Source organism: Streptomyces sp. NPDC048496 (genome assembly GCF_043200055.1).
GTDB lineage: Bacteria > Actinomycetota > Actinomycetes > Streptomycetales > Streptomycetaceae > Streptomyces.
The window spans coordinates 1-57671 of sequence record NZ_JBICXB010000016.1; the positions used below are offsets into that span (position 1 = coordinate 1).

Here is a 57671-nt window from a genome sequence, read left to right on the forward strand (position 1 = left end):
TCAGGCTGGACGGATAGCATGGGCCGCTGACGGCCTCGGAGTTTTCGCACTGGCACACACCACGTGATCATTCCGGGGCCGTCGCCATGCCCGGAAGGCAGATCGCGACCGTCACGCTTCACGCATGACCGGCCACCCGACAGGCTCTGAGGCGGGCGGCGCGGAAGCTGCTCTAGGCGAGCGGCACCCGGACCGACGGAAACGGCCCGCAGGCGGTGAGCCTGCGGGCCGTTTCCGTCGGGCGGAGCGTGCGTACGGTCAGTCGTCGCCGCTCAGGATGGAGAACAGGCGCAGCATCTCCAGGTAGATCCACACCAGGGTCATGGTGAGGCCGAAGGCCGCCAGCCACGACTCCTCGCGCGGGGCGCCGAACGCGATGCCGTCCTCGACCTGCTTGAAGTCCAGGGCCAGGAAGCATGCGCCGAGGATGATCCCGATGACGCCGAAGAGGATGCCGAGACCGCCGGTGCGGAAGCCCAGGCCGTCACCTCCGCCGAAGACGGAGAACAGCAGGTTGACCACCATCAGGAGCATGAAGCCCACGGCGGCGGCCATCACGAAGCCGTAGAAACGACGGGTGACGCGGATCCAGCGCATCTTGTACGCGACGAGCACGCCGGCGAAGACACACATGGTGCCCAGCACCGCCTGCACCACGACGTCCATGCCCAGGGCGGCGTTGACCGCGCTGGAGATCACCCCGAGGAAGATGCCCTCGAAGGCCGCGTACGCGATGATCAGCGCCGGAACGGGCCGGCGCTTGAAGGACTGGACCAGCGACAGGACGAAGGCCACCAGGGCGGCGCCGATCGCGATGCCGTACGACTTGCCGATGTTGGCGGGGTCGACCGGCAGCAGCGCCCAGGCGAGCGCCGCGGTGAGAACGACGGTGCCCAGCGTCAGCGCCGTACGCGAGACGACATCGTCGATCGTCATCGCGCCGGTGCGCGCGGGCGCCTGCGGGGCGCCGTACTGGGCGTCCGGCTGGGCGTAGGGATTGGTGGCGTACGGGTTGGCGGCGGTGCCCTGCGCGTACGGGTTGGCGCTCGCGGTAGCGGCCCCGGCCTGCGGCGCCGCGTTGAAGCCCGCGTAGCCGTTGTCGCGGCTGAACCCCCGTCGCGAGAAGACCGGGTTGCTGCTCCTCATCTCACTCCTTCATGGCCACCCTGCGTGGCCTTGCCACAAGAGTAATGGGTAGGCAAAAGGATCACCCTCGTGCCAGAGGAGGATCTTTATGAAGGTTGACCACTGAAGTAACGTCGGGTGAATCGGCACCGTCGCTGAACGACGCAGTGGTGCCCGGAGCCGGACTCGAACCGGCACGCCCCCGAGGGGCAGCGAGGTTTAAGCTCGCCGTGTCTGCATTCCACCATCCGGGCTTGGCGCGCGGCTCCACGTCGGCACCTGACCCTATCCGGGGGTGTCCCCCGATCAGCGGAACGGTGGCGCGATGTTGTCTTATTTTATTGACCGCTTGAGGGGCCGTCAGCACAGCGTGGAAGGCATACTCACATACCTGGGCGGGGCGGTGGGCACCCGGACCCGCAATCGGGAATGACGGAAACTCGCCTCCCCGGGACGGCCCTGCGCGCCATGGGCCCGCCACCCGCCGGGCAACGGCCTCACCGGCGCTTCTCGCTCCCGGAGCGATCTCCGGCACCCGCGGGGCCGCGGACACACACGTGTCACCTGGATCACAGCGCCGACCCCGGGTCTGCGACGCACATCCTGAATCGTCCGCCCCGTCGGGCGGAATCAGCCGATCGAGCGACGCGGTCATGCGTCGGCACAGTCGTGCGAGGGGTGAGTGGGGCGCCGCGTCCGGTCAGCCCGACCCTCACTCTGTGTGATCTTCGGATCCGGGTGTGCGCGCCGCGGAGGAATCGGTTCGACGTACGACCGGCTCAGGGGCGGTGTCATACCCGAGGAGGACGAATCGCCCCTCCGGTGCGACTCAAGTGGCCCTCCGGAACGGGCACGGGGGCTGACGACCGGCAGCTGATCAGCGCCGACGATGGAGTAGTCCGCTTCCGGACCCCCGAACCGAAGCCCTGAACAGGAGTGTCCCCGTGACCATCACCTCCACCGCTCACCGCGCCACCGCGGTGGCTGCCCGCGCCACGGATCTGTCCAAGGTCTACGGACAGGGCGAGACCCAGGTGAAGGCCCTGGACCGGGTCACCGTGGACTTCCCGCAGGGCGAGTTCACCGCGATCATGGGCCCGTCCGGCTCCGGCAAGTCCACCCTCATGCACTGCGTGGCCGGTCTCGACAGCTTCAGCAGCGGTTCGGTACGGATCGGCGAGACGGAGCTCGGTTCCCTCAAGGACAAGCAGCTCACCCAGCTCCGCCGGGACAAGATCGGTTTCATCTTCCAGGCGTTCAACCTGCTGCCCACGCTGACCGCGGCGGAGAACATCACGCTGCCGATGGACATCGCGGGCCGCAAGCCCGACGCCGAGTGGCTGCGCAAGGTCATCGAGATGGTGGGGCTCTCCGACCGGCTGAAGCACCGGCCCACCGAGCTCTCCGGCGGCCAGCAGCAGCGTGTCGCGGTGGCCCGCGCCCTCGCCTCGCAGCCGGAGATCATCTTCGGTGACGAGCCCACCGGCAACCTGGACTCCCGCTCCGGCGCCGAGGTGCTGGGCTTCCTGCGCAACTCCGTGCGCGAGCTGGGGCAGACCGTGGTGATGGTGACCCACGACCCGGTGGCCGCCTCCTACGCGGACCGGGTGATCTTCCTGGCGGACGGGGCGATCGTCGACCAGATGATGCGCCCCACCGCGGACGGGGTTCTCGACCGGATGAAGGCGTTCGACGCCAAGGGCCGTACCAGCTGAGTACGGACCGCCCCCGCGCCCCCTTCCGGAACCCCTCCCCCTCCCAGGACTGACAGACATGTTCCGTACTGCCCTGCGCAATGTGCTCGCGCACAAGGCCAGGCTGCTGATGACCGTCCTCGCCGTGATGCTCGGCGTGGCCTTCGTCTCCGGCACCCTGGTCTTCACCGACACCCTCGGCAACGCCCTCCGCAACCAGTCGGCGAAGAGCTACGACAACGTCGCCGTCGCCGTCACCACCCACGCCGACCAGCGCGACCCGAAGGCGTCCGGCGTCAACGCCGCCACGCTGAAGAAGATCCAGGGCCTGGACGGTGTGGACACCGCCACCGGCCGGGTCTCCGGCTTCGCCGGGGTCGCCGACCCCGACGGCAAACTGATCGGCAACGGCTGGTCGAACACCGGCGGGAACTACTCCCCGGGAAAGAACGGCAAGGACGCCGCGTACACGTTCACCGACGGCACGGGCCCGGACGCGGCCGACCGGATCGCGCTCGACAAGGAGACCGCGAAGAAGGGCAAGTACCACGTCGGTGACAAAGTACGGGTCGCCACGAACGGGCCGGTGAAGGAGTACACCCTCTCCGGTGTCTTCACCACCGAGGACGGCGCGGTCAACGCGGGCGGCAGCCTGGTCCTCTTCGACACCCCGGTCGCCCAGCGGCTCTACCTCAGGCCCGGCTGGTTCCAGGACGTCACCGTCTCTGCCGCAGCCGGCGTCTCCGACCGGAAGCTGCTGGACGCGGTGGAGCCGCTGCTGCCGAAGGACGCCACTGCCCAGACGGGCAAGGGCCTCGCCGACAAGCAGGCCAAGCAGATCGAGACCGGCCTGAGCAGCCTCAACACGATGCTGCTCGGCTTCGCGGGCATCGCCCTCTTCGTCGGCATCTTCCTGATCGCCAATACCTTCACCATGCTGGTCGCCCAGCGCACCAAGGAGCTGGCGCTGCTGCGCGCCGTCGGCGCGTCCCGCCGCCAGGTCAAGCGTTCCGTGCTCGTCGAAGCCGCCGTGGTCGGCGTGATCGCATCCGTCATCGGCTTCCTGCTCGGTATCGGTCTCGCCACCGGGCTGCGCTCCGCGATGACCCTGATCGGCGGGAAGATCCCGGCCGGACCGCTGGTGGTCTCGCCCACCGCCGTCGTCGCCTCGTTCGGCGTCGGTGTCCTGATCACCGTGCTGGCCGCCTGGCTGCCGGCCCGCCGGGCCGCGAAGATCCCGCCGGTGGCGGCGATGAGCAGTGTGCACGCGGTGGCGACCGTCAAGTCCCTCGTGCTGCGCAACTCGATCGGCGCGGTGCTGACCCTGCTCGGTGGCGCGGCGATCGTGGGCGGTGCGGCGATGTCCGGGTCGGCCGGCCAGTCCGTCATCGGCCTCGGCGCCTTCCTCACGCTGATCGGTGTCATCGTGCTGATCCCGCTGCTGTCGCGGCCGGTCATCGCACTGGTCCGCCCACTGCTCGAGCGGCTGTTCGGCGTCTCCGGCAAGCTCGCCTCGCAGAACGCGGTCCGCAACCCGCGGCGTACCGGCGCCACCGCCTCCGCGCTGGCGATCGGTCTCACCCTGGTCACCGGTATCTCGGTGCTCGGCGTCACCCTCGGCCAGGCGATCGACCGGATGACGACGGACGACGTCAAGGCCGACTACATGGTGTCGATGGCCAGCCACGACACACTCGACAAGTCGGCGCTCACCGCCCTGCAGAAGGCCGACGGGGTCTCCGCCGTCTCGCCGCAGCAGGACGCCTCGCTCCGGGTCAAGGGCACATTCCACTCCGCCACCGCGGTCACCCCCGGCGATGTCGAGAGGATCTTCACGCTGAAGACGGTCTCCGGCTCGGTGGACTCGCTCGGCAACGGCGAGATCGCGGTCTCCGAGAAGGCCGCGAAGCACAACGGCTGGAAGACCGGCGACACCCTCCCGGTGACCTACGACGACGGGAAGACGGACGATCTGAAGGTCGGCGCGGTCTTCGAGGACAACGGGTTCCTCTCGCAGATCCTGATCTCGACGACGCTGGCGGCGCCGCACGAGGCCCATCCGCACATCCCCGGGGTCTGGCTGAAGATGGACGGGGGCACCAGCAAGGCCAACGAGCAGGCGCTGGTGGACGCGCTGGGTGACAACCCGGCGATGAGCATCATGGACCGCCAGGACATCCGGAACATGTTCGGCGGCTCCATCAACCTCGCCATGAACATCATGTACGGGCTGCTGGCGATGGCCTTGATCATCGCGGTGCTCGGGGTCGTCAACACCCTGGCGATGTCGGTCTTCGAGCGTCAGCAGGAGATCGGCATGCTGCGAGCGATCGGTCTGGACCGGCGCAGGGTGAAGCGCATGATCCGGCTGGAGGCCGTGGTCATCTCGCTCTTCGGAGCGATGATCGGTGTCGCTCTCGGTATGTTCCTCGGCTGGGCGATCGGCAAGACGCTGGCCACCTCGATCCCGGGCTACGCCCTGGTCATCCCGTGGGACCGGATCGCGCTCTTCCTGGCGCTGGCAGGACTGGTGGGTGTGCTGGCCGCGCTCTGGCCGGCCCGCAGCGCCGCGAAGCTGAACATGCTGACGGCCATCAAGACCGAGTAGCGGTCGGCCGGCACCGGGACACCACGGCCGAGGGCCGGTACGCGCAGTCTGGAGCTGCGCGTACCGGCCCTCGGTCCGTCCCGGTGTCAGCCGGTCGCGGACGCCTTCCATTCGCGGGCCCGCAGTGGCATGCGGGAGGCCCCGCCCTCCGCCGGGCGCACCGCGAGGATCTGGTTGACCCCGATCCTGTTGTGGTCGAAGGACAGGGCGGAGGCGGCCATGTAGAGGCGCCAGACCCTGGCCCGGCCGGGCGAGGTCATCGTGACCGCCCGGTCCCAGTGCTTCTCCAGATTGGCGACCCAGCGGCGCAGGGTCAGTGCGTAGTGCTCACGGATCGACTCGACGTCACGGGCCTCGAAGCCGGCCTCCTCGAGGGTGGCGACGGTCCGGCCCAACGGGGCGAGTTCGCCGTCGGGGAAGACGTACGCGTCGATGAACTCGTCCACGTGGTACGCGGACTCGTCCCGTTCGGGGCGGCGGGCGATCTGGTGGTTGAGCAGCCGGCCGCCCGGCTTGAGAAGGGCGTAGAGGTCGTCGGCGTACTCGCGGTAGCGGACCGAGCCGACGTGCTCGGCCATGCCGATCGACGAGATGGCGTCGTACGGGCCGTCCCTGACGTCCCGGTAGTCCTGGACCCGGATCTCGATCCGGTCGGTCAGACCTTCCTCGGCGATGCGCTTGCGGGCGTATGCGGCCTGTTCGACGGAGAGGGTCACCCCGGTGACCTGGGCGCCGTACTCGCGGGCCGCGTGGATGGCCATGGAGCCCCAGCCGCAGCCGACGTCGAGGAGGCGGTCGCCCTCCTTCAGCGCGAGCTTGCGGCAGACCAGGTCGAGCTTGTCGCGCTGGGCGTCCTCCAGGCTTCCGCCGTCCTCCCAGTAGGCGCAGGAGTAGACCATGGACGGGCCGAGGACCAGTTCGTAGAAGTCATTGCCCACGTCGTAGTGGTGGCTGATGGCCTCCTTGTCGCGGCGCTTGGTGTGGAGGGGGCCGGTGCGGCGGCGGACCTCCTCGGCGGGCGGGGGCGGCGGCGGCCAGGGTCCCGCCAGGTTCAGCAGGCTCCGGGCGGCGGCCCGGAGCTTTGGGTTCCGGATCGGGTGGACGGTGTCCTTCGCGTCCACGCCACGCTCCCAGAGCAGTCCGGCCATCAGATCCAGCGTCTCGTAGAGATCGCCGTCGATGTCGAGTTCGCCGGCCACCCAGGCGCGGGCCAGGCCCAGTTCGCCCGGCTTCCAGAGCAGTCGGCGCAACGCGCGGCGGTTCCGGATGACGAGAACGGGGGCGCCGGGCGGTCCGGATTCGCTGCCGTCCCAGGCCCGGATCCGGACCGGCAAAGGTTCTCCCAGCAACTCCTCGGCGAGAGCGTTCAGCCGCAACGCGGCGTCTGCCATGGCGTACACCTCCGTGATGGTGTTTCCCAACGAGCCCAAACATGCCCAAACATGCCTCGAACCACGCCATGTACCCGTGGTGCCACGACGAGGTACACCCCCGTGAACACTCTCCGGCGCCAACGCCATCCCGCAGTGGCGCAACGGAACGGCAAAATGCCTGCACACCACACATATGTGCCGGGGGGTCGCTCCCGGGCTCCGGACACGACGAAGGGGCCGCCCGCACCACGGATGGCGGGCGGCCCCTTCGGGCGTCGTACGGAGAGGATCCGGCGGACCGGAGCCCGGGTCAGGAGGCCTTGGCCTTCTCGCCCTCGGTCTTGGCGGCGGCCGGAGCCGGGGCCGGCTTGGCGGCCTCGTAGAACTCCTCGCGCGGCGTCTCCATGGCGCCGAGAGAGACGACCTCGCGCTTGAGGAACATCGCAAGGGTCCAGTCGGCGAAGATCCGGATCTTACGGTTCCAGGTCGGCATCGCCATGCCGTGGTAGCCACGGTGCATGTACCAGGCGAGACGGCCCTTGAGCTTGATCTTCATCTTGCCCATGACGATCATCGCGACGCCCTTGTGCAGGCCGAGACCGGCGACCGCACCCTTGTTGGCGTGGCTGTATTCCTTCTGCGGGAAGCCGCGCATCCCGGAGATGACGTTGTCGCCGAGGACCTTGGCCTGACGCAGCGCGTGCTGGGCGTTCGGCGGGCACCAGGCGTTCGGGTTACCGGCCTTGCGGCCGACCATGTCCGGAACCTGGGCGTTGTCGCCCGCGGCCCAGATGTAGTCGGTGCCCTGCACCTGGAGCTTCTCGGACGTGTCCACGTGACCGCGCGGACCGAGCGGCAGGCCGAAGCGGGCCAGCGCCGGGTTCGGCTTCACGCCGGCCGTCCACACGATGGTGTTGGAGTCGACCTCGAGGCCGTTCTTCAGGACGACGTGACCGTCGACGCAGGAGTCCATGGAGGTCGAGAGGAAGACCTCGACACCACGGGACTCCAGGTGCTCCCGGCCCCAGGTGCCCAGCTTCGGGCCGACCTCGGGAAGGATCTTGTCTGCGGCGTCGACGAGGATGAAGCGCATGTCCTCGCGCTTCACGTTCGTGTAGTACTTCGCCGCGTCGCGGGCCATGTCCTCGACCTCGCCGATGGTCTCCGCACCGGCGAAGCCGCCGCCCACGAAGACGAACGTCAACGCCTTGCGGCGGACGTCCTCGTCGGTCGTCGAGTCGGCCTTGTCCAGCTGCTCGAGAACGTGGTTGCGCAGGCCGATGGCCTCCTCGATGCCCTTCATGCCGATGCCCTGTTCGGCCAGGCCGGGGATCGGGAAGGTACGGGAGACGGCGCCCATCGCGATGACGAGGTAGTCGAAGGGCAGCTCGTAGGCCTCGCCGACCAGCGGCGCGACCGTGGCGACCTTGCGGTCCTGGTCGATGGTCGTGACGCGGCCGGTGAGAACCTCGGCCTTCGGCAGCACGCGTCGCAGCGGGACGACGACATGCCGAGGCGAGATGCTGCCTGCGGCGGCTTCGGGGAGGAAGGGCTGGTAGGTCATGTACGACCGGGGGTCGACGACCGTGACGGTCGCCTCTCCGTAGCGCATCTTCTTCAGAATGCGCCGAGCTGCGTACAGGCCTACGTACCCACCGCCTACTACGAGGATCCTGGGACGCTCCGTGGTGCTCATGCCATCGAGTATCCACCCCCCTCGGGGGGCATGCTCGTGAGCCCCTTCACAAGATATCGCCCACCCTCTGCTACACTTCGCCGCCCCCGTGAGCGAGGTCATGGCGCCACAGGGGAACCACGGCGCAGCGGCGAACGTTGTTCACCGCTTGTGAGCTGGCCCTTGAGCCCCGCGAGCGGGGCGAAGCACCCCTTCGATCGACACCGCGGCAACACGTCCGGAACCATCCCGCACGCGCAGCGAGCCGGTCCGCGGACGGTCACGGGGCCCGTACGGAGCAGAAGTGCGCGTCAAGGGAACGAATTCCTTGTGAAGAAGTTCACGAACTTCGTCGCGAAGTGTCTCCCGAAGAGGTCCCGGAGAGGCTCCCGTCGACTCAAAGGTGCAGGCGAGAGTGCGCATGAGCGCCTTTTCGGCGCCTCTTGCCGCACCCCCGCGAACAGCCTTTCGGGCGCCCTTTCGAGCGAACTGCCGACGGCCTCCCGGCTAGGTCCTGCCCTACGCGATGGACCAGGCGATCCCGTCGAGAATGTCGTGCTCGCTGACGACGATCTCGCGGGCCCCGGTCCGCTTCATCACACCCAGCAGGACGAGCGCCCCGGCGGTGATCACGTCGACCCGCCCCGGATGCATCGCGGGGATCGCGGCTCGCTCGGCGTGGGTCGAGGTGACGAGCCGACCGGTGATCTCCTGGACCTGCTCGAAGGAGATCCGGGAGTGGTGGATCGCCTCGGAGTCGTACTCCTCCAGTCCCAGCGCGATCGCGGCCACGGTGGTGACGGTGCCGGCGAGGCCGACGAGCGTGGCGGCTTCGGTGAGCGGGACGGTCTCCTCGGCCAGATCGAGAGCGGCGTCGATGTCCGCGCGGATCGCGGTGATCTGACCCAGTGTGGGAGGGTCGGTGACGACACCGTCGCGTACGAGGTGGCGCTCGGTCATCCGTACGCAGCCGATGTCCACCGACCGCGCGGCCAGGACCCGGTCGTCGCCGACGACGAACTCGGTGGAACCGCCGCCGATGTCCACCACCAGGTAGGGCTTCGGCAGGTGTTCGCTGCCCGCGAGCTCCTTGGTGGCGCCGTCGAAGGAGAACTCGGCCTCCTGGTCGCCGCTGATCACCTCGGGCTCGACGCCGAGGATGTCCAGTACGCCGCGTACGAACTCGTCCCTGTTCTCCGCGTCGCGGGAGGCGGAGGTGGCGACGAAGCGGATCTTCTCCGCGCCGTACTCCTTGATGACGGCCGCGTACTGGCGGCAGGCGGCGAAGGTCCGCTCCAGCGCCTCGGGGGCGAGCCGGCCGGTGCGGTCCACGCCCTGGCCGAGCCGGACGATCTCCATCCGCCGGTCGAGCTCGGTGAGCTCACCGGTGGACGGGTCCGCGTCGGCGACGAGCAGACGGATGGAGTTGGTACCGCAGTCGATGGCGGCCACGCGGGTCATGGGTGCTCCTAGAAATCAAGCCCCTCCGGCGATTGAGGAGCGGGGGTCCGGGGGCGGAGCCCCCGGGGGGAACGGTCAGCCCTCGTCCGGCGCGCCGCACGGCGTCACGCAGGGCCCCTTGCGCCACCACTCCGGCAGCATGGCGATCGCCTCGTCGCCCAGCGGGTTCACGCCCGGCCCCGCCGCCAGCGAGTGCCCCACCAGCACGTGCAGGCACTTCACCCGGTCCGGCATGCCGCCCGCGCTGGGAAAGCCCTCCAGCACCTCGATCGCGTCGCGCCGGGCGATGTAGTCCTCGTGCGCGGCACGGTAGGCAGCCGCCAGCTCCGGGTCCGTGGCCAGACGCTCCGTCATCTCCTTCATGACGCCGTTCGCCTCCAGCGTGCCGATCGCGGAAGCCGCGCGCGGGCACGTCAGGTAGTACGTCGTCGGGAACGGCGTACCGTCCTCCAGCCGCGGGGACGTCTCGACCACGTCCGGGTTGCCGCACGGGCAGCGGTGCGCGATCGCGCGCAGCCCGCGCGGCGGGCGGCCGAGCTGCTGCTGGAACGCGGCGATGTCCGCCTCGGTGGGTGTGGTGGACTCGGTGTGGGGAGGGGGCGTTTCCATGCCTGCCTTGGATCTACTCGGATGCGTGAACTACGGCTCCGCACGGTGCTGCGGAGACGAGGTGAACAGGGAAATGAGAAGTCAGTTGCGGTCGGCGCTGTCCACGCCGTCCCACAGGTTGGAGTGCCACGGCCGGTCGGCTTCCTTCGCCCCTCCGCTGCGTTCCTTCGCCGCGTCGGGGTCGGTCACCGTGTAGCTGGTCTCCCCGGGACGCACGTAGTGCAGGTGCTCCCGGGCCAGCCGCCGGATGTACGCCTCGTCCTGGAGCCGCGCCTTCTCGTCGCGCAGCTCCTCGGTGTGCTTCTCGGCCTCCTGCGCCAGCCGCTCCTGGTCGGCGATGTCGTCGCGCTGCGACACGTACTGCCGCATCGGGTACGCGAGCGCCACCACCAGGGAGCAGACGACCAGGGCGAGGAACGCGGCCCGGCCGGTGAGCCGTGAGCGGCGGGCCTGGCGGCGGTTCTGGGACCGGTAGACGCGGGCGGCGGTCTGCTCACCGAGCAGTCGCAGCCGGGTCGCGGTGGAGAACCGGTCCCGGTCCTTCGCGGCCATGTCTCCGCCTCCCCACTACGCACGTCCGTCCCCGCACACGGTACGGGACCGAGTGCGGGGACGGACGGAGGCCAGGGCCTTTGCCCGGTACCGGGCCTGCCATCAGCCCTTACCGTGCTGATCAGTTCGCGGAGCGCTGAGCTGATCAGTTCGCGGAGCGCTGAGCTGATCAGTTCGCGGAGCGCTGAGCTGATCAGTTCGCAGAGCGCTGTGCTGATCAGTTCGCAGAGCGAAACCGCGGGAACGCGGAGCGGCCCGCGTACACCGCCGCGTCGTCGAGGATCTCCTCGATGCGCAGCAGCTGGTTGTACTTGGCGACGCGGTCCGAGCGGGCCGGGGCGCCGGTCTTGATCTGGCCGCAGTTCACCGCGACGGCGAGGTCGGCGATGGTGACGTCCTCGGTCTCGCCGGAGCGGTGGGACATCATGCACTTGAAGCCGTTGCGCTGGGCCAGCTCGACGGCGTCCAGGGTCTCGGTCAGCGAACCGATCTGGTTGACCTTGACGAGCAGGGCGTTGGCGGAGCCCTCCTCGATGCCGCGGGCCAGGCGCTCCGGGTTGGTGACGAACAGGTCGTCGCCGACGATCTGCACCTTGGCGCCGAGCTTCTGGGTGATGACGTTCCAGCCGGCCCAGTCGTCCTCGTACAGCGGGTCCTCGATGGAGACCAGCGGGTACGCGGAGACGAGCTCCTCGTAGTACTCGGTCATCTCGGCGGCCGAGCGGGACTTGCCCTCGAACTCGTACTTGCCGTCCTTGTAGAACTCCGAGGCGGCGACGTCGAGCGCGAGCGCGATGTCCTTGCCCGGGACGTAACCGGCTTCCTTGATGGCCTCGAGGATGAGGTCCAGGGCGGCGCGGTTCGACTCCAGGTTCGGCGCGAAGCCGCCCTCGTCGCCGAGGCCGGTCGACAGGCCCTTGGTCTTCAGGACCTTCTTCAGCGTGTGGTAGACCTCGGCGCCCCAGCGCAGGGCCTCGGAGAAGGACTCCGCACCGATCGGCGCGATCATGAACTCCTGGATGTCCACGTTGGAGTCGGCGTGCGACCCACCGTTGAGGATGTTCATCATCGGGACGGGCAGCAGGTGCGCGTTCGGGCCACCGAGGTAGCGGAACAGCGGCAGGTCCGAGGCCTCGGACGCGGCGTGCGCGACGGCCAGCGAGACGCCGAGGATGGCGTTGGCGCCGAGCGAGCCCTTGTTCTCGGTGGCGTCCAGGTCGAACATGGCCTGGTCGATCAGCCGCTGCTCGGTGGCGTCGTAGCCGACGAGCTCCGGGCCGATCTGCTCGATCACGGCGAGGACGGCCTTCTCGACGCCCTTGCCCTGGTAGCGGTTGGGGTCACCGTCGCGAAGCTCAATGGCCTCGAACGCACCGGTGGAGGCGCCGGACGGCACAGCAGCACGGCCCGTGCTGCCGTCGTCGAGGCCAACCTCGACCTCGACCGTGGGGTTTCCGCGGGAGTCGAGGATTTCCCGGGCTACGACGACGTCGATGGACGGCACGAGGCATCTCCTTCTGGGATATGACGCTGGTTGTGCAGGGTCGCTTTGGCCTTGCGACAAGAGCCTAACCGGCTGGGCCGCCTCGGTCCGCCGACCGCCCGCCTCCTGGGACGAAAAAGGACCCGAGGGCACTCATAGCGGGGCAAAGGTCCAGATTTCTACTGGACGGTAACGACAACAGTTGAACGGTGAATACGAGAAACCCCGACCCGGCGCGTACGGGGGAATCCGCGCCGGGTCGGGGTGCTTGGGGAGGAGAGAGCCCGTGTCCACGGGGAGCCCGTGTCCACGGAGCGCTCGCCCTACTTCGTCAGGTGGAGCTGCTGACCCGGGTAGATCAGGTCGGCGTCCGCGACGATGTCCTTGTTCAGCTTGAAGAGCTGCTGCCAGCCGCCCTTCACCTTGTGCTGCGCGGCGATCTCGCTGAGCGAGTCGCCGGACTTCACCTTGTACTCGCCGTCGCCCTTGGCGACCTTCTCGCCGGTCGGCGTGGTGACGGTCTTCTTGGGGGCGGTGCCGCGGTCCGCGCGGGAGGCGGCGGGGGCCTCGGTGCGCTCGGCCGGCTTCGGCGCGGCCTGCTTCGGCGCGGCCTGCTTCGACTGCTGCGCCGGGGCGCTCTGCTGCGCGGTGGAGCCGGTGTCGACACCCGGGTCGACACCGTCGTTGGTGAGGCGACCCGCGCCGGCACAGCCCCAGGCACCCGGGCCCTGCATGGCGAGGAGCTTCTCGGCGGTGGCGATCTGCTGAGCCTTGGTGGCGAGGTCGGCACGCGGGGCGTACTGCGTACCACCGGCGGCGGCCCAGCTGGACTGCGAGAACTGCAGGCCGCCGTAGTAGCCGTTGCCGGTGTTGATGGACCAGTTGCCACCGGACTCGCACTGGGCGACGGCGTCCCACGTGGCGACGGAGGCGGCGGAGGCACCGGTCGCACCCATCAGGGGAGCGGCGATGGCGGCACCGGCGACACCGGCGAGCGTGGCGACACGGACGGCCTTGGACGGGCGACGGTGCTTGCCCTTGCTGTTCAGCAGCATGGAACTTCTCCTCACCGACGCCTACGAGGTGAGCTGTCGGGTTCGGGCCAAGTGAGTTGCCCGGTCGCATGTCCTAGCACGCGACTTCACCCCGAGCCGGTCCTGACGGTCTTTCGACCATCGGGCCCGGCGGCTTACCTGGGTCCCCCGCTCCTGCCTACGGCGCTTTACGCGTCTGTTCCCTTCGACCGACGGCAGGATTCGGCGTGACGGTCGACGGGGCCCGCGGTGCGAGCGGTTCCGACCGTAAACGTATGCAACCTCGACATTCAAAGATGGGCATAACGGACAATCAGTCCTTACCTGCATCCGAATGCGCAGCGTTTTCGCAGGTGAGGGGCGATACGGACAGACCCGGCAGGCGCGACACGCCAATTGACGCAAAGAGACCCATGTCTCACTTACGCATAAGCGGACATAGGCCCCTGAACTACCCCGGTTTTTGGGGTACTTATAGCCGTTTATCAGACTGCTCTCACTCCGACTTCACGCTGAGATCGAGGCTCTGGCCAGGCAGGATGAGGTCCGGGTCGCCGCCGACCGCACCCTTGTTCGCCTCGTAGAGAGCGGGCCATCCGCCGGGAACCTTCTGTGCGTCAGCAATCGCCGAGAGGTTGTCGCCCGGCCGGACGGTGTAATCACTGTCGGCCGCCACCGCGCGCGTGTCGCGCCCCTCACTGTTACCGCGGGAAGCATGTCGGCCCGAGTCCCGGCCACCACCCCTGCCCGCGCCCTGACTCACCTCGGAGGCCGGCGCGCCGCGATGCTTGCCGCCCGCCTCATTTCCGGGGGAGTCGGACTTCTGGGGCGAGTCGGACGAATCGGACTTCTTGGACGGTGATGTGGCTGACGGCTCTGCCGACGGCTTGTGCGACGCCTTGCCCGACGCATTGCCCGACGCCTTGCCCGACGCCTTGTGCGACGCCTTGGCGGGCGCCTTGGCGGACGGCGCCTCGGACGCGTCCCCGCCCTTCGCCGGTTCGGCCGACGGCACGATTCCCGGGTCCACCCCCGGCAACACCCCGTCCTCCGTGAGCCCGGAGATGCCCGAACAGCTGGGCCACGCCTTCGGCCCCTGGTCCTCCAGGACCTTCTCGGCGACCGCTATCTGCTGCGCGCGGCTGGCGAGGTCCGCGCGCGCGGCGTACGCCTCACCGCCGTACGCCTTCCAGGCGTCCTGCGAGAACTGAAGACCGCCATAGAAGCCGTTGCCGAGGTCGGCGCTCCACATGCCGCCGCTCTCGCACTCCGCGACCCGGTCCCAGGTCGTGGCGTCGGCCGCGTGCGCACCGGCCGCGCCGAGCAGGGGAATAGCGATGGCCGAACCGGTCACGCCTGCGGCGACGACGATCGCGGGTGCCTGGCGAGGGCGACGGTGTCTGCCGTTCGCGGAGCCCATGGGATTGCCTTCCGTGTGACTGACAAGTGACTGGTGAGTCGAACGGTGAACGTAGCGGCACTCGAACGCTTGTCACAAGTCGATGCAGCGCAGATCACGTGAAAGTCACAGGGTTGACAGGGTGTCACTGTCGTCGGAACGCCGGCCGGGACCGAACTCCACCGGAAGCGTGCGCAGTCCACGCATGATGAGTCCGCCACGCCACCGCACATCGGTAGGTTCCACCGCAAGCCGCAGGTCCGGGAGGCGCCTCAACAGCGTGGCCAGGGCAGCCTGCCCCTCCAGTCGGGCCAGTGGTGCTCCCAGGCAGTAATGGATGCCGTGCCCGTATCCCAGGTGCTGATTGTCACGCCGCGCGAGGTCCAGCGTGTCCGGGTTCGCAAACCGTTCCGGGTCCCGGTCGGCGGCGGCGAGCACCACCAGTACGGGGTCACCCGCCGCGATCCGCTGCCCGCCGAGGGTCAGCGGCTCGGTGGCGAACCGCCAGGTCGCCAGCTCCACCGGACCGTCGTACCGCAGCAGTTCCTCGATACCGGTCTCCAGCAGCTCTGTCTCCCCCGCGTCGAGCGAGCGCTGCAGCCGCTCCCGCTGCTCCGGATTGCGCAGCAGGGCGTACACCCCGTTGCCGATGAGGTTGACCGTCGTCTCGAATCCCGCGAAGAGGAGGATGAAGGCCATGGCGGCGGCCTCGTTCTCGGTGAGGTGCTCGCCGTGGTCACTGGCCCGGATCAGCCCCGAGATCAGGTCCTCCCCCGGGTTCTCCCGCTTCCGGTGGATGAGCTCCGCGAGATAGCCGCGCATCTTCTTCACCGACCGGGCCACCCCGCCGCGGGGACCGCCGCCGTGGCGGATCATCATCCCCGCCCAGTCCCGGAAGTCGTCCTGGTCCTCGCGCGGGACGCCGAGCAGGTCGCAGATCGCATAGATGGGGAGCGGGAACGCGAAGTCGTGGATGAGGTCCGCGGATCCCTCCTCGATGAAGTTGTCGATGAGGCGGTCCGTCAGCTCCTGGACGCGCGGGGCGAACTCGGCGACCCGGCGCGGCGTGAACGCCTTCGAGACCAGCCGGCGCAGCCTGGTGTGGTCGGGCGGGTCGATGTTCAGCAGATGCGTCATCAGCTCCGCCTTGCGCTCGCCCGGGATGCCGGTCTTCCCCTTGGCGTGCGCCGGCTCGTCGTGGTGCGCAGGGTTCTTGGAGAGCCGGGCGTCGGCGAGGGCCTGCCGGGCGTCCTCGTACCGCGTCACGAGCCATGCCTCGACCCCGCTGGGCAGCGCGGTGCGGTGCACGGGGCTGTGCTCGCGCAGCCAGGCGTAGGCCGGGTACGGGTCGGTGGCGAACTCCCAGGTGAAGAGTTCGGGGGCGTCGGCGGGGCTGTCGTTCACCCCCTGACGTTATCCGTTGGCCTCGGCGGCGAGGATCGCGTCCCGGTAGGCGCGGCCCGCGGCGCGCAGGGCGGCCTCGGGGTCCGTGCCGTCCTGTTCCGCGCGTACGGCCAGGGCGAGGAGTTCGTAGCCGATGCTGTCGCCCGTCGGGAGCGGCACATCGAGTCCGGCGGCACGGACCCGGCTCGCCAGCTTCGCGGCCAGCGCCAGTCCGGGCTGCCCGAGCGGGACGCCGTCCGTGACCGAGTCGCGCTGCTTCTCGATGGCCTTGGTACGCAGCCAGTGCGCGTGGACGTCCTCCGGGGTCTCGGCGGTCTCGTCACCGAAGACATGCGGATGGCGGTGGATCAGCTTCTCGACGAGGGTCGCGGCGACATCGTCGACGGAGAACGGCTCGTCCGTGTCCTCCTCCGCGATCCGGGCGTGGAAGACGACCTGGAGAAGGACGTCACCGAGTTCCTCGCGCAGTTCGTCGCGGTCGCCGTCCTCGATCGCCTCGACGAGTTCGTACGCCTCCTCGATGGCGTACTTGGCAAGCCCCTCATGGGTCTTCTGCGAGGTCCACGGGCATTCGGCCCTGATCCGGTCCATGACCTGGACGAGGTCGAGAAGGCGGGCGCCGGGCAGATCGTACGAACCGGGCAGCAGCTCCAGGTTCGGCATCTGCACCCGGCCCGAGCCGGCCAGCCGGGCCAGCCCGTCCGTCAGCGGCTGATTGCCCTCACCGCTGGTCACGACCACGACGGTCCGGCCGCCCGCGCAGGCGTCGACGAGTTCCTGCGCGGTGGGCGCGGTGTGCTCGACGGTGACGCCCGCCTCGCACAGGTACGGCAGCTGCGGGTGGTCGGACTCGGCGCAGAGCACCCGGTCGGCGGCGTGCAGCGTCTGCCAGGCGGGCCAGGACAGCAGTCCGGGCGCGACCCGGTGGCTGGCGGTGAGCAGGACGATACGACCGGGGTCTTCAGCGTTCACCCCACCAACCTACTCGTGCCGTGACCGGCACTGTTTTGCCGGGAGGTGCGCCAGGGGCTGGGCGACCGGCCCGACCGGCCGGACACCTCTCGTTCGGATCATGCCGGGCTCGCGGGGTCCGGCACGATCCGAACGGAAGACCCTAGGCGCCGGCCGGGGCTTCCTGCTGGGCCGGCTTGGTGACCTGGGTGATCCACGGGGCCTTGTACTCGGCGAGCTGGGTCTGCTTGTTGTCCCAGGTACCGAAGCGCGGGTTGACGTCGATGTGCAGCGACTTCGACGCCGCGCTGAGCGCATCGCCGACGGCCTTCTGCCCGGCGGGCTGCTGCAGGTCGGCACCGAACGCCTGGGCGATCTTCGACAGCTGGACCTGCTCGCGCAGGACAGCATCGATCTGGTTCGGGGCGACCCAGCTCTGCTGCAGCATCATCGCCCGCAGCTGTGCCTCTCCCCCGGACTGGGAGACCGCCGACTGCCGCATCTCCTGGACCTCCTTGCGGCTGACCGTGACTCCCGCGTCCGCGGCGGCCTTGTCCAGGATCCGGTCGAAGATCATCCCGTGCAGCTTGGCCCGGCTGAGCTGCCCGGACCTGTTGATGAGCTGGACGGACTGGTCGGACTTGTTCTGCGCGGTGCGTACGTCCGCCACCTGGGCCTGCACGGTGGACACCTCGATGCGGTCTCCGCCGACCACGGCTGCGGCACCTGGGTGGGCCTGGCTGCCGCAGGCGGAGAGAAGCGGCGCCGCGACGAGCATGGCGGCGGAGACGACGAGCGCGGTGCGACGGCGGCGGTGCAAAGGAGCCTCCCGGGGAGATTGTGCGGCGGTGCACAAGACCTTGCGGTGATCGATGTTAGGCAGTGGACGTGATCCCGGCCACCGATTCGACCAACGATTCGGGAGGAGTTGGGGATGTGGGCCCGTTCACTGCCCCTCCACGGCCGTTTCCGGCCGCAGCATGATCGTGCGGGAGACCACGAACGTGATCGGGATGGCCGCCACCGCCGCGACCAGCGGTGCGTAACGGCTGCTGAATCCGGCGAGGTCGACCAGCAGCCAGACACCCCCGGTCGTGACGGTGAAACTGGCGGCGTTGGTCAGCGGGAAGAGCAGGAACTTCCGCCAGGTGGGGCGGGTCCGGTAGGTGAAGTACGAGTTCAGCAGGAACGAGCCGGTCATGCTCGATGCGAACGCGATCGCATGCGCGGCCAGATACGGCAGCCTGGTCAGCAGGGCCAGATAGGAGCCGTAATACGTACCGGTATTCGCGACGCCGACGAGTGCGAAGCGGATCATCTGCGCCCGGACCGTCATCGGCGTACGAACTCCCGGGCCTGCTGATTCGGTACGGCGGTATTGTCGGCCTTCACCAGGAAGTGCGGGCGCCGCTTCACCTCGTAGTAGATGCGGCCGACGTACTCACCGACCACACCCACTATCACCATCTGCACCCCGGCAAGAGCCGTGACCACGACGATGAGCGTGACATAGCCGGGCGTGTCCACGCCTTTCACCAGGGCGAATCCGACGATCCAGGCGGCATAGGCGAGCGCGACGGACATCAGCACCATGCCCAGGTACAACGCTGCGCGCAGTGGCTTGTTGTTGAACGAGAGCAGCCCGTCGAGTCCGTAGTTGAGGAGCTTCCCGAAGGTCCAGGTGGAGCTGCCCTGCTCGCGGACGGCATTCTCGTAACCGAAGGTCGTCGTCGGGAATCCGACCCAGGCGAACAGTCCCTTGGAGAACCGGTTGCACTCGGTGAGTTCGAGGACGGCGTCGACGGTACGCCGGGACAGCAGCCGGAAGTCGCCGACGCCGTCGACCAGTTCCACGTCCACCAGGCGATTGATCAGCCAGTAGTAGGCGCGGGCGCCGAGGGTGCGGGTGAGACGGTCGCCCTTGCGGGTGCGGCGGGCGATGACCTGGTCGTAGCCGTGGGCGTGCTCGTCCAGCATGCGGCCGATGAGCTCCGGCGGGTGCTGGAGGTCGGCGTCCATGATGACGACCGCGTCGCCGTCGGCGTGCTGGAGGCCTGCGAGCATGGCGGCCTCCTTGCCGAAGTTCCGGCTGAAGGAGAGGTAGCGGATCCGCGGGTCGGCGGCGGCCAGTTCCTCCAGAACCGGAAGCGTGCGGTCCGCGCTGCCGTCATCGACGTAGACCAGCTGGAAATCATGCCCCAGCCGCGTCATCTGCTCCGTCACACGCGCATGGAAGCGTCCGAGGATCTCCTCCTCGTTGAAACAAGGCACCACCAGCGAGATCAGCAAGGGAGTACCTCACCCTGTCGGTCAGTCAGATAAACATGCTTCACATGGCTAGTGAGCATCCATTACGTGAATTGAACTACGGAGGAAACAATTCGACACTGTTCACTCGCCCGTGGCTGCCATATTCCTCCGTATGCCGATCTTTCGCCCCCGCCCGGCCGCGGCCGGGCTCGCCGCACTGATCACCGCCGTCACCGTGTGCGCGGGCGATGCGGCGGCCCGCGGCTTTCCGTTCGGGCCGCATACCAGGAGCGTCAATGACCTCGGAAACCAGTTCGTTCCGTTCCACACCCGGCTCTGGGACCTGCTGCACGGAAACGCTGACGGCGGGCTGTTCCTGAATTGGTCGTCCGGATACGGGACCAGCTTCCTGCCGGACCTCGGCACCTATCTGACCAGCCCGTTCGCGCTGCTCGTCGGGGTCTTTCCGCGAGACCGCATCGACCTCGCGGCGTACGTGCTGACGGTCCTGAAAATGGCGTCGGCCGCGGCGCTCATGGCCCTGCTGCTGCTGACGCTGCGCGGCGGACGCTGGTGGGTGGCGGGGATGCTCGGTGGTTCGTACGCGCTGTGCGGCTGGTCGGTCGTCGAGGCGTCGTACAACCCGATGTGGCTGGACGGTCTGGTCGCCCTGCCGCTGCTCTGCCTGGCCGGGGAGTGGGCCCGGACGGGACGCCACCGCATCGCCGCGCCGTTGCTCGTCGCGGTGGTGTGGGTGGCCAACTTCTATACGGCCTACATGGCCACGCTCGGGGCCGCGCTGGTGCTCGCGGTGCGGTTCTTCACGGAGCGGGACGACCGGCGGGCGGTGGGCCGGGGGCTGGTGCGGGCGGTCCGCACGGTCGGGGTGGGGATCGGTCTCGCGGCGCCGATCCTGATTCCCGTCTATCTTGGCACGAAGCACGCCTACCCCGGCTGGGACCGTACGTTCGCGCCCGCCGCCTGGCCCGATGTGTTCGCCCGGCTGCTGCCCGCCACGTACAGCTTCTTCACTCCGGCGCTCTTCCTCGGTACGGGCACCCTGCTCCTGGCCTGTGCGCTGGCATTCCAGCGGTCCGTGCCGCGGCGCGAGCGGTGGGCATGGGCAGGGCTGGTGGCAGGGGTCGCGCTGTCGTTGCAGTGGGGGCCGACCCATCTGCTCTGGCATGCGTTCGCCACGCCCAACGGCAGTCCGTACCGGCAGACGTTCGTGCTGGCCGGGCTGGTCGTGATCGCAGCATGGATCTCGGTCTCGTACGACCGGCCGGGGTGGCGGGCGCTGCTCGGCGGGGGCACGGTGCTGGTGCTGATCGCGGCCGGGGCCGGCTTCAGCGACCTGGTCACGCGGTGGACATATCCGCTGTTCGCGGCCGGTCTGGTGGCGGCAGTGGGCGCACTGCTGCTGGTCGGCCGCGGCCGCAGGTTCGCGGTGCTCGCCGCCGTGCTGCTGATCGGCGCACAGGCCGGGCAGGCCGCCGCGACCACTGCGTTCGCCGACGGGCAGAAGCTGAACCGGCTCGACCACTACGCGCCCTGGGGCGAGCGGCAGCGGATACAGGCGGCCGCCGTCGCGGGCGCCGACGGCTGGCCGCGCTATCGCACCGACGCCGGCCGTGAGCAGACCACCGTGAACGATCCGCTGCTGGTGGGCGGGCAGGGCGCCGCGTACTACAGCAGCCATACGCCGGCCGTGCTGACCCGCACCCTGCGTGCGCTGGGCGGCGGGTGGACGTCGGGCGGCCGGGCCGTGCAGAGCCTCGACAACCCGGTCACGGACGCGATCGTCCTCGGCCGTCGTGCGGGGTGAACACAAAAGTCGAGGTATCGCCGTCGAGGTCGATGGTCAGCGACGCGTCCAGGGCCTTGGCGAGGCGAGTGAGCAGTTGCAGGGTCGGCACGGAGTCGCCGCCCTCGATGTGAGAGATCTGCGGCTGGGTCATGCCTGCGTGCCGCGCAAGTTCGGTCTGCGACAGACCGAGTTCGATACGGCGGTCGTAGACGGCCTGGCCAAGTGCGAACGCATACCCGGCTTCCCGGTAGGCCGGGGACTCCTCGACCGACTCTCCCAGGAGCTTCCTTGTCCGGCGGGTCTTCCACTGGGAGTGGTTCACGGATTCTCCTCCTCGATCCGGTCGTAGCTGTGCTCCGCGGAACCGTGGTCCGCCTCGCACGACTTCTGTGCCTGCTGCGCACGCTCGACCTCGCTCGTCTCGCGCTGCCTGGTCTTACGGAACACTGTCAGCAGCACGATGCGCCGGTCAGGAGCCAGCCAGTAGGTGATGCGCACGGCGTTGGCGTCCATGGTGAAACGCAGCTCGCGTACTTTGCCGCCGAGGTGGCGCGAGTACGGCTCCCCCAGAGTGGTCGGCTGGGCGGCGAGCATGTCGGCCGCCCGTTCGGCCTTGTCGTACTGGGCGTCCGAAAGCAGTTCCAGCCAACGCCGGACTTCCGGCTCGATCTCGATCTGCCAGGGACCACTCACGGTAGTGATTATACAAAAATCTATATGAATCCGCAGCGCTGCGCTGCCCGCACGCCGCAGCGGGACGGCGGTGGCGCCTGCGATCCCATGAAGCACCCCGCATCGCCGGCTGGAGCCGCCAGGGCCGCCCCGCCAACAGCTGCCTGGGCCTGGTCGCCACCCCGGTCCCCACCCGCGCCACCTCCGTCGGCTGGGCGCGGTGCTCGCCCTGCCGGCGACGGGAGTGTGGGGAGCGCGGCGACGACGACGGGACCCGGCCTCCGGGAACTAGCCCACGATCGCGACCGGGGCGTCCCAGGCGTTCCGGTCGATCGTGAGCGTGCCGCCGGTGTGCGTCACCTTCTTGTTGACGGCGTACTGGTGGCCGCGGCGGTGCCCGGTGTACAGCGTCGACGCGTACGGGAAGCCCGTGGTGGTGGAGTACACGTCGTCGTAACGGGCGTACCAGAGGATCTCCGGCAGGTCCGTACGGTTCGTGGCGTTGGCCACGACGGCGGCGCTGGAGTTGCTGAAGCCGTAGAAGCCGGACCAGTACCCCTTCGCCTTGACCGTCTTGTCGAACGACCGGATGTAGGTGAGCACCGTGTTCACGCAGGAGGTGTTCTTCGGGTCGAAGTACTCCATGTCCAGGTAGACGGGGCTGCCCGGCTTCATACCGAGCGCGGCCTCCTTCGCCACGGCGTCGTTGGCGTCGGTGACGGCCAGTGAGGCGGCGTTGGCGGCGGTCATCTTCTCGGGGTTGGCGCTCGTCTGGCACGGCGGCTGCGCGCCGACGTACAGCGGGACCAGCTTCCACCCGGTGGCGCTGACGGACTTCACCCAGGACGCGGTGAGGTTGGGCTGTGCGCAGCCGCGGTTCTTCCCGCCGACGTACACGGCGGCACCGTGGTACACGGAGGAGCTGTACCAGCCCTTCATGGTGGTCAGCGACGGCGCGGTGCAGGTGTCGAAGACATGCCCGGTGTAGATCTTCGGCGCGGGCCTGGTGACGGTGGTGGCGGTGGCGGCCTCGGCGGCGAACGCGCCACCGGCGAGAACGGCGACGCCGGCCACGGCCAGGGAGATACGGCGACGCTTCTTGGATATGCGGTGAGAAGGCACAAAGACCTCGACAGTGCTCGGAAGAAGGCTCGAAAAAGTGAGAGGCCGACGGGGCAGGCGAGTCGTCAGCCGCCCCGGCGGCAGATCACGGTCTCATGCCGCGGTCGGCGGTTCGCCGACGAATGAGGCATTCCGTACAGCCATTACAGAAATTTGGCGTGCTCATTGCTTTCACCGCCTACGCCGGGGCCCGTCGGCCCTCTCCAGGCGAGCGCCAGACCTCGGCTCTCCGGTTCCTACGCCGGCGCTACAGCGATCGGCCCTGCCACCGCGTCCCTGGTAGGTCCCCGTCAGCCGCCGTGCACCTCCACCTGGCGGTCGAGGCGGCGACGCAGCTCCACCGGCAGCGGATGGTGCGGTCCGTACGCCCGTTCCGTGTCGTACAGCAGCCCCTGCAGCTGGACGCGTGCCGCCACATGGTCGCCGACCGCGAGCAGCAGCTGCCCGATGCGGTTGCGGATCTCGAAGGAGCGGGCCGGGTCGTTGCCCGTGGCGTGGTGGTTCTCGTAGTACGGGAGAACCGCGCGGTACTCCGCGAGCGCGGCGGCCGGTTCGCCGAGCTGTTCCAGGCACTGGGCCGCGTCGTAGCGGAACTGGAGTGTCTGGGCGTCGGCCGGGCCGGCCTCCGCGGCGCGGTCGTCGGCGAGGCGGCGCAGTTCGGGCAGGGCTCGGCGGTACTGGCCGTCGTCCATCAGCGTCGCCGCGTACTGCTTGCGCAGGATGCGGACCACGGTGGAGTCCTCGCCGTGCTGTTCGGCCGCGACCGGGAGGATCGAGCCGAGGATGTCCACGGCCTGGGTGATGCGGCCCTCTCCGAGCAGTTTCTTGACGTCGTCGACGGCGGCTGCGACATCGGGCCGGGCGGCCGCCGGGGCGGGCGCGGCCGGGGGCGGGGGCGCGGTGGTGGTGGCGCGGTCGGGCCACGGGGCGTGCGGGCGCAGGAAGGGGCGGGTCGGGTCGAGCGGTCCTGCCGGGAGCCCGGCGCCCCGGGTGGGGAGCAGCGGGGCGAGGTCTTCGTACACCTCCTGAGCACCGGACGGGCGGTGCTGGGGGTCCTTGGCCAGCAGCCGCAGCACCAGCGCTTCGAGCGGCTCAGGGATGTCGGGGCGGATCCGGCGGACCGGGAGCGGTGGCTCGTAGAGGTGGCGGTGCAGCACTCCGAGGGCGGTCGATCCCGCGAACGGCACGTCGCCGCTGAGGAGTTCGTGGAGGAGCGCACCGAGTGCGTACAGATCGGTGTACGGGCCGACGACGCCGCCCATCGCCTGCTCAGGGGCCATGTAGGCCGGGGAGCCGATCGGCGAACCGGTGTGGGTGAGACGGGTGGTGTCGGTGTCCAGGACGGAGGCGACGCCGAGGTCGAGGACGGTGACGGTGCCGTCCGGACGCACCATCACATTGCGGGGCTTGAGGTCGCGGTGGACGATCGGCACCGCGTGCACGGCACAGAGGACGGCGCAGAGCTGGGCGGCGACCGCGACAGACCACTGCCAGGGGTACGGGTCGTGCTCGGCGAGATGGTCGGCGAGGTCGGCGCCCTCGACGTACTGCATGACGAGGTACAGGTCGTCGCCGTCGCTGCCCGCGTCATGGACGGTGACCAGGCCCGGGTGGTCGACCTGGGCGGTGACCCGGCACTCGCGGACGAAGCGGCGGCGCAGCTCACCCGCGGCCTCGCTGCCGATGGGGCCGGTGACCCGGTCGGGGCGGAGCAGCTTCACCGCGACCCGGCGGTCCAGGCGCTGGTCGTAGGCCGTCCAGACCTGGCCCATGCCGCCCTGGCCGAGAATGGTCGCCAACTGGTATCGCCCACCGATGAGGCGGCCGCTCACCGGCCTTCCTCCTTACGGAGGTAGTCGCTCAACTCGTCGAGCTCGGCGCGGACCTGGTCGATGCGCTGGGGCCGGGGGTGCGGGTACTGCTGGGGGTGAGCCGTGGGGGGAGGCTGCGGCTGCTGATACTGCTGCGGCGATGCGGCGGGCGGCTGCACCGGATCCATCGGCTGACGCAGCGGCGGCTGTTGTTGTACGGGCATGGGCGCGGGGACGGGAGCGGGGGCCTGCACGTGCATCGGCACAGTGGGCGCGTATCCGTACCCCGGCACCGAGGGACCGTACCCGCCCGGGAAGTTCCGCTTCGTGAGCTGTTCGTAGTGACGGATGTCCGCGACCAGGTAATACGCGGGAGCAGCCACCATCATCACCAGCAGCAGCGGTATGAGGACGTTGTCGATGCCGGTGGGGTCGTCGCTGCCGTCCCTGCCGAGGATCGACAGGAGCACAAAGACGAACACGAAACCGGCCCCGGTCAGCCACCAGTCGGACGTCCGGCGGCGCACGAACGCGAGACGGAGCAGCGGGCTCCACAGCAGCAGTCCGAGCGAGCACACCGAGAGTGCGAAGAACAGCACACGCATCGAGACGATCCAGGCCCGGCTGGGAACCCGGCGCGGCGGAGTCGGCGGATGACCCGGGGCGTACATGGCTGCTCCTGGAGACCTGGTCGTTGAACGTCCGCGCACACGCTGCGTGTACGCAGATCCGAGCGTAAAGGGCGACACCGACAACGGACCCCGGGTTGTACGGAACCGTTGTGGATCGACTCACTGCGCCGCGACCGTGCCGTCCGTCAGCCCGTCGTACATCCCCTGGACCAGTTGTCCGCCGAGCCGGCCGGCCAGCCGGAGCGCGTCCTCGAACTCGGCCAGGACACGGAACCGTTCCCCGTACCTCTGCTGCTCCGCGAGCGGCAGCCGGGGCAGTTGGAGACGGCGGGCGTCCAGCCGGGTGGCGGTGGAGGCGTAGCTGCTGGCCTGGCGGTTGTTGGCGGTGCCGCGCAGGAATCCGGCGAGGAACCAGGGATCGAGGGCGGCCCGATCGGGGCGCAGCAGCTGGAGGTTGCGCCCCAGTGCGGCACCCGCGGTGGCGTCGTCGATGACGCGCGCGGCGGAGCCGCCGCCGAGCACGGGGACGACGACATCGCCCGGTTCGACGATGACCGGCTCCTCGGGGGGGCCGTCGGCAGGGAGGCTTCCCGAAGGTGCCGTGGAGCCGAGGACATCGTGTTCCGTGAGGACGGGCACCGGGCCGGTGCCGGAGCCTCCGGTGCGCAGTTGGAGGGCCCCGGCGCGGGCGAGTTCACCGACGGTGGTGAGCGGCCAGTGGGCCGGGTCGGAGAGGGCCACGGCCGGCGGGGTGAGGGCGCGGGTGAGGCCGAGTGTCTCGGTGAGCCGTTCCCGTACGCGGATCAGTTCGGCCGGCCCGCCCGCGGCTGCCGGAGGCGGCAGGTGGCGGGCCGGAGCCAGGTCCACGTCGTCGTCGAGGAGTTCGATGACGGGCACGGCGCGGCTGGCGCGCGGCCGGGCCCCGCGCGGGCGTCCGGGATCGGTCCGGTCCGCACGGCCGGTCCGGTCCGCGTCCACACGGTCGCCCGCACCCGCACCCGCGCCCTCGAACGACTGCCAGGCGTCGAGCACGGCGCGGTGCACCGCATGCCAGTCGAGCCGGTCGCGTCCGCCGGACGGGGCGGCTGCCACGGGACCCGCCGAGGGGGACTCGGCGGGTTCGGCAGTGTCCACGAGCAGCAGTTCGGGCGAGGGGTGCAGGCCACTGCCGGGCTTGCGCAGCACCCAGAGGTGGAGCGGGATGCCGTACGGGGGTGCGGCGCCGGCGGGGAGCGCGATGACGGCGCGCAGGGCGCCGCGGCGCAGCAGATCGGCGCGGATCCGGCGGCCGGAACGGCGCGAAGCGGCAGCCGGGGGCATCAGGAGTACGGCGGTGCCGCCCTCGCGCAGATGGGCCAGGGCGTGCTGGACCCAGGCGAGTTCGGACTCGGTACGGGCCGGGAAGCCGTACTCCCAGCGCGGGTCGTAGGCGAGCTCGTCGTGACCCCAGTTGCGCTCGTTGAACGGCGGGTGGCAGAGCACGGCGTCGGCGGCGAGCTGCGGGAAGGCGTCGGCGCGCAGGGTGTCACCGGTCCGCACCGCGAGGGCGCAGCCGTTGCCGGAGCCGGTGTGCAGGGCGAGCCGCAGCGCGGTGAGCGCGGCGAGGTCGGGGTCGGTCTCCTGCGCGTACAGGGCGGTCGGGTGGCCGACAGCGCGCAGCAGGGCGCCGGTGCCCGAGGCCGGGTCGAGGACCGTGCGGGCGGGCTGCTTCCCGGTCCCCACCAGGGCGGCCATCAGTTCGGCGAGCTCGGGCGGGGTGAGTGTGTACTGGCGTGGGTTGGCGGCCAGTTGGCGGCCGAGCAGGAACTCGAAGGTCTCCCGGACACCGTTCTCCGTGGCGAGCTCCGCGGCGCCCCGGAGCAGCGGAATGGACAGGAGCAGCTCCGCGCGGCCGGGGGTGTGAACAGCCCGCCCGGGTTCGGCGGCCGGTCCGAAGCGGGCGGCGAGCAGATCATCGAGGGCGAGGGACAGGACACCGGCCATCGCCTCGTCCGACACGGCGACGATCTCCCGCCAGGCGGTGGGGCTGTTCCGCAGGAACAACAGGGCGCAGCCCGTGTGGACCAGGGCGGGGACCGGGCCGGCGGGGTGTCCCGCGAGCTGCTGCCAGACCCGTTCACGGAGCGGGACCTCCGCGAGCTTGCCCTGGTCGCGCAGCCACTGCTCGACCTCGCACAGCGCGAAGGACGGGCTCGTCTCGGTGCCGCCGACGGGCTTGGGGAAGTCGGCGTGCCGACGGCGCCAGTTGCTGACGGCGGCGCGTCCCACGCCCGCGAGCCGGGCGATGCCGGCCGCGGTCACCTCTGTCGAGTTCTCCGGCACTGACTGTCTCCCTGATCCGTCGGCGCTGTGTGGGTGAGCATACCGATCTCCGCTCGATCACATCGGTTCACAGCACGACAAAGACCGCAATGCGTGAACCGTGTTGACTCGGTTCACAAGTCCTGGTCTTATTGATCTGTCGCCACATCTCCAGGGATGCGGCGGACCGTTCACACCCCTTGTCGAAATTCACCGAAGGGCCCAGTCATGTCCGGGTACCCCGAACCAGCGCCGCCGCAGAAACAGCGGGCGTACGCCCCCGCTCACGCACCGGGCGAGCGTCCGGTGCACAACGGGCTGGGCACCACGGCGCTCGTCCTCGGTATCACCGGCAGTGTCGTGGGCCTGGTCTGGGTGCTCTTCTGGCTCGCGGCGGCGCTGGGTCTGCTCGCTCTCGCCCTCGGCCTGGCCGGCCGGGGCCGCACCAGCCGCGGCGAGGCCACCAATCGTGGGACGACGACCTTCGGAGCCGTGCTCGGCGTGATCGCGCTGACCCTCTCAGGCGTCGGCGCGGTGCTCGTGACCAAGACGTCCGCCGCCGACACCACACCGGCGCAGGTCACCGCTTCGTATCCCTCCGCCGATCCGCGCCCAGCCCATCGCTGACGCACCCGCGAAGCCCGCCCACCACTTTCCCCACGCGTCCCCCGCCCCCTCCTCACCTCACGGAGCTCTCTCCCGTGCGTCTTCTCGCCCGTACCGCCGTCAACACCCTCTGCGCCCTCACCGTCCTCGGCCTGACCGCCTGCGGCGCCGACACATCGCCCGGCAAGACCGCCGGCCCCTTCGCGGACATGTCGGGCCCCGAAGTCGCCAACAAGGCGCTCAGAACCACGAAGAAGGCGAAGTCCATGAAGATCGCCGTCGACATGACGACGGCCGACGGACCGATCTCCGCCCACTTCGCCATGAGCACCTCCGGCACCTGCACCGGAACGATGTCCATCGGCCCGGCAGGCACCATGGAGATCCGCAAGACCGGTGACACGCTCTACACGAAGTTCGACGAGGCGATGCTGCGCGAGCAGTCCAAGGGCGAGCCCGCCGCGGACGTCGACGCCGCGGTCGACATGCTTGCCGGCCACTGGATGAAGTCGAAGGCCTCGGACGCCGACAACAAGGACCTGCTCGAATTCTGCGACCTGGACACGCTGCTGAAGGACTTCGAGACGAACGACAATGCGGCGCGCAAGAGCGGCGAGACCACCGTCGACGGCCGGCGGGCGCTGCGCCTCACCGAGAAGGACAGCGAAGGCACCTACACGATGCTGGTGGCCACCGAGGGCGCCCCGTACGTGCTCAAGGTCGACGCGAAGGGCGGCAAGGAGCCGATGACGATGAAGCTCTCCGAGTTCGACAAGCCCGTCGTGGTGAAGGAGCCGGCCGCCAAGGACATCGTCGACCCGGACAAGCCTGCCGGCTGACCCCCACCCGTACGCTCTGACGCCCGGAGGGCTGCGCCGTCACGGGCGGCTGCCTTCCAGGCGTCTACGCCCGGCGCCCACAGCCGGCGTCTACACGCGGTGTCGGACCCATACGTTGGGCTCCACATACACCGCGTACCCATGAGCCACCGAGCACTGCACCGGTACCAGCGCCCCCGACGGCGATCTGGGATGGTTCGCCCGGCCCACCAAGTCCTCAAGGACGAACTCCTGCCAGGTTTCGGGCATCTCGCCCATGGGCCGGGCAAGCTCGGGGCGCGCGGCAAGCGTGGTGATGGTCGGCTCCATCCGCCCCACGCCAGGCAGCGGTATTCCTGTCGGCCACCGAATTCTGCGGTGCGGCATGGAGGGGGCCGACCGGCCGACCCGCACCCGGCGCCCCGTCCTCCCGGCAGAGCGTCCACGCGGGGGCCTCGTCCGCGACGGCTTCTCAGCCGCCCGGCCCTGTCAGCCCCCGCACTGCTCCAGCATGGCCTGCTTGTCGGCGGTCGTCACCGGCAGTTCGTACTTCAGCGACACCTGCGCGAACCGCACCGCGTAGGAGCAGCGGATCTGCTTGTACGGCGGCAGCCAGGAGGCGGGACCGGAGTCCCGCTTGGCGTTGTTGGCCGGACCGTCCACCGGAATGAGGTTGAGCGGGTCGTTGGCGATCTGCTGCCGCTTGGCGTCGTTCCAGCGCGCGGCGCCCATCTGCCAGTCGTACGAGAGCGGCATGACATGGTCGATCTGGACCTTGGTCGCCTGCTGCTTGCTCCAGTCGATGGTCGAGCCGGTGTACGGATCCTTCAGAGTCATCGACACGACCACACAGTCCGAACCGGACCGGAACTTCACGTCCTTGCCGTCCCTGGCGAGGAGGTCGTTACGGGTGTCACAGCCGTTGCGGGACAGCGGGACACCGTCGACCGAGTCCTTCCAAGCGTAGCCGAACTCGTCTCGCGCGTAACCGGTCTTCGGTCCGCGCCCCTTGGTGCTCACCTTCTCGATGACCTTCCGGGCGGCGGCCCGGTCCGCCTCGGTGGTGAGGGGTGCGAGGCCCGGCTTCGTGCCGTCGGGGTTGTTCAGCGGGCTGGCGCCGAAGCCGCCCGCGGAACCGCTGCCCTGCCGCCCACTCCTGCTGCCCTCGGCGGTCACGCCCTCGGGGTCGCAGCCCGCCAGGGACAGCACGGTCGCCGCGCTCAGGGCGGGCAGCATCACTCGGTACGCGCGGGAAGATATCACTCGAAACCGTCCTGACGGGGAGAAAGCCGAACCCCGTGATCCTACGGACGTCTTCCCGCTGACGGGTACTCAAGACCGCCACAGGAGCCGGATGCGGCCCGAATCACACCGCACCGCGCCTCACACCTTTCCGATGCCGAGCGTCGTCACCCACAACGGCCTCAGCAGTTCCACGAGCTGCTCCCGCTCCGCCGCGCCGAGCACCCGCCGGGGTGTGTCCGAACGGCCTGGTGGGCGACCGGAACCCCAACGAGGTGTTGGGGTTGAGGAACATGTAGCTCGCGGCGGGGGAGAGTGGAAGTGTGCCGATGGCCACGTCTGCCCCCGAGTCACCGTCCGTCGGTCCGGCCAGGATGACCGAGGACGCGGCGGCGTTCAGCGCGGAATCACCCAGCCCGGCCGCCAGGTCCCGGCGGCGTCGTGGCCGGCCGCTGTGGCGGCGAGGTGGGCGCGGAGGGTGGCCAGCGCCGGATGGGGGTTGTCGCGGTGCCAGAGGAGCGAGTGCGGGTAGACGGGCGTCGGGTCGGTCACCGGGATGCGGCGCAGGCCGTGGCCGGCGGGCCAGACGAGGCGGGTCTGCTCGCCCATGAAGGTGGCCAGGGCTGGGGTGTCGGCGACGGTGTCGAGGAGCGCGTCGGAGCCGAAGTTGGGGCCGGTCGCCTCGATGGTGAGGCCGAACTCGGCGACGAGGTCGTCGTAGTAGGCGGCCCACTCGGTGCCGGGGACGACGCCGGGCATCCAGATCCGGTGCCCGGCGAGCTGAGCGACGGTCACCGACCCGGCGCCCGCCAGCGCGTGGGCGGGGCCGGTGAGGAGCTGGAGCTGCTCGTCGAGCACCCGGACGGACTCGATGTCCTCGGGAAGAGGCCGGCCGGGAGCAGCGACGGCGCGGAAGGACGCGTCGATCGCACCGGACCGGATGGCGGCGACGGCCGTCTCGATGTCGAACAGCATCACCACGTCGAGGTCGATCTCGGGGTGTGCGCGGTGGAAGCCGCGCATCAGGCCCGACTGCGCGCTGCGCGAGGCGAGCACGTCGACGCGCAGTGGACGGCGGCCGGGGCGCACGGACGCGACCGCGCGCTCGGCGACGCGCAGCAGCTCGCGTGCGTGGGGCAGGAACGCCTGCCCATCGATGGTGAGCTCAGCGCCGCGTGGGGCACGGGTGAACAACCGCACGCCGAGGGTGCGCTCCAGCGTGGCGATGCGTTTGGACACGGCCTGCTGGGTGATCGACAGGTCGGCGGCGGCTTTCTGGAACTGGCCCGCTTCCGCGACGGTGACAAAGGTACGTACTGCTTCGAGATCCACGCCGATCCACCTTAGTGAACAACGGATGGTTGTGAATAGCTGGCAGGGCAGTTGTTTGACCTGCTGATGTCCTGCCCACTTAGCTCTCATTGGTCAACGTCAGTTTGTTCGGGTGGGACTTCACGGGGAGCGCGCTGAGCATGGTGGGCAGGAGACCGTTGGGCCAGCAGTTCGGCTGGCTGTGGGCGGCGTATGCGGTGAGCGCGTATGGGTCCGGGCTGGGGTTCGGGGCATTGCCGCTGATCGCTGTACTGGTGTTGCATGCCGGCCCCGCCGAGGTGTCCACGCTGTCCGCGGTGGGGCCGGCGGTGGGTGCGCTGATCGCGGTGCCGCTCGCGCCGTGGGTGGAGTTCCGGCTCAAGCGCCCGGTCATGATCATGATGGACCTGGCCCGGTTTGCGGCCATGGCGACGATCCCGGTCGCCTACGCCTTCGGTCGGCTCAGTTTCGTCCAGCTGCTCGTGATCTCGGCCGTGGTCGCCGCGGCCAAGATCGCGTTCAACGCGGCCAGCGGCGCCTACCTCAAGGCCCTCGTCCGGCCGGATGATCTGCTCGTGGCCAACGCGCGATTCGAGTCCACGAACTGGAGTTCCATCGCGGTCGGGCCACCGCTGGGCGGGGCGGCGATCGGCCTGTTCGGGCCGGTCACCACCGTGGTGGCCGACGCGCTCAGCTACCTGCTCTCCGCGCTGGGCATCACCGCGATCCGCGGCCAGGAAGAAGCGCCGCGAGCGACCGACAAGAGCCCGGTCCGGGCGGGCGCATTGCTCGACGGCTGGCGACACATCATGGGTCACCCCGGTCTGCGGGCGCTCTACCTCAACAACATGCTCGTCTCCGGTCTGATCATGGCCACCGAGCCGCTGCTGGCCGTGCTCCTGCTTCGCCAGCTCGGGTTCCCACCCTGGCAGTACGGCCTCGCCTTCGCCGCCCCCTGCCTCGGCGGGCTCATCGGCTCCCGGCTGGCCCGCCGTGTCGTGGCCCGCTTCGGCCGGCACCGGGTCTTCCGGACCGTCGGCACCCTGCGCGCCATCTGGCTGATCGGCCTGGCCTTCGTCCGTCCCGGCGTCGTCGGCCTCGTCACCGTAATGGCCGTCGAGCTGGCGATCATCATCAACATGAGCCTGTACACCCCGGTGCTCGCCACCTACCGGCTCGAACACACCCCCAAGCATCTCGTCGCCCGCACCCTGTCGGCCTGGTCAATCGGCCAGCAGGCGTCCATCGCCATCTTGACCGCGCTGGGCGGGCTGCTCGCCGACGTCACCAGCCCACGCACCGCTCTCACGGTCGCGGGACTGCTCATCCTGACCACCCCGCTCCTGCTTCCCCGACGCGACCACACGCCGCAGCACGAGCCGGAACCGGCTACCTAGCCACTCATGACACACCGCGATTCGCCGCTGAAGCGCGCAGGCTGCAGCCGGTCCACCGATGCGCGTCCGCGTCAACCAGGCACACCACCAACAAGGAGACCACTCGCGTGAGCACTGCCCCCGCCCTCGACCCCGCGCACACCGCTCTTCTCGTCATGGACTACCAGCCCGCGATCCTGGCCGCGCTGGCCGAAGGCGGGGACCGCGAGGCCCTGCTCGGCCGCATGGAAGGGGCCATCGCCGACGTTCGCGCAAACGGCGGCACCGTCGCCTACGTACGCGTCGGCTTCACCGAGGCCGACTGGGACACGATCCCGGCCGGCAACAAGTCCTTCGCCCCGCTGGCCCAACACCGCGTCATGCACCATGAGGACCCTGCCACTGCCATCCACGAGCGCCTGGCTCCCCAGGACGGCGACATCATCGTGCGCAAGACCCGCCACGGCGGCATGTCCACCACCGACCTCGACCAGCAGCTGCGCGAGCGCGGCATCACCACTCTGGTCGTCTCCGGCATCAGTACCAGCGGCGCCGTCCTGTCCACTGTCATGGACGCGGCCGACCGCGACTACCAGCTCTATGTCCTGTCCGACGGCGTTGCCGACCCAGACACCGAAGTCCACAACGTCCTGCTCCACCGAGTCTTCCCCTCACGGGCCCACATCATCGACACCACCGAGCTGCACGCCCTGCTCCGGGCTGACTGACTCGAACCACGAGCCGATCCCACCCACGGCCGCCGCACCCACGTGGTATGGCGGCCGCCCGCACCCCAGCGCCGACCCAGCAGCAGCCCGGAGCTGGTCGCTCACCGGGCCGTTGTTCAGGACCCCAGAATCGTCGTGAGGAACTCCCCGGTCCAGGCGAGGAGTTCGCGGCCGACGACCGGCTTGCCGCCGATCCTGCCGGTGGTCGGGCGCGGGACCAGGATCTGGTGGAGAGCCGGCTTGATCACCGTCTTCGGGTAGAGGCGCTTCAGGCGCAGCTCCTGCGACTCGCGCAGTTCCACCGGGGCGAACCGGATGTTCGGGCCCTGGAGCACGATGTCGCCGACGCCGCAGGCACGGGCCAGCATGCGCAGGCCCGCGACGAGGAGGAGGTTCTCGACCGGCTCCGGGAGCTTGCCGTAGCGGTCGGTGAGTTCCTCGCGGACCGCCTTGATGTCGTCCTCCGTGGTGGCGGACGCGATCGCGCGGTACGCCTGGAGGCGCAGCCGCTCGCCGGGGGCGTAGTCGTGCGGCACGTGTGCGTCGACCGGGAGCTCGATCTTGACCTCCAGCGGCGGCTCCTCCTCCACGCCGCCTTCGAGCGAGGCCCGGTAGTCGGCGACGGCCTCACCGACCATGCGTACGTACAGGTCGAAGCCGACGCCCGCGATATGGCCGGACTGTTCGCCGCCCAGAAGGTTTCCGGCGCCGCGGATCTCGAGGTCCTTCATCGCCACGTACATGCCCGCGCCCATCTCGGTGTGCTGGGCGATCGTGGCGAGGCGCTCGTGGGCCGTCTCGGTGAGGGGCTTCTCCGGCGGGTACAGGAAGTACGCGTAACCGCGCTCGCGGCCACGGCCGACACGGCCGCGCAGCTGGTGGAGCTGGGAGAGGCCGAAGTTGTCGCCGCGCTCCACGATCAGCGTGTTGGCGTTGGAGATGTCGATGCCGGACTCGACGATCGTCGTGGAGACCAGGACGTCGAACTTCTTCTCCCAGAAGTCCACGACCACCTGCTCCAGCGCCTGTTCGGACATCTGGCCGTGGGCGGTCGCGATCCGCGCCTCGGGGATGATCTCGCGCAGGCGCGCGGCCGCTCGGTCGATGGACTCGACACGGTTGTGGATGTAGAACGCCTGCCCCTCACGCAGCAGTTCACGCCGGATGGCCGCGCCGATCTGCTTCTCCTCGTACGGGCCGACGAAGGTCAGGACCGGGTGGCGCTCCTCGGGGGGCGTGGTGATCGTCGACATCTCACGGATGCCGGTGACGGCCATCTCGAGCGTACGGGGGATCGGCGTCGCGGACATGGTGAGGACGTCGACGTTGGCCCGGAGCTTCTTCAGCTGCTCCTTGTGCTCGACGCCGAAGCGCTGCTCCTCGTCGACGATGACCAGGCCCAGGTCCTTGAACTTCGTCTCGGACGAGAACAGGCGGTGCGTGCCGATGACCAGGTCGACGGAGCCCTCGCGCAGCCCCTCCAGAGTCGCCTTCGACTCGGTGTCGGACTGGAAGCGGCTCAGCGCCCTCACGTTGACCGGGAATTGGGAGTAGCGCTCGGTGAACGTGCCGTGGTGCTGCTGGACGAGGAGCGTGGTGGGGACGAGGACGGCGACCTGCTTGCCGTCCTGGACCGCCTTGAAGGCTGCCCGCACCGCGATCTCCGTCTTGCCGTAGCCGACGTCGCCGCAGATCAGCCGGTCCATCGGGACGGACTTCTCCATGTCCTCCTTGACCTCGGCGATCGTGGTGAGCTGGTCCGGCGTCTCCGCGTACGGGAAGGCGTCCTCCAGCTCGCGCTGCCACGGGGTGTCGGGGCCGAAGACATGGCCCGGCGCCGCCATCCGCGCCGAGTACAGCTTGATCAGGTCGGCGGCGATCTCCTTGACGGCCTTCTTGGCGCGCGCCTTGGTCTTCGTCCAGTCGGCGCCGCCGAGCCGGTGCAGGGTGGGCGCCTCGCCGCCGACGTACTTGGTGACCTGCTCCAGCTGGTCGGTCGGGATGTAGAGGCGGTCGCCGGGCTGGCCGCGCTTGGCGGGGGCGTACTCGACGAGGAGGTACTCGCGGGTGGCGCCCTGCACCGTGCGCTGCACCATCTCGATGTAGCGGCCCACACCGTGCTGCTCGTGGACGATGTAGTCGCCCGTCTCCAGCGTCAGCGGGTCGATGGTCTTGCGGCGGCGGGCCGGCATCCGGCCCAGGTCCTTGGTCGCGGTGCGCTGACCGGTCAGGTCCGTCTCGGTGAGTACGGCGAGTTTCAGCGCCGGGTCGACGAAGCCGTAGTCGATCGCGCCGCACGACACATGGACGACGGACGGCGAGATCTCCGCCAGGTCCGGGTCGAGGCGGGCCGGGATGCCTTCGCCGGCGAGCACCTCGACGGTACGGGTGGCGAGCCCCTGCCCCTCGGTGACGTACACCGTGCGCCAGCCGTCGGCGAGCCAGCCCTTGGTGTCGGCGAGCGCACGGGCGGTGTCGCCGCGGTAGGATTCCGGGGCGTGCATCGTGAGCTTCAGGGTGTCTTCGTCGAGCTCGGCGTCGGCGGCGAACGGGGAGACCGACCACCACATCATGTCCAGCTCACGGGCCCGGTCGCGGACGTCCGCGATGCCCCACAGGGAGGCGGCGCCGACATCGATCGGTGCCTCTCCACCACCGGCGGTCGCCGCCCACGACGCCTGGAGGAACTCCTGGCTGGTGGCGACCAGGTCCGCCGCCCTGGTGCGGACCCGCTCCGGGTCGCAGACCAGCGCCATCGAGCCCTTCGGCAACACGTCGAGCAGCAGTTCCATGTCGTCGACGAGGACCGGGGCAAGGGACTCCATGCCCTCCACCGCGATCCCCTCGGCGATCTTGCCGAGCAGCTCGCCCAGCTCCGGGTGCTGTTCGGCGAGGGCGGCGGCCCGTTCGCGCACCTGGTCGGTGAGCAGGAGCTCGCGGCAGGGCGGCGCCCAGAGGCCGTGCTCGGCGATCTCCAGCGACCGCTGGTCGGCGATCTTGAAGTACCGGATCTCCTCGACGTCGTCGCCCCAGAACTCCACCCGGAGGGGATGCTCCTCGGTCGGCGGAAAGACGTCCAGAATTCCACCGCGGACGGCGAACTCGCCGCGCTTCTCGACCAGTTCGACCCGGGAGTACGCGGCCGCCGAGAGCGCCTCCACGGTCTGGCCGAGATCGGCGCTCTGACCGATGCGCAGTGCCACGGGCTCCAGGTCCCCGAGCCCCTTGACCTGCGGCTGCAGCACGGAACGCACCGGCGCGACGATCACACTGACCGGCCCGGTCTCCGGGTCGTCGGCCCTCGGGTGCGTGAGGCGGCGCAGCACGGCGAGGCGGCGGCCGACCGTGTCCGAACGCGGCGAGAGCCGCTCGTGCGGCAGGGTCTCCCAGGACGGGAACTCGGCGATGGTGTCCGGGGGCAGCAGCGTCCGCAGGGCGGCGGCCAGGTCCTCGGCCTCCCGTCCGGTCGCGGTCACGGCGAGCACGGTCCGCCCGGCCTCGCGGGCCAGTGCGGCCACGGCGAAGGGGCGGGCGGCCGCCGGGCCGACGAGGTCCACATGCATCCGGTGACCGTCGGTGGCGGCCTTCACCGCTTCGGCGAGCGCCGGGTCACGTACGACGACATCCAGCAGACCGTGCAGGCTCATGAAGGGCTTCCGTCCGGGTAACGAGGGGGATTCCGGCAGCCGGCTGCTGCCAGGGGGCAACGCGAAGGGCCCGACACGTCTTACGGGCCGGGGGTTCCAGCGTACGACTCCCCTCCGACAGCCGCGCCCGCAATCCGGCTCAGCGGGTCGGATCCGGCCGCTGACCGCCGGTGGCCGCCGGCGCGTCGCACCCGACGAAGGTGAACATGCGCTCCCAGGGCGAAAGCGGCTGTGGGCTCCGCGTGAAGCGGTGCGCCCCGGCCCCGAAGCCGGCGTCCGGCGCGGTCAGCCATCGCCGTTCGAAGCCGCGGGCCTCCAGCCGGTCGCGGATCTGCGGCGCCGGGTCCGGCGCCTCGCGGTGCGGGGTTCGGGCAGCGCACGGGAGTTGCACCGGGCGGGAGCGGGTACGCGTCCGGCTCCGGGGTGTTTGGAGGAACACCCCGGAGCCGGACCAGTCATCCTACGTGGATCTCCGCGACCACTATTCGGTCGCGATCGCGTTCAGCACGTTCATCCGGCCCGCCCGGAACGCCGGGACCAGGGCGGCGAACAGGCCGACGAAGGCCGAGCCGACGAAGACCGTGAGGATCGTCGGCCACGGGATCTCCAGAACGCCGAGGCCCTCCAGGGCCAGCAGCTTCTGGGCCGCCGTGCCCCAGCCCATGCCCAGGCCGAGGCCGAGCAGGGCGCCGAAGAGGGCGATGACCACCGACTCCAGGCGGATCATGCGGCGCAGCTGGCGGCGGGAGAGGCCGATGGCGCGCATCAGGCCGATCTCACGGGTCCGCTCGACCACCGACAGGGCCAGGGTGTTCACCACACCGAGCACCGCGACGATGATCGCGAGCGCCAGCAGACCGTAGACGATGTTCAGCAGCTGGCCGATCTGGTCCTTCAGCTGCTGCTTGAAGTCGGCCTGGTTCTGCACGGTGTACTGCGGGTACGGGGCAAGGGCGTCCTTGAGGGCGGCGTACGCCTCCTTCTCCTTGCCGTCCTGCGCCTTGGCGAACATGAGCATGTTCTTCGGCATCTTGTCGGCGGGGACGTACTTCTCCGCGGTCGTGATGTTGGTGTACATCGCGTGCTTGTCGATGTTCGTGTCGTCCGAGGTGATCGCGGCGACCTTCAGCTTCGCCGTCTCGCCGTCCTTGAACGCGACGGTGATCCGGTCGCCGACCTTGATCTTGTGCCGGGTGGCGTACGCGTCGCCGACCGACATGGCGTCCTTGCCGTAGGCGTCGGCCAGGTTGCCGGAGACCGTCTCGCGACGGACGTCGTCCCGGTACGTGGGGTCGACGGCGGCCAGGACCTTGTCCTCGGTCGAGCCGTCCGGTGCGGTGAGCTTGGCGCTGACGACTTTGTAGTCGGTGATGTGCTCGATGCCCGGGGCGGCCTCCAGGGCCTTCGCGGCCTGCGGCACGATCGGCTGCCGGTTGCCGCTCGGCTGGACGATGAAGTCCGCGCCGACCGACTTGTCGAGCTCCTCGGTCGCCGAGGCGACCATCGACGAACCGACGACCGAGAGGCAGGCGACCAGCGCGAGGCCGATCATCAGGGCCGCTCCGGTCGCTCCGGTACGCCGCGGGTTGCGCAGCGCGTTGCGCTCGGCCATCCGTCCGACCGGGCCGAACATCCGCAGCACCACCGTGCTGAGCACCCGGACCACGAAGCCGGCCAGCAGCGGGCCGATCACGATGAAGCCGATCAGGGTGAAGACCACGCCCACACCGAGGAAGAGCGAGCCTTCGCTCGACTTGTCGGCCCGCGTCGCAGCGAGGAGCGCGGCGCCACCGGCAAGGGTGAGGACCAGGCCGATCGCGGCCCGGACCCGGCCCGCGCGGCCGTCCGCCGGGGTTCCGGCGTCGCGCAGGGCGGCCATCGGGGAGATCTTCCCGGCCCGGCGGGCCGGGACGTACGCGGCGACGACCGTGACGATGACGCCGAGCGCCAGCCCGAGCACCGGAGTCGTCCAGGCGATCGTGAGGTCCTCGGTGGACAGGTTCATGCCCATGGAGTTCATGAGCTTCATCAGTCCGACCGCGACACCGATGCCGGCGCCGACACCGAGGAGGGAACCGACGAAGCCGAGGAACAGCGCTTCGATCAGGACCGACCGGTTGACCTGCTTGCGGCTGGAGCCGATGGCCCGCATCAGGCCGATCTCGCGGGTGCGCTGGGCCACCAGCATCGAGAAGGTGTTGACGATGAGGAAGATGCCGACGAGGAAGGCGATCCCGGCGAAGCCGAGCATCGCGTACTTCATCACGTCGAGGGATGAGCCCATGGAGTCCTTGTTGGCGTCCGCGGCCTCCTGCTGGGTCTGGAGCTTGTACGCGGCGCTGTCACCGAGGGCGGTGGCGACGTTCTTCTTCAACTGCGTATCACTGACACCGGGCTTGGCGGTGACGGAGATCTGGGTGAAGACATCGGGCTTGCCGAGGAGCTTGACCTGCGCGGTTGCGGTGTCGAGGTAGACGACGGCCGCGCCCGGGTTGGTGACCTTGAAGGAGGCGATACCGCTGATCCGCGCCCTGATGTCGCCGGTGACGGCGATGGTGCGCAGTTCGTCACCGATCTTCAGGTGGTGCTTGTCCGCGGTGTCGGCGTCGACCATGACCTCGGTCGGACCGCGCGGTGCGTGTCCGGAGGTGATCTCCATGGAACGCAGGTCGTTCTGCGTCCAGTTGCCCGCGATCGTCGGGGCGCCGGCCGAGGAGCCCATGTTCTTGTTGTGGCTGTCGACGACGGTGACGGACATGCTGCTGACCGTGCCCTCGGCGGTCTTCGCCCCGTCCGCCTTCCCGGCCTGCTCGACGGCGGCGGCGGGGAGCGTGACGGGCTTGCCGTTCTCCGGCAGTTCGTCGACCTCTCCCGCGGCCTTGGGGCTGACGGTGACGTCGGCGGAGGTGGCCGCGAAGAGCTTGTCGAACGTGGTGTTCATGGTGTCGGTGAAGACGAGCGTGCCGCACACGAACGCCACCGACAGCAGGACCGCGACGGCGGAGAGCGCCATTCGTCCCTTGTGCGCGAAGAAGTTGCGCCTCGATGTCTTCCACACAGTCATGACGTCCGCCCGCGCGCGTCGAAGTCCTTCATGCGGTCGAGGACCTGGTCGGCCGTCGGGTTGTGCATCTCGTCGACGATGCGTCCGTCCGCGAGGTACAGCACCCGGTCCGCGTAGGAGGCGGCGACCGGGTCGTGGGTGACCATGACGATGGTCTGTCCCAGCTCGTCGACGGACTTGCGCAGGAAGCTCAGCACCTCGGCGCCGGCCCGCGAGTCCAGGTTGCCGGTGGGTTCGTCACCGAAGATGATCTCCGGCCGGGCTGCGAGCGCCCTGGCGACCGCGACGCGCTGCTGCTGGCCGCCGGAGAGCTCGGTGGGCCGGTGCTTCAGCCGCTCGGCGAGACCGACCGTCTCCACGACCTGGCGCAGCCAGCCGGCGTCGGGCTTGCGGCCCGCGATGTCCATCGGCAGCGTGATGTTCTCCAGCGCGTTGAGCGTCGGGAGCAGGTTGAACGCCTGGAAGATGAAGCCGATCCGGTCCCGGCGAAGCTGAGTGAGCTTCTTGTCCTTGAGCTGGGTGATCTCGGTTTCGTCGAGGTAGATCTCGCCCGAGCTCACGGTGTCCAGACCGGCCAGGCAGTGCATCAGGGTCGACTTGCCGGAACCGGACGGGCCCATGATCGCGGTGAACTGCCCGCGGGCGATGTCCACATCGACATGGTCGAGCGCGACGACCCGGGTCTCCCCGGCGCCGTACGCCTTGACGACCTGCCGCGCCCGCGCAGCGACGGCCGTACGCCCTCCAGTGCCCTCGTGCCTGGGAATGGTTACAGCCGTTGTCACGGTGATTCTCCTAAGTCGGTGAAGACGTCCTGGGTCAGGACGTCGATTCGCGATGGGCGCCGCCCGCTGAACGGGCGGCGCCGTGTTCGTACTCAAGTCTCGTGTCCGGACGTGGTCCGGCGCGCTGGTGCCCAGCGCAGTCTTGAGGTGGGGTTTTCCCCACCCCGCCCCCTGCGGTCACCCGCATTCGCGTTGTAAGAACACGTTAAGGAACGGGCCCCCGGCCCCACGTCCTCCGCCGGGAGGAACCGCCCCTGGACAGAAGTAAGGAGCTACCCCTAGGGGTCTCAGCCCCTGGGTGGAGCCGGATCTCAGGGGCTCAACCCCGGGTGGCTACGGACCGGCCCCAGGGCCCTGCCCGGCAGCGGGTGAGACAGTGTCACCGGAAGATACGTGCATGGGGAAGGGATCTTTATGAGCGGCTCGGACGGCGGCACCGAAGGGAAATCGGGGTCCGGAGTGGACTCCGTCCCCTCCCCGTCCGCGCCCCGGGGCCGCGGCCCCGTCGTGGCCGCGCTGATGCTCTGCATGACGCTGTCGGCCATGGACGGCACCATCGTCTCCACCGCTGTCCCGCAGATCGTCGGTGATCTCGGCGGCTTCGCCGTCTTCTCCTGGCTCTTCTCCGGCTATCTGCTGGCCGTCACCGTCACTCTGCCGGTCTACGGGAAGCTCTCCGACACGTTCGGCCGCAAACCGGTCCTGATCGCCGGCATCATCCTCTTCCTGGTCGGCTCGGTCCTCTGCGCCGCCGCCTGGAACATGGCCGCGCTCATCGCCTTCCGGGTCGTCCAGGGACTCGGCGGCGGGGCGCTGCAGGGCACGGTGCAGACGATCGCCGCCGACCTCTATCCGCTCAAGGAACGCCCCAGGATCCAGGCCAAGTTGTCCACCGTCTGGGCCACGTCCGCCGTCGCCGGACCGGTGATCGGCGGGCTGCTCGCCGGGTACGCCGACTGGCGGTGGATCTTCCTGATCAATCTGCCGGTCGGGGCGCTCGCGCTCTGGCTGGTCGTGCGCCACCTCCACGAGCCGTCCCGCGCCCGCGTGGCCGGTACGCCCCGGTCACGGATCGACTGGGCGGGCGCCCTCGCCGTCTTCGCGACCGGCGCCCTGTTGCTGACCGCGCTCGTCCAGGGCGGGGTCGCCTGGCCCTGGCTCTCCGCGCCGTCGCTCGGCCTGCTGGCCGCGAGCGCGGTCCTCGCCGTGCTGACCGTCGTCATCGAGCGGCGCGCCGCCGACCCGATCATCCCGGGCTGGGTGTGGCGTCGGCGGACCATCGCCTCGGTCAATCTGGCCCTGGGCGCACTGGGGCTGCTGATGGTCGCCCCGACGGTCTTCCTGCCGACGTACGCCCAGTCGGTGCTCGGCCTCGGCCCGATCGCCGCCGGTTTCGTGCTCTCCGTGATGACGCTGAGCTGGCCGGTGTCGGCGGCCCTCTCCAACCGGGTCTACAGCCGCATCGGCTTCCGTCGCACCTCGATCATCGGCATGGGCTGCGCCCTGTTGATCCTGCTCTCGTTCCCGCTGCTGCCGTACCCCGGCGAGCCCTGGCAGCCGGCCCTGATCATGCTGCTGCTGGGCGCGGCGCTGGGGCTGTTCCAACTGCCGCTGATCGTCGGGGTCCAGTCGACGGTCGGCTGGTCCGAACGCGGTACGACGACGGCTTCCGTACTGTTCTGCCGCCAGGTCGGCCAGAGTCTGGGCGCCGCGCTCTTCGGTGCCGTCGCCAACGGGGTCCTCGCCTCCCGGCTCGCCGACGCGCCCGTCCCCGGGCTGCCGGGCGACCTGGACGCGATCTCCCACGCACTGGACGACCCGGGCGCGCTCTCAGCCGCCGCGACGGACTATCTGCGGCGGGCCGTCGACGCCGCTGTCGACCAGGTGTACGTCGGGGCCGCGGCGGCCGCGGCGGTGGCGCTGCTGGTGCTGGTCTTCGTGGCACCGCGCCGCTTCCCGATCCTCACCGAGGACGCCGGAACCGGCTCCGCAACCAGCCCTGGAAGCACCACCGAAGCATCACAGAATTAGCCAACTTCTTTTTCACAGAGGGAAGTTCAGGCCAACTACTGCTCTACCGCCCTACTCGCGAGTAGTGTTCCCGCTCCCAGCAGCGCTCACGCGCTCTCCCTTGCAGTCCGCCCCGGGACCCGAGCCATGCAAGGAGCAGCACCCAGATGTCGTACGAGCACCCGCACGTCGAGCCGTCGCGCCGCCCCCCGTACGACCCCGATCTCCTTCTTCCCTGGCAGAGTTCGCCGCCGGCGCCCCCGCCCCGCCGTCCGACGCCGATACGCACGCCCACGCCGGCTCCCGGACGGCACAGCGATCTGCGCCTGCTGCGCACCGCGTACCGGGTGCTGCGGCGGGTCGCGACCCTGACCGCGCTCGGCTACTTCACGCTCTTCCTGGTGCTGTCCGGCTTCGCCCCCGGGCTGATGTCCCGTCCGGTCGGCGGCGGACTCAACGTCGGCCTGGCGCTCGGCCTCTGCCAGCTTCCGGTGACCCTGCTCGCGATCGCCCTGTACGAGCGGACCGCACGGCGCACGGTCGACCCGCTCGCCACCGCACTCCGAAGAACAGGAGCGGCCCGATGAACTGGATCGACGAGTCGGCGCAGGCGATGTCCCTCGTGGCGTTCCTCGCGGTCGCCTCCGTCACTCTGCTGCTCTGCGTGATGACCGGCCCCGACCACGACGACCTCGCGGAGTTCTACACCGGCTACCACTCGCTCTCCCCCGTCCGCAACGGCCTCGCCATCGCGGGGGACTACCTCTCCGCGGCGACCGTCTTCGGCGCCAGCGGACTCGTCGCCCTCACCGGCTACGACGGGCTCGTGGTCGGCCTGAGCACCTCGCTCTCGCTCGTCCTTCTGATGTTCCTGCTCGCCGAACCGCTGCGCAACGCCGGCCGGTTCACCATGGGCGACGTGTTCGCCCGACGCGCCCCCGGCCGCGCGATCCGGATCGCCTCCTGCGGCGTCACCCTCGCCGCCCTGCTGCCACTGATGGTCGTCCAGCTCGCCAGCAGCGGCGATCTGATGGCCTTCATCCTGGGATTCGACAGTTCCGGCTTCCGTACCGGTTCGATCATCGCGCTCGGGATCATGATGATCAGTTACGCGGCGATCGGCGGGATGAAGGGGACCGCCCTGATCCAGATCATCAAGACGGTTTTTCTCGTCGTCGCCTGTCTCACCATCTCCGCACTGGTCATGGACCACTTCGACTGGTCCGTCGCCGCGCTGCTCGCGGCCGCCCAGCGGGGCAGCGGTGCCGGGGCCGCCTATCTGCAGTCGGGGCTCCAGTTCGGCGGCAGCGGCCTCGACATGGTCAGCTCCGAACTGACCCTGGTGCTCGGCATCGCCGCGCTGCCGCACGTCACCATGCGGATGACGGGCGCCCGCAGCGCGCGGGCCGTACGCCGCTCGATGTCCTGGGCGGTCTCCGTGACCGTCGTCATCTCTCTGCTGCTCACCGTGATCGGTTTCGGTGCGGCCGCGTTGGTCGGCCACGACCTCATCGTCGCCGCCGGGGCACAGGGCAACGGTTCGGTCCTCCAGGTCAGCGGTGTGGTCGCGGGCAGCGGGAAGATCGGTGCACTGGTGCTCACGGCGATGACGACGGCGATCTTCCTGACCCTGCTCGCCTCGGTCGCCGGAATGATCCTGGCCTGTGCGAACTCTCTGGCCCACGACCTGTTCGTCCACGGGATGCGCGACGGGAGCAGGCGGCCGGTCGCGGACCGGACCGAGATGGGCGCCGCGCAGGCCGCGGCGGTCGGCGTCGGGCTGCTCGCCATCGTCCTCGCCGTGGCGGCCCGGCACTGGAACCTCCAGGCGCTGGTGACGCTCTCCTTCTGCATCGGGGCGTCGGCGCTGGCCCCGGCGCTCGTCTACAGCATGTTCTGGCGGCGCTTCACCCGTACCGGACTGCTCTGCACCCTCATCGGCGGCACCGTCGCGGCCCTCGTGCTGATCACCGGAACGAATCTGGTGTCGGGTTCGCCCGGGTCGGTCTTCCCCGGACACGACTTCAACTGGTTCCCGTTCACCACGACCGGCCTCGTCTCGATCCCGGCCGGATTCCTGGCGGGCTGGCTGGGCACGGTGCTGCCCCGGCGGACCTCCGCCGAGGCGTGCCGGCGGTACGAGGTGGAGGAGCCGTGGATCCTCGCGGGCGCGCCGCCGGTTTCCCGCCGCTGAACACCGCCGCCATCGGCCACGTCCGTCCCGCCGCCGCCGTCATGTACGAGCCACCGCGGCGCCGGTGTCGTCGGCGACTGCTTCGACCGCCCGACACGGCGGCACCCTGCACAAGGTCCCCGTCCCCGGCACCTCCCAGCGCTGCTCCGCCTGCCAGAGGTGGATACAACGGCGGGTGGTTATCAGTACGTCAGGTCTCTACGGCGCCAGTTGGTGAAGCGCGACACTCCGCCCACACCGTCTTCCCGAGAAGACGCACGTCGTCAGCTCCCGGATCACCCAGATCGAGCGCGCGTCCGGAGCCAGACCGACGCTGGAACTGGCTCGGGCCCTCGACACCGCACTCGTAGCGGACAACCTGCTGATCGACCTGTGGCCGTACGTGTACCGGGAGGCATTCCCGGACTGGTCGCGGGCGTTCATGACGCACTCGGCGCGGGCGGTGTCGATCCGTGAGTACGCATCCCACGTGGTGCCAGGGCTGTTACAGACCGAGGCATACGCACGGGCCGTCCTGAGCGTTGGCCGATCACTCAAGAACGAGGAGCACTTGGAGGAACGCCTGTCGGCCCGGCTGGAACGTCAAGAACGCCTCGGTGCTCCCGACCGCCCCGATTTGTGGGTCGTTCTTGACGAAGCCGTATTGCGACGTCCCGTCGGCGGCTGGGCTGTCATGCAAAACCAGTTGATCCGGCTCTTGGAAGTCGCAGCCGAACCCCACATCACTCTTCAGGTACTGCCTTTCGATCAGGGCGAACACGCCGCCATGGGCGGCTCCCTTACCGTTCTGACGCTGCCGAACGGCACTGAAGTCGGCTACACGGAGGGTGCTCACTACGGCCAGTTGATCGAGGATCCGAAGGAGGTCAGCCGCTTCGCGGTGACCTACGATCGGCTGCGGGCAGTAGCCCTGCCCCCGCTCATGTCACTCGACATGATCCGATCCGTGATGGAGGGCAACCACCGTGGAGCGAGTGTCCCGTCTCGATCTGACCGGCGCCGACTGGCGCAAGAGCAGCTACAGCAATCAGGAGGGGGGCAACTGCGTAGAAGTGGCGGACGGGTTCCCCGGCGTCGTCCCCGTCCGTGACAGCAAGAACGTGACCGGTCCTGCCCTGGCGTTCCCGGTGGCCACCTGGACCGCGTTCATAAGCGAGTTGAAGACGAACCGCCGCTTCCGCCCCGGCCGGTAGCCGGCACTGGTTCGGGCTTCTGTGCCGAGCCGTGGTGCACCTTGCCGCATGCCTTCTGCTCGGCCACGTAGGTGGACCGGGGCCTGGTGCACGAAACGGTGACCCGCGCGGCAGGGTGACAGTGGCCGCGGGTACGGTCCTCCTCGCGGCGCGGCTCGAAGGCCTGTGCGCGCCGTCACAGGGAGGGGAAAGAATGCGTACATCACTGCTTCGGCGCCTGGCCTCTGGGGCCGCGGCGCTGGGGCTTGCCTCGCTTGGCCTGGTCAGCGCGGGTGCGGCGCCCGCGCAGGCCGCGGTCAGCGACTGCCCTTCGGGGTACTTCTGTGCCTGGAAGGACTCCAGCGCCACGGGCTCGATGCTCAAGACGAACACGAGCAAGGCGACGCTGGGCACCTGGGACGGCCAGATCAGGGTGGTCATGAACCGCACCTCGCTGATCGCCTGCGTCTACGACGACCCGAACTACGGTGTCACGCACGGTTACTCGTGGTACGAGAACGATGGCTACGCCAACCACCTCAGCCCTCAGTCCGTCAGCTCGGTGAAGCTCGTCCGCACTCTCCGGGAGTGCGAGTCGGACCCCTACCCCAGCTGGTACGCGGAGACCGCGCCCAAGCTGTCCGGGTTCGGCGACATGAACGCCGACCGGAGGTCGGACATCCTCGTCCGCGACACGGCCGGGCGCCTGTGGTTCCTGCCCGGCGACGACACCGGACGCCTGGTCGGCAGCGGCGGCTGGAACGCCTTCAACGCCCTCACCCGCCACGGCGACTTCAGCCGCGACGGCCGGGAGGACGTGATCGCCCGCGAGGCGGCCACCGGCAAGCTCTGGCTCTACCCCGGCACCGGGACCGGCGGCCTCGGCGCACGAAAGCTGATCGGCAGCGGCGGCTGGAACGCCATGAGCCGGATCGTCGCCTTCGGGGACCTGTCCGGCGACGCCCGCGCGGACCTGCTGGCGGTGGAGAAGTCCACCGGCAAGTTGTGGCTGTACCCCGGCACTGCATCCGGCGGTCTCGGCGCGCGGAAGCTGATCGGCAGCGGCGGCTGGAACGGCATGAACGCCCTGGTGGGCGTCGGCGACATGAACGGCGACGGCCGGGCCGACCTGTACGCCCGCGAGGCCGCCACCGGCAAGCTCTGGCTCTACCCGGGCAGGGCCGGCTACCTCGGTTCGCGCGTGCTGGTCGGCAGCGGCGGCTGGAACGCCATGGGCTCCCTCCTTGGTGTCGGCGACTGGTCGGGCGACGGCCGGCTGGACCTTCTCGCGACGAGCGGCGACTGGCTGGTCCAGTACCAGGGACTCGGCACGGGCGGACTGCGGGCGGCCGAGAAGAACAACGCCAGCTGGTGGTTCCTGAACGGCGCCTTCTGACCCACCACGAGGGCCTTCGCTTCCGAAGCGAAGGCCCTCGCACAGCAAGGTGACCGGTCAGCCAACGAACCGGCGGATCTCAGCGCGCGTCGGGGCTCCGGCCCGGTGAGAGCGGCGCATGGAACTGCCCGTGCCCCTCGCCCTCGCCCAGGCCGTGCGTGCCCGCGTCGGATACTCCACCGTCCGGGCCGCGCCAGTGAAGGCTGCCTGTACCGGTACGCCACCGGGTCCGGACCGGCCGGGGACCGGTGGCGAGCAGTGCTTCGGTGCCACCGGGGGCTCGTCTCCGAGGGGCCGGTGGGTCACGGACCTCCCCAAAGGACCTGGGGAAAGAACCCCCCGCCCTCCCTCCCCTCCCAACTCGTCACCCGCACGGGTGACTTGGTTGCATATGCGGGGCAGGGCCGGTTACGTTCGCCGCGACAACCTCACGCATGAAGACGGCCCCCGGCCGGGACGGCAATCCCGATCGAGGGCCTGACCACCCAGGAAGCAAACCCTTCCCAATGGCTGATTCGCAGTTTAACGCGCGCCCGCGCGCCGAAGCCGGAGCTCCGACCTCGGGCGTGATTCATGTACGCACGCGCCTCACCGCCCACTTCACCGTGATCGCCAACGCCCTTGCGCAGCGCCCCGGAAGCGCGGTCACGGTCGGCGTCGCCGCATACATCCTCTCGTTGCCGGACGGCGCCCGCGTGAGCGTCGCCGCGCTGTGTGCGCACTTCACCGAGGGCGAGATCCTGATCTCGCGGGCGCTCCGGGAGCTGGAGGACGCCGGATATCTGGAACGCCGCCGGGTGCGCGGGGCCAACGGCCTGATCCACACCCGGACGTACTTCTACGACGTGCCCGGCCAGGGAGACCGGCCCACCCCGCCGCCACATCCCCGAAAGCCTTCGACGGCGGAGGAGATGCCCGCGCCGGACGCGGAGGGCGCCCCCGCCCTGGACGTCGAAACCGGATCCGCCTCCACGGGCGACGCCCAAGCCGCCCCTGCACCTGCCCCTGGGGACGAGTCTGCCCCTGGGACCGGTACAAGCACCGCCGCTGCTGCCGCGTCCAGCGCTTCTGAGACCGTCGAGGCCGCACGCGGAACTGCCGTCCCGGGCAGTGCCGTTGCCCCTCCCCCGCTCCCTCTCGACGATGCCGACCCGCAAGCCGTCGTCATCCTCGCCTCGCTGCGCATCGTCAACCCGAGGCTGATCCTGTCCCGGAGTGAAGTGGCCGAGCTCGCCCCTGCCGTCGCCGAGTGGCTCGCACGGGGCGTCGGCGCCGAGGAGATCACCCGGGCACTCACCCTTGATCTCCCCGACCCGCTCCGGGCCCGCCCGTCCCGCATTCTGGCCTACCGTCTCCGGGAACAGCCCATCGCCGTACCCGCTGCGTCTCGTCCGGCCACACCACCGGACCGGCCGGAAGCCCTGGCCTGGCAGACCTGTGAGGGCGGCTGCGAGCGCGCCTTCCGCGCCGCCCGGCCCGGCAGTTGCCGCGAGTGCCACGCCTGCGACGGCTCACCCGACAGTGACGAGAGCACGAGAGCCGAGTCCATCGACATCATGCGCGCGGCACTGCGCAGTGCGAAGGACAGGCAGGCCGCCTGAACCGCCTCCGGAGGCGTACGGATCAGTTCCCCGCGGGCGCCACACGCCCGGTGAGCGCCGCGAGCGAGTTGCGTACATGCGCCATGTGCGCCTGCACCTCTTCGCGGCCCTCCTCGTGCACCCGCAGGATCCGCTCGGTCTCGCGGACCACCCGCTCCTCGCGCACCCTGGCCGCCGCGATCAGCTCGGCAGCCTGCGCCTCGGCGTCCTCCTGGCCGTGCCGCGCCGCCTCCTCGGCCTCCGCCAGAGCCCGGCGCTCCTCGGCCTGCCGGGCCTCCGCCCGGTCGATCAGCTCGTCGTGCCGCGCGGCCTGGGCTGCTTCGGCATCCGCCAGTTCACGTTCGGTGGTCTTCCACCGCTCGGTCTGCTCGTGCTCCTGGTTGGCCAGCACGCTCGCGGTACGGCTGCGGGTCTCCGCCATCGCGGCCTCCGCCTGGTCGCGCTCCTCTTCGGCTTCCTCGCGGGCAGCGGCAAGCACGGAGTCGGCGCTCTGCTGCGCCGCGGCCACCGTCTCGTCGGCGTGCGCCCCGGCTGCCGACCGGAGGGCGTCGGAGTCCGCGCGCGCGTTGTCGCGGAACTTACGGGCCGCCGCGTCCGCCGCGTCCCGCAGCGCCTGCCCCTCCTCCTGCGCAGTGCTGCGTACGGCATGCGCCTCCTCGTAGGCGAGCGCCAGGATCTCCTGGGCCCGGTCGCCGAGGGAGGCGTACGTCTGCGGGGCGAGCGTGGCGACGACCTCGGTCAGCCGTGCCGACTCGGCCTCCAGCTCCTCCGCCAGCGCGGTCAGCCGGGACGCTCTCTCCCACGCCTCGGTCCGCTCCGCCGACAGATCGGCCACTCTTCTGTCCACCTGCTCCGGGCGGTAGCCACGTCCTCGCACCACGACGAAGCCGTACGCGGACACCGGTGCAGCACTCATCCTTGAAGCCTCTCTCCGACTCTCCGACCACCAAGCAATACGCCAAGGATGCGGCAATTGGCAGAGAAGTCCGAATCCATTCGGTGGTTTCCCGGAGGGAAGCGACAGGTGTCACAGACAACAGAGCGCCCGGATCCCCTGGCGGGGTCCGGGCGCCTCGTGCTCGGCAGGTCGAGTCGGATCAGGTCAGATCAGGCCGTCCCACATCTGCTCCAGCAGCACCGACCACCAGCTCTCCGGCGACGCGAGCGCCGCCGGGTCCAGTGCCACCAGCTGCGCCTGGAAGTCGACCGTCCAGCGGCCCGCCTGCTCCGGGTTGAGGCCGAAGCGGAGCCGCCACATCCGGCCGAGGAGCGCCATCGAGCGCGTGAACTCCGGCAGGCCCGTGTTCACGAACTGCGGCGGCACCGGCTGCCCGCCGGGACCCGCCTCCACCGGCACGGCCACGATGTTCGCCGTGCCGTACTGGACACAGATCGCCCGCCCGAAGTCGGACCCCACGACGAGGTACGACCCCGCGTCGGCGGCCGGCTGCACCTGCCGCTGCGCGGCCAGCTCAGCCAGCGTCGGCACCACCGGCTGACCCGGCTGCGCCCAGAAGAACGGCCCGAAGTCGGCGGGCAGACCCGCCCACACCAGCGTCCGCGCCACGATCTCGGGCACGCCCTGGCGGGACACCGCGCGCTGGTCGAAACGGAGCACGCCCTGCGGCCCGAAGGCCTGCAGCATCTCCTCCGCGATGGCCTCCGGCGGGATCGGCATCGCGGGCGGCATCTGCGGCAGCGGGGCCCGCACCGGCGCAGGGCGCGCCGGACCGTCCGCGACCTGGTGCAACTCACCCTGATGGGTGAGCAGATGCTGCATGCCCTGCTGACGGCTGGCGTGATCGGTGCCGTACGGGGCGACGCTGGTGATCCGCACCTGCGGCCAGGTCTCCCGGATCATCCGCGCACAGTAGCCACCTGGCAGCTCACAGGACTCCAGCTCGGTGTGGAGCTCGATGACCTGCTGCGGTGGCACGTTCATGGCCCGCAGCTCGTGCAGCATCTGCCACTCGGGGTGCGGGGTGCCGGGTGCCGAGCGGCGGATCAGCTGCTGCTCGCTGCCGTCGGGCGCACGGAAGCGCAGCACGGCCTGGTAGCCGGGGCCGACGGTCGGCTGACCCGTCGGCGCCTGCGGATAGCCGTACGCCGGGGGCGGCGGGGTGTGCGGATTCGGCGGTACGGGACCGGGGGCGCCCCCCGGCGGCATGCCGGGGGCCCCGGGCGGACCGGGCGGGCCGACCTGGGCAGGTCCCGCGAGCATCGTGGCGGCATGGTGCGCGCCACCACCGGGCGGGAGCGGAGCAGACCCGGGAGGTCCGGGCGGGGCGGGAGGCTGCGGAACACCGGGGGCGCCGGGCGGGGCGGGAGGCTGCGGGACGCCGGGGGCGCCGGGCGGGCCGGGGGGCCTGGGCGCGCTCGGGGCACCCATGCCCGGGTCGGCGAGCATGGTCGCGGCGTGGTCGAAGCCGCCACCGGGCGGCGGCGTCGACCCAGGAGGCCCGGGAGGTGCGGGAGGTCCGGGCTGTCCGGGAGGTCCAGGAGGCCCAGGGGGCTGAGGTGCACCGGGCGGGCCGACCTGCGAGACGAGCTGCGTCGGCAGATACCCGCCCGCCGGGGCGCCGGGCGCGCCCGGCCCCGAGGGCGGCGGCACGGCCGCACCCGGCCTGGCGCCCGGCGTGCCGGGGGCCCCGGGCGGCGGCGGAGTGGCCGACCCGCCACGGCGCGCACCGCGCGGCGGCATCGTGGCCTTACTGGTGGCGGCGTCGGCGATGTCACCGCTCCCGGGAGCACCGGGACCGGGCGCACCCGGACCCTGCGGGTTCAGGCCGGGGACGATCGCCGTCCGGGGCAGCCGGCTGCCGCCCGACATCAGCGCGGTCGGTGCTTCCGCGGAGACCACCGGCGGCGGGGTGCCGTCGTCATCGGCGCCCGAGAGCGGCGGCGCGAACACGGTGGCCGGCAGCGCGACCGCCCCGTCGTCGGAGTCCGCGTTGGTGTCGGTCCCGGCCCACGGGGTGGCCCCGGTGGGCACGCTCGGCGAGGAGGCCGGAACGCCGTCGGGGGCGGTGGGCTCATGCTCGTCCTGCGCACCGACGCCCTGCCAGGGCCGCTCACCGGACGGCGTCCCGGAGGGGGCCGCCTGCGCGGGAACAGAAGGAGCCGAAGGAGCGGAAGAAGAGGGAGGCGCGGGGCGAGGGTTCCCGTCGCGCTCCGCCCGCCGGTCCGGTATCCCGAGCTTGTCCGCCGCTTCCTGGAGCCACTCCGGCGGGCTCAGCAGGAATGACGTCTGGTTCAGGTCGACGCGCGCCGGCGGCGCCGGGGCCGGGGCCGCGGCGACCGTGGCGTACTCCTCCTCGTACCGCCGGATCACCTCGCCCACCGGCAGTCCGGGCCAGAGCGTCGCCTCACCGCTGTCGCGGGCGATCACCAGCCGCTGCCGGCCGCCGTCCGAGACAGGGCCCTCCGCGCGGTCCTCGGCCCACACCACGAAGCCCAGCTCGAACTCGCGGACCCGCACCTCGCGGTGCTGGTACGCGGGCACGTCTGTGTTGACCCACTCGTCCGCGCGCTCCTGCGCCTGCGCAAAGGTCACCATTGCGCTCACCCCTCCACCGGGACGGCCCGCGCGAAGCCGCCGTCCACCATCAGGTTCGCCACGGTCTCCAGCTCCGGCGGGTTGCCCGCCAGGCGCTGCAGGAAGGCGTCGAAGTCCGCACCACAGGGCAGCAGCAGCCGGTCCACGCGCTCCTGCACGCTCCAGCCGTCCTGGTCCCGGGCATCGTCGTACGCGCAGAACCAGACCGAGCCGACGCCGTTGCCCCGGACCTTCAGCGCGAGGAGGCCGCCCTGGACGAAGCCGACGCCCAGGTAGTCCTTGGTGAGGTGGTCACGCAGGCACTTGTTGACGTACACCAGGTCGTTCACCGCGGCCTCGTCACGCACCGTGAAGAACGGCTGATCGACCAGGAGACCGAGCTCCGGGTCGAGCGCCGCACCGACCGGGGCCGAGCCGCCGGCCGCCTTCAGGAACGAGCGGTACGCGCCGGGCAGCCGGTAGCCGAGGTCCTCCTCGACACCCTGGATCTGCTGCTCACTGACCGCGACCGCGCCCTTCGGCAGCCGGAAGTGCGCGGGCCGGGTCTCCTGCAGCGGACGCGTGCCCCGCTTGTTCTGGTCGACCGAGGTGGTCGCGAGACCACCGTGGTGCCGGAGCAGTGCCTTGACCTCGACCGGGACGAGTTCCATCCGCCGGCCGCCCGGCACGTGGTGCCAGGTCCAGCCGTGCGGGGTGGCGACCGCCGGAATCGTGTCCCACAGTTCGTGGCCGCTCGCCGCCAGCGCCGCGTTGGCCGAGACGTAGTCGGTGAGCCGCAGTTCATCGACGCCGAAACCCTGCGGAGGCTCGGCGATCTCGGCGGCGGCGCGCGCGTAGGGCGCGAATACCGGGCAGCCGTTCTCGTCCACGCGCACACCTCTGGGGTGGCGGGACGCCCGGACCGGATCCGGGAAGTGCACGACCTGCCCGGCGTAGGCCGCGTTCGGTGGCGCGGCTTGCTGCCCGAGCCGACCTGTCGTCATGGCGGTTGCCCCCTGCTGCGTCTGTCTGGTGAGGACCGACCTGCCCATGGGGACGGTCCGGGCACAGCCTATGCGGTGGCGCAACAGGGGGTCTCGCCCCTCCGCCTCCCTTCCGGTTCTCTTCCGCCACCCCCTTCCCTTCGGTCACGAACCGTCACGACTGGGTGACGGACGAGCGTCGGTCAGGCCACTGTCCGCGACACGCAGACACGTTTCACCGCCCCAGCTTCCTCACCGACTGGCACATTTGGCAGGCTGTCACCGCAACTCGGGGGCGCGCACATCGTGCAGCTGCCGCTGCGGGGCACGGGAGGGACATTCGCACCATGCACACAGCACAATCAGTCACATCCGGGGATCCGCGCCTCAACTGGAGCAGCACCGGGACGAGCAGCGCACCTCGTCTCCACCAACGCCGCGACGGCATCCTGCCGGCCGTGGCCGCGGCGCTGTCCGTCCGCGGTGAGACGCTGACCTGCACGGCGGGCAAGGGCGACCAGCCGCCCGTACTGCACCCGTTGGTCCAGGACTTCCTCGACACGCTCACCAGCGGGCAGCGCGAACGCTTCACCGGCCGCTGCCCCGAGGCGATCCTGGTGTCGCGGCAGCTCACCGCCGCGGAGACCGGCCGGTCCAAGCGGGCCCAGCGCAAGCCGCTGACCAGCGGGGAGGCGCGGCGCGCACTGAAGCACTCGCGGCTGACCGCGCGTCGGATCCGCGAGGACGGCGACCCGATGCACGGCAGTTACGCGCCACCGTGCCGCTCCTGTACGGCGATGCTCGCCCATTTCGGCGTCCGTCCCGTCGACCTCACCACCACCAGCGCGGTGACCACCGCCGAGAAGGGCTGATCGCGCGCCGATGCACGACCGAACCGACCTACCCCAGCAGAGCGGCCGCGCGACCCATGCGGACCGCGCCTCCGCCACCCGCTTTCCCGTCATCGTCGACGCCGCCCTGCGGACCGCGGGCTGGCAGCCGGGCCGCTGGGACATCCGGCAGGCGGAGGAGTGGGCGGACGCGCTGCGCGCCCACACATCGCCGGCCGGACATCAGCACGCAGTGTTCCCGGCGGCGGTGGAGGCGTGGGCGGAGTTCGGCGGCCTGGACATCGCGGCGCCCGCGCCGGGCCGGCAGATCGCACCGGCGTCGGTGCGGATCGATCCGCTGAGCGGACTGCACCTGGCCCGCACCCTCGGTGACCTCGGGCGGGCGCTGCAGACCGAGGTCAGCCCGCTGGGCGAGGAGGGAGACGGGCAGGCGGTCCTCGCGATCGACGCCGAGGGGCGGGTGTACAGCATCGACCACACCGGGGACTGGTTCCTGGGCGCGGACATCGACCAGGCCCTGGCGACGCTGGTCGGCGGGTTCCAGCCGGAGCGTCTGACTTCGGGCTGAGCGGGTTCCGGGGCGGAGCGGTGACCGGGGGCGTCCGGGGACCGCTCTGTCCTCAATCGCCGGACGGGCTTCACCTGCCGGCCCCCTCGGCCCGCACCCGTGTCGAACGGAACGCGCCGACCGCAATCGCCGGACAGGCTCGAAAAGCCGGCCTGCACAGCCCGTAACCCTCGCGGGGTGAGCGCCGCGTCCTCATCGCCGGACGGGGCGGGGCCGTAGGCGGGTTACGCGGCCCCGCGGGCCGGGAGCACCGCCGACACCCGGAAGCCCCCCGCGTCCGTCGGGCCCGAGACGAATACGCCGCCCAGGCCCAGTACCCGCTCCCGCATCCCCACCAGGCCGTTGCCGCCGCTCGGCAGCCCCGCGTCCGTCGCGGCGCCGTCCGACGGACCGTTCTCCACCTGCATCGCGACTTCCGAGCCCCGGTGCGCCAGCCGCACCCACGTCTTCGCGCCCGCCGCGTGCTTGTGGACGTTCGTCAGGGCCTCCTGCACCACCCGGTACGCCGTCTGTTCCACCTCGGGGGCGTACGCGCACGCCTCGCCGTCCACCGACAGCTCCACCGTCATCCCGGCCGCCCGTGACTGCCCGACCAGCGTCTCCACCTCGTGCAGCCGCGGCCCGTCCGCCGTGGCGGCGGCGGCCGCAGCGGCTGCCGCCTCGCCCACCGCGGCCAGCGGAACCTTCGCGCCCCGGGTCACCGCCGGATCCCCCGTCCGCAGCACGCCGAGCATCTCCCGCAGTTCGGTCAGGGCCTGCCGACCCATGTCGCCGACCAGCGCCGCGTTCCGTACCGCCTTCGCCGGGTCCTTCGGAGCGACGGCCTGCAGGGCGGCCGCATGCACCACCATCAGGCTGACCCGGTGCGCGACCACGTCGTGCATCTCGCGCGCGATCCGGGTCCGCTCCTCCGTGCGCGCCCACTCCGCCCGCTCCTCGGCCCGGTCGGCGAGCAGCGACAGTTCCCGTTCCAGTGAGTCCGCCCGCTCCCGCAAGCTCTCCATCAGCCGGCGTCGCGCCCCTATGTAGAGGCCGAACAGCACGGGCGGAGCCGTGAGGCCCAGCGACATGATGAGGGACATCAGCGGTACGTACCAGTCGTCCGGCCCGAAGTCCCCGGACTGCACGGAGACGCTCTGCCGCATCCGTACGTACGTGGCGATGAACGTCCCGACCAGCGACATCCCCATCAGCACCGCGGTGATCCGGCGCGGCACGTCGGACGCGGCCAGCGTGTAGAGGCCGACCAGGCCCATCAGGAAGCCCATCTCGGCGGGCGTCGTCGCGATCGCGACCAGCACCACGGCGATCGGCCAGCGCCGCCGCACCACCAGAACGGCCCCGGCGAGCAGGCCGAACACCACCCCGACGGGCACCGGCAGCCCGGTGTCCCCCGCGAACGCCACACCCTCCAGTGCGCATTCCAGCGCCGACAGGAGCGCCAGCCCCACGTCCAGGGCGACACTGCGCCGCCGTTCCCACCACCCATAGCCGCGAGCAGTTGTTCCCGCGCCTTCCCGGTATGCCCCCGTTGTCATGGCATCCAGCCTACGGGCGGGCGCACCTCATTTTCGGGCTACGCGGATCACAGCGCGCCTCGCCGGGGCGCACTGAACCGTCGCGTCGAAGGCCGGTGGTACGGCATAGTGTTGTCTGCCCGGTCGACGACCTGACGGTCTATCCAGTCGATCGGCTCTGCTGTCCCCTGTGGTGTAACGGCAGCACAGTGGCTTTTGGTGCCATTTGTCCGGGTTCGAATCCTGGCAGGGGAGCATGTACGGGCGGGCCCCGACCACGACGGTCGGGGCCCGCGCCCGTTTC

44 protein-coding genes, 2 tRNA genes, 3 pseudogenes and 1 riboswitch are annotated in these 57671 nt (G+C 70.3%); of the genes and pseudogenes, 17 read left to right on the forward strand and 32 right to left on the reverse strand.

All coding sequences use genetic code 11. From position 1 onward, the window contains the following. Positions 1-258 precede the first annotated feature (258 nt). Together ACGFSA_RS17165 and ACGFSA_RS17170 are read right to left on the reverse strand one after the other, a co-directional pair. A complete protein-coding gene (locus ACGFSA_RS17165; protein ID WP_393304946.1) occupies positions 259-1146 on the reverse strand; it encodes a Bax inhibitor-1/YccA family protein in 888 nt (295 codons plus the stop codon). 147 nt (positions 1147-1293) lie between these two features. Continuing rightward, a tRNA-Leu gene (locus ACGFSA_RS17170) sits at positions 1294-1379 on the reverse strand. Positions 1380-2069: 690 nt separating this feature from the next. On the opposite strand from ACGFSA_RS17170, the gene ACGFSA_RS17175 reads away from it, so the two are divergent. Both ACGFSA_RS17175 and ACGFSA_RS17180 read left to right on the forward strand, forming a co-directional pair. Further along, positions 2070-2840 (forward strand): ABC transporter ATP-binding protein, encoded by a 771-nt coding sequence (locus ACGFSA_RS17175; protein ID WP_266984854.1) that lies wholly within the window; start codon positions 2070-2072, stop codon positions 2838-2840. A gap of 58 nt (positions 2841-2898) precedes the next feature. Then, positions 2899-5427, forward strand: coding sequence for an ABC transporter permease (locus tag ACGFSA_RS17180; RefSeq protein ID WP_393304948.1), 2529 nt, complete (start codon positions 2899-2901; stop codon positions 5425-5427). A gap of 86 nt (positions 5428-5513) precedes the next feature. On the opposite strand, the gene ACGFSA_RS17185 is transcribed toward ACGFSA_RS17180, so the two are convergent. The 13 genes from ACGFSA_RS17185 to ACGFSA_RS17245 all read right to left on the reverse strand — a co-directional run bounded on the left by ACGFSA_RS17185 (position 5514) and on the right by ACGFSA_RS17245 (position 19657). Continuing rightward, positions 5514-6818 carry a class I SAM-dependent methyltransferase gene (locus ACGFSA_RS17185; protein WP_393304950.1) on the reverse strand — a complete coding sequence of 435 codons (1305 nt, stop codon included), beginning with the start codon at positions 6816-6818 and terminating at the stop codon, positions 5514-5516. Between the two features lie 292 nt (positions 6819-7110). After that, positions 7111-8496: an NAD(P)/FAD-dependent oxidoreductase gene (locus ACGFSA_RS17190; protein WP_393304952.1), complete on the reverse strand. Its 1386-nt coding sequence runs from the start codon at positions 8494-8496 to the stop codon at positions 7111-7113. Between the two features lie 498 nt (positions 8497-8994). Beyond that, positions 8995-9936 carry an exopolyphosphatase gene (locus ACGFSA_RS17195; protein WP_393304954.1) on the reverse strand — a complete coding sequence of 314 codons (942 nt, stop codon included), beginning with the start codon at positions 9934-9936 and terminating at the stop codon, positions 8995-8997. 75 nt (positions 9937-10011) lie between these two features. Beyond that, positions 10012-10545, reverse strand: coding sequence for a DUF501 domain-containing protein (locus ACGFSA_RS17200; protein ID WP_393304956.1), 534 nt, complete (start codon positions 10543-10545; stop codon positions 10012-10014). 81 nt (positions 10546-10626) lie between these two features. Next, positions 10627-11097, reverse strand: coding sequence for a septum formation initiator family protein (locus ACGFSA_RS17205; protein WP_393304958.1), 471 nt, complete (start codon positions 11095-11097; stop codon positions 10627-10629). Positions 11098-11314: 217 nt separating this feature from the next. Continuing rightward, on the reverse strand, positions 11315-12601 hold the full coding sequence (eno, locus tag ACGFSA_RS17210) for a phosphopyruvate hydratase (RefSeq protein WP_393304960.1): 1287 nt from the start codon (positions 12599-12601) through the stop codon (positions 11315-11317). 302 nt (positions 12602-12903) lie between these two features. Then, on the reverse strand, positions 12904-13635 hold the full coding sequence (locus ACGFSA_RS17215) for a transglycosylase family protein (protein WP_393304962.1): 732 nt from the start codon (positions 13633-13635) through the stop codon (positions 12904-12906). 3 nt (positions 13636-13638) lie between these two features. Continuing rightward, positions 13639-13810: riboswitch (cyclic di-AMP (ydaO/yuaA leader) on the reverse strand. Between the two features lie 300 nt (positions 13811-14110). Next, positions 14111-15034, reverse strand: a complete 924-nt coding sequence (locus ACGFSA_RS17220) for a transglycosylase family protein (RefSeq protein ID WP_393304964.1) — start codon at positions 15032-15034, stop codon at positions 14111-14113. 105 nt (positions 15035-15139) lie between these two features. Then, entirely contained in the window at positions 15140-16417 is a 1278-nt protein-coding gene (locus ACGFSA_RS17225) for a cytochrome P450 (protein WP_393304966.1), read from the reverse strand. A gap of 9 nt (positions 16418-16426) precedes the next feature. Beyond that, positions 16427-17389, reverse strand: coding sequence for a nucleoside triphosphate pyrophosphohydrolase (locus ACGFSA_RS17230; RefSeq protein WP_393304968.1), 963 nt, complete (start codon positions 17387-17389; stop codon positions 16427-16429). 142 nt (positions 17390-17531) lie between these two features. After that, positions 17532-18188 (reverse strand): SurA N-terminal domain-containing protein, encoded by a 657-nt coding sequence (locus tag ACGFSA_RS17235; RefSeq protein WP_393304970.1) that lies wholly within the window; start codon positions 18186-18188, stop codon positions 17532-17534. Between the two features lie 126 nt (positions 18189-18314). Then, positions 18315-18704 (reverse strand): GtrA family protein, encoded by a 390-nt coding sequence (locus ACGFSA_RS17240; protein WP_393304972.1) that lies wholly within the window; start codon positions 18702-18704, stop codon positions 18315-18317. After that, the gene (locus ACGFSA_RS17245; RefSeq protein WP_393304974.1) at positions 18701-19657 is read right to left on the reverse strand and encodes a glycosyltransferase family 2 protein; all 957 of its coding nucleotides are present in this window, start codon (positions 19655-19657) and stop codon (positions 18701-18703) included. The genes ACGFSA_RS17240 and ACGFSA_RS17245 overlap by 4 nt, the downstream gene beginning before the upstream one ends. Before the next feature lie 133 nt (positions 19658-19790). On the opposite strand from ACGFSA_RS17245, the pseudogene ACGFSA_RS17250 reads away from it, so the two are divergent. Then, positions 19791-21419 (forward strand): annotated as a pseudogene (locus ACGFSA_RS17250) (YfhO family protein); the annotation flags it as partial. Here the strand turns inward: ACGFSA_RS17250 and ACGFSA_RS17255 are convergent. The 6 genes from ACGFSA_RS17255 to ACGFSA_RS17280 all read right to left on the reverse strand — a co-directional run bounded on the left by ACGFSA_RS17255 (position 21406) and on the right by ACGFSA_RS17280 (position 27984). Beyond that, on the reverse strand, positions 21406-21747 hold the full coding sequence (locus tag ACGFSA_RS17255; protein WP_393304976.1) for a helix-turn-helix domain-containing protein: 342 nt from the start codon (positions 21745-21747) through the stop codon (positions 21406-21408). The pseudogene ACGFSA_RS17250 and the gene ACGFSA_RS17255 sit on opposite strands and share 14 nt — an antisense overlap. Then, positions 21744-22118, reverse strand: coding sequence for a type II toxin-antitoxin system RelE/ParE family toxin (locus ACGFSA_RS17260; protein WP_393304978.1), 375 nt, complete (start codon positions 22116-22118; stop codon positions 21744-21746). Before ACGFSA_RS17260 ends, ACGFSA_RS17255 begins: the two co-directional genes overlap by 4 nt. A 267-nt stretch (positions 22119-22385) precedes the next feature. Then, positions 22386-23219, reverse strand: a complete 834-nt coding sequence (locus ACGFSA_RS17265; RefSeq protein ID WP_393304980.1) for a glycoside hydrolase domain-containing protein — start codon at positions 23217-23219, stop codon at positions 22386-22388. 290 nt (positions 23220-23509) lie between these two features. Then, complete coding sequence (locus tag ACGFSA_RS17270) at positions 23510-25051, reverse strand: protein kinase (RefSeq protein WP_393304982.1); 1542 nt, start codon at positions 25049-25051, stop codon at positions 23510-23512. After that, positions 25048-25701 carry a hypothetical protein gene (locus ACGFSA_RS17275; protein WP_393304984.1) on the reverse strand — a complete coding sequence of 218 codons (654 nt, stop codon included), beginning with the start codon at positions 25699-25701 and terminating at the stop codon, positions 25048-25050. Before ACGFSA_RS17275 ends, ACGFSA_RS17270 begins: the two co-directional genes overlap by 4 nt. 120 nt (positions 25702-25821) lie before the next feature. Then, on the reverse strand, positions 25822-27984 hold the full coding sequence (locus ACGFSA_RS17280; RefSeq protein WP_393304986.1) for an N-6 DNA methylase: 2163 nt from the start codon (positions 27982-27984) through the stop codon (positions 25822-25824). A gap of 207 nt (positions 27985-28191) precedes the next feature. Here ACGFSA_RS17280 and ACGFSA_RS17285 point away from each other — a divergent pair, with 207 nt between their 5' ends. Further along, positions 28192-28590 (forward strand): hypothetical protein, encoded by a 399-nt coding sequence (locus ACGFSA_RS17285; protein ID WP_393304988.1) that lies wholly within the window; start codon positions 28192-28194, stop codon positions 28588-28590. 74 nt (positions 28591-28664) lie between these two features. Beyond that, positions 28665-29408, forward strand: a complete 744-nt coding sequence (locus tag ACGFSA_RS17290; protein WP_393304990.1) for a hypothetical protein — start codon at positions 28665-28667, stop codon at positions 29406-29408. A 90-nt stretch (positions 29409-29498) separates the two neighbouring features. Here ACGFSA_RS17290 and ACGFSA_RS17295 read toward each other — a convergent pair. The 3 genes and pseudogenes from ACGFSA_RS17295 to ACGFSA_RS17305 all read right to left on the reverse strand — a co-directional run. Beyond that, a pseudogene (locus tag ACGFSA_RS17295) lies at positions 29499-29591 on the reverse strand (N-acetyltransferase); the annotation flags it as partial. A gap of 285 nt (positions 29592-29876) precedes the next feature. Beyond that, a complete protein-coding gene (locus tag ACGFSA_RS17300) occupies positions 29877-30623 on the reverse strand; it encodes an HNH endonuclease family protein (protein ID WP_393305131.1) in 747 nt (248 codons plus the stop codon). Positions 30624-31025: 402 nt separating this feature from the next. Beyond that, entirely contained in the window at positions 31026-31961 is a 936-nt protein-coding gene (locus ACGFSA_RS17305; protein WP_393304992.1) for a LysR family transcriptional regulator, read from the reverse strand. A gap of 140 nt (positions 31962-32101) precedes the next feature. Here ACGFSA_RS17305 and ACGFSA_RS17310 point away from each other — a divergent pair, with 140 nt between their 5' ends. Together ACGFSA_RS17310 and ACGFSA_RS17315 are read left to right on the forward strand one after the other, a co-directional pair. Continuing rightward, positions 32102-33337 carry an MFS transporter gene (locus tag ACGFSA_RS17310; protein WP_393304994.1) on the forward strand — a complete coding sequence of 412 codons (1236 nt, stop codon included), beginning with the start codon at positions 32102-32104 and terminating at the stop codon, positions 33335-33337. 107 nt (positions 33338-33444) lie between these two features. Then, on the forward strand, positions 33445-34044 hold the full coding sequence (locus ACGFSA_RS17315) for a cysteine hydrolase family protein (protein ID WP_393304996.1): 600 nt from the start codon (positions 33445-33447) through the stop codon (positions 34042-34044). A 116-nt stretch (positions 34045-34160) separates the two neighbouring features. On the opposite strand, the gene mfd is transcribed toward ACGFSA_RS17315, so the two are convergent. From mfd to ACGFSA_RS17335, 4 genes are all read right to left on the reverse strand, one after another. Continuing rightward, complete coding sequence (gene mfd, locus ACGFSA_RS17320) at positions 34161-37691, reverse strand: transcription-repair coupling factor (protein ID WP_393304998.1); 3531 nt, start codon at positions 37689-37691, stop codon at positions 34161-34163. Positions 37692-37830: 139 nt separating this feature from the next. Beyond that, positions 37831-38082: a hypothetical protein gene (locus tag ACGFSA_RS17325; RefSeq protein WP_393305000.1), complete on the reverse strand. Its 252-nt coding sequence runs from the start codon at positions 38080-38082 to the stop codon at positions 37831-37833. A gap of 90 nt (positions 38083-38172) precedes the next feature. After that, on the reverse strand, positions 38173-40755 hold the full coding sequence (locus ACGFSA_RS17330) for an ABC transporter permease (RefSeq protein WP_393305002.1): 2583 nt from the start codon (positions 40753-40755) through the stop codon (positions 38173-38175). Further along, entirely contained in the window at positions 40752-41540 is a 789-nt protein-coding gene (locus ACGFSA_RS17335; RefSeq protein WP_393305004.1) for an ABC transporter ATP-binding protein, read from the reverse strand. The genes ACGFSA_RS17330 and ACGFSA_RS17335 overlap by 4 nt, the downstream gene beginning before the upstream one ends. A 414-nt stretch (positions 41541-41954) precedes the next feature. Here ACGFSA_RS17335 and ACGFSA_RS17340 point away from each other — a divergent pair, with 414 nt between their 5' ends. The 7 genes and pseudogenes from ACGFSA_RS17340 (at position 41955) to ACGFSA_RS17370 (ending at position 49913) form a co-directional block, all read left to right on the forward strand. Continuing rightward, positions 41955-43571, forward strand: a complete 1617-nt coding sequence (locus ACGFSA_RS17340; RefSeq protein ID WP_393305006.1) for an MFS transporter — start codon at positions 41955-41957, stop codon at positions 43569-43571. A gap of 146 nt (positions 43572-43717) precedes the next feature. Next, entirely contained in the window at positions 43718-44137 is a 420-nt protein-coding gene (locus tag ACGFSA_RS17345) for a DUF485 domain-containing protein (protein ID WP_393305008.1), read from the forward strand. Then, positions 44134-45744, forward strand: a complete 1611-nt coding sequence (locus tag ACGFSA_RS17350) for a cation acetate symporter (protein ID WP_393305010.1) — start codon at positions 44134-44136, stop codon at positions 45742-45744. The genes ACGFSA_RS17345 and ACGFSA_RS17350 overlap by 4 nt, the downstream gene beginning before the upstream one ends. Positions 45745-46165: 421 nt before the next feature. Then, positions 46166-46627 (forward strand): annotated as a pseudogene (locus tag ACGFSA_RS17355) (DUF5753 domain-containing protein); the annotation flags it as partial. Positions 46628-46709: 82 nt separating this feature from the next. After that, entirely contained in the window at positions 46710-46937 is a 228-nt protein-coding gene (locus tag ACGFSA_RS17360) for a DUF397 domain-containing protein (protein WP_393305012.1), read from the forward strand. Between the two features lie 193 nt (positions 46938-47130). Next, positions 47131-48312, forward strand: a complete 1182-nt coding sequence (locus ACGFSA_RS17365) for an FG-GAP-like repeat-containing protein (protein ID WP_393305014.1) — start codon at positions 47131-47133, stop codon at positions 48310-48312. A gap of 506 nt (positions 48313-48818) precedes the next feature. Then, positions 48819-49913: a hypothetical protein gene (locus ACGFSA_RS17370; protein WP_393305016.1), complete on the forward strand. Its 1095-nt coding sequence runs from the start codon at positions 48819-48821 to the stop codon at positions 49911-49913. Between the two features lie 22 nt (positions 49914-49935). Here the strand turns inward: ACGFSA_RS17370 and ACGFSA_RS17375 are convergent, their stop codons facing one another. The 3 genes from ACGFSA_RS17375 to ACGFSA_RS17385 form a co-directional block, all read right to left on the reverse strand. Continuing rightward, on the reverse strand, positions 49936-50829 hold the full coding sequence (locus ACGFSA_RS17375; protein ID WP_393305018.1) for a cellulose-binding protein: 894 nt from the start codon (positions 50827-50829) through the stop codon (positions 49936-49938). A gap of 186 nt (positions 50830-51015) precedes the next feature. Beyond that, positions 51016-53469, reverse strand: a complete 2454-nt coding sequence (locus ACGFSA_RS17380) for an SUKH-4 family immunity protein (protein WP_393305020.1) — start codon at positions 53467-53469, stop codon at positions 51016-51018. Positions 53470-53474: 5 nt separating this feature from the next. Beyond that, positions 53475-54452, reverse strand: coding sequence for an SMI1/KNR4 family protein (locus ACGFSA_RS17385; RefSeq protein WP_393305022.1), 978 nt, complete (start codon positions 54450-54452; stop codon positions 53475-53477). 326 nt (positions 54453-54778) lie between these two features. On the opposite strand from ACGFSA_RS17385, the gene ACGFSA_RS17390 reads away from it, so the two are divergent. After that, positions 54779-55303: a YwqJ-related putative deaminase gene (locus ACGFSA_RS17390; RefSeq protein ID WP_393305024.1), complete on the forward strand. Its 525-nt coding sequence runs from the start codon at positions 54779-54781 to the stop codon at positions 55301-55303. A gap of 10 nt (positions 55304-55313) precedes the next feature. Then, the gene (locus tag ACGFSA_RS17395; protein WP_393305026.1) at positions 55314-55850 is read left to right on the forward strand and encodes an SUKH-3 domain-containing protein; all 537 of its coding nucleotides are present in this window, start codon (positions 55314-55316) and stop codon (positions 55848-55850) included. A 224-nt stretch (positions 55851-56074) separates the two neighbouring features. Here ACGFSA_RS17395 and ACGFSA_RS17400 read toward each other — a convergent pair whose 3' ends face one another. Then, positions 56075-57388, reverse strand: a complete 1314-nt coding sequence (locus ACGFSA_RS17400; RefSeq protein WP_393305028.1) for a sensor histidine kinase — start codon at positions 57386-57388, stop codon at positions 56075-56077. Positions 57389-57551: 163 nt separating this feature from the next. Here ACGFSA_RS17400 and ACGFSA_RS17405 point away from each other — a divergent pair. Next, a tRNA-Gln gene (locus tag ACGFSA_RS17405) sits at positions 57552-57622 on the forward strand. Positions 57623-57671 lie beyond the last annotated feature (49 nt).

What these genes read in the sequence shown, in the direction of transcription:
- ACGFSA_RS17165 (WP_393304946.1), bottom strand. Translation starts at nt 1,146, where the DNA reads ATGAGGAGCAGCAACCCGGTCTTCTCGCGACGGGGGTTCAGCCGCGAC.
- ACGFSA_RS17180 (WP_393304948.1), top strand. Translation starts at nt 2,899, where the DNA reads ATGTTCCGTACTGCCCTGCGCAATGTGCTCGCGCACAAGGCCAGGCTG.
- ACGFSA_RS17185 (WP_393304950.1), bottom strand. Translation starts at nt 6,818, where the DNA reads ATGGCAGACGCCGCGTTGCGGCTGAACGCTCTCGCCGAGGAGTTGCTG.
- ACGFSA_RS17190 (WP_393304952.1), bottom strand. Translation starts at nt 8,496, where the DNA reads ATGAGCACCACGGAGCGTCCCAGGATCCTCGTAGTAGGCGGTGGGTAC.
- ACGFSA_RS17195 (WP_393304954.1), bottom strand. Translation starts at nt 9,936, where the DNA reads ATGACCCGCGTGGCCGCCATCGACTGCGGTACCAACTCCATCCGTCTG.
- ACGFSA_RS17200 (WP_393304956.1), bottom strand. Translation starts at nt 10,545, where the DNA reads ATGGAAACGCCCCCTCCCCACACCGAGTCCACCACACCCACCGAGGCG.
- ACGFSA_RS17205 (WP_393304958.1), bottom strand. Translation starts at nt 11,097, where the DNA reads ATGGCCGCGAAGGACCGGGACCGGTTCTCCACCGCGACCCGGCTGCGA.
- ACGFSA_RS17215 (WP_393304962.1), bottom strand. Translation starts at nt 13,635, where the DNA reads ATGCTGCTGAACAGCAAGGGCAAGCACCGTCGCCCGTCCAAGGCCGTC.
- ACGFSA_RS17220 (WP_393304964.1), bottom strand. Translation starts at nt 15,034, where the DNA reads ATGGGCTCCGCGAACGGCAGACACCGTCGCCCTCGCCAGGCACCCGCG.
- ACGFSA_RS17240 (WP_393304972.1), bottom strand. Translation starts at nt 18,704, where the DNA reads ATGACGGTCCGGGCGCAGATGATCCGCTTCGCACTCGTCGGCGTCGCG.
- ACGFSA_RS17275 (WP_393304984.1), bottom strand. Translation starts at nt 25,701, where the DNA reads ATGTACGCCCCGGGTCATCCGCCGACTCCGCCGCGCCGGGTTCCCAGC.
- ACGFSA_RS17285 (WP_393304988.1), top strand. Translation starts at nt 28,192, where the DNA reads ATGTCCGGGTACCCCGAACCAGCGCCGCCGCAGAAACAGCGGGCGTAC.
- ACGFSA_RS17300 (WP_393305131.1), bottom strand. Translation starts at nt 30,623, where the DNA reads ATGCTGCCCGCCCTGAGCGCGGCGACCGTGCTGTCCCTGGCGGGCTGC.
- ACGFSA_RS17310 (WP_393304994.1), top strand. Translation starts at nt 32,102, where the DNA reads ATGGTGGGCAGGAGACCGTTGGGCCAGCAGTTCGGCTGGCTGTGGGCG.
- mfd (WP_393304998.1), bottom strand. Translation starts at nt 37,691, where the DNA reads ATGAGCCTGCACGGTCTGCTGGATGTCGTCGTACGTGACCCGGCGCTC.
- ACGFSA_RS17330 (WP_393305002.1), bottom strand. Translation starts at nt 40,755, where the DNA reads ATGACTGTGTGGAAGACATCGAGGCGCAACTTCTTCGCGCACAAGGGA.
- ACGFSA_RS17340 (WP_393305006.1), top strand. Translation starts at nt 41,955, where the DNA reads ATGAGCGGCTCGGACGGCGGCACCGAAGGGAAATCGGGGTCCGGAGTG.
- ACGFSA_RS17345 (WP_393305008.1), top strand. Translation starts at nt 43,718, where the DNA reads ATGTCGTACGAGCACCCGCACGTCGAGCCGTCGCGCCGCCCCCCGTAC.
- ACGFSA_RS17350 (WP_393305010.1), top strand. Translation starts at nt 44,134, where the DNA reads ATGAACTGGATCGACGAGTCGGCGCAGGCGATGTCCCTCGTGGCGTTC.
- ACGFSA_RS17365 (WP_393305014.1), top strand. Translation starts at nt 47,131, where the DNA reads ATGCGTACATCACTGCTTCGGCGCCTGGCCTCTGGGGCCGCGGCGCTG.
- ACGFSA_RS17370 (WP_393305016.1), top strand. Translation starts at nt 48,819, where the DNA reads ATGGCTGATTCGCAGTTTAACGCGCGCCCGCGCGCCGAAGCCGGAGCT.
- ACGFSA_RS17375 (WP_393305018.1), bottom strand. Translation starts at nt 50,829, where the DNA reads ATGAGTGCTGCACCGGTGTCCGCGTACGGCTTCGTCGTGGTGCGAGGA.
- ACGFSA_RS17380 (WP_393305020.1), bottom strand. Translation starts at nt 53,469, where the DNA reads ATGGTGACCTTTGCGCAGGCGCAGGAGCGCGCGGACGAGTGGGTCAAC.
- ACGFSA_RS17385 (WP_393305022.1), bottom strand. Translation starts at nt 54,452, where the DNA reads ATGACGACAGGTCGGCTCGGGCAGCAAGCCGCGCCACCGAACGCGGCC.
- ACGFSA_RS17390 (WP_393305024.1), top strand. Translation starts at nt 54,779, where the DNA reads ATGCACACAGCACAATCAGTCACATCCGGGGATCCGCGCCTCAACTGG.
- ACGFSA_RS17395 (WP_393305026.1), top strand. Translation starts at nt 55,314, where the DNA reads ATGCACGACCGAACCGACCTACCCCAGCAGAGCGGCCGCGCGACCCAT.
- ACGFSA_RS17400 (WP_393305028.1), bottom strand. Translation starts at nt 57,388, where the DNA reads ATGACAACGGGGGCATACCGGGAAGGCGCGGGAACAACTGCTCGCGGC.